Source organism: Ruegeria sp. G12, from assembly GCF_056533565.1.
In genome coordinates, this window is the sequence record NZ_JBQFOO010000010.1 from 55,561 (window position 1) to 111,007 (window position 55,447).

General features: G+C 60.1%; 57 protein-coding genes (2 of these 57 running past the window's edge). 34 read left to right on the forward strand and 23 right to left on the reverse strand.

Going from position 1 to position 55,447, the window contains the following annotated elements; genetic code table 11:
- Window positions 1–804: the final stretch of an ATP-grasp fold amidoligase family protein gene (locus ACR0JN_RS19380; protein ID WP_480888150.1), read on the forward strand. Its footprint begins 1,104 nt before the window's first position; only the last 804 of its 1,908 coding nucleotides appear in the window; the start codon falls outside the window, past its left edge; the stop codon is at window positions 802–804.
- A 27-nt stretch (window positions 805–831) separates the two neighbouring features.
- Here the strand turns inward: ACR0JN_RS19380 and ACR0JN_RS19385 are convergent, their stop codons facing one another.
- Window positions 832–1,134 carry a DUF6476 family protein gene (locus tag ACR0JN_RS19385; RefSeq protein WP_480817897.1) on the reverse strand — a complete coding sequence of 101 codons (303 nt, stop codon included), beginning with the start codon at window positions 1,132–1,134 and terminating at the stop codon, window positions 832–834.
- Between ACR0JN_RS19385 and ACR0JN_RS19390 the strand changes: the two genes are divergently transcribed.
- From ACR0JN_RS19390 to ACR0JN_RS19410, 5 genes are all read left to right on the forward strand, one after another.
- A complete protein-coding gene (locus ACR0JN_RS19390) occupies window positions 1,133–2,167 on the forward strand; it encodes an RluA family pseudouridine synthase (RefSeq protein WP_480888151.1) in 1,035 nt (344 codons plus the stop codon). The two genes, ACR0JN_RS19385 and ACR0JN_RS19390, sit on opposite strands and share 2 nt — an antisense overlap.
- A gap of 146 nt (window positions 2,168–2,313) precedes the next feature.
- The gene (rpoH, locus tag ACR0JN_RS19395; RefSeq protein WP_480888152.1) at window positions 2,314–3,210 is read left to right on the forward strand and encodes an RNA polymerase sigma factor RpoH; all 897 of its coding nucleotides are present in this window, start codon (window positions 2,314–2,316) and stop codon (window positions 3,208–3,210) included.
- A 164-nt stretch (window positions 3,211–3,374) separates the two neighbouring features.
- Window positions 3,375–4,349 carry a Gfo/Idh/MocA family protein gene (locus ACR0JN_RS19400; protein WP_480888154.1) on the forward strand — a complete coding sequence of 325 codons (975 nt, stop codon included), beginning with the start codon at window positions 3,375–3,377 and terminating at the stop codon, window positions 4,347–4,349.
- A gap of 59 nt (window positions 4,350–4,408) precedes the next feature.
- The gene (locus tag ACR0JN_RS19405; protein WP_480888155.1) at window positions 4,409–4,678 is read left to right on the forward strand and encodes a DksA/TraR family C4-type zinc finger protein; all 270 of its coding nucleotides are present in this window, start codon (window positions 4,409–4,411) and stop codon (window positions 4,676–4,678) included.
- A gap of 16 nt (window positions 4,679–4,694) precedes the next feature.
- Window positions 4,695–5,585: a DMT family transporter gene (locus ACR0JN_RS19410; RefSeq protein ID WP_480888156.1), complete on the forward strand. Its 891-nt coding sequence runs from the start codon at window positions 4,695–4,697 to the stop codon at window positions 5,583–5,585.
- Here the strand turns inward: ACR0JN_RS19410 and ACR0JN_RS19415 are convergent, their stop codons facing one another.
- The 3 genes from ACR0JN_RS19415 to ACR0JN_RS19425 all read right to left on the reverse strand — a co-directional run bounded on the left by ACR0JN_RS19415 (window position 5,586) and on the right by ACR0JN_RS19425 (window position 8,755).
- The gene (locus ACR0JN_RS19415; protein WP_480888157.1) at window positions 5,586–7,406 is read right to left on the reverse strand and encodes a M3 family oligoendopeptidase; all 1,821 of its coding nucleotides are present in this window, start codon (window positions 7,404–7,406) and stop codon (window positions 5,586–5,588) included.
- Window positions 7,407–7,487: 81 nt separating this feature from the next.
- Window positions 7,488–8,465, reverse strand: coding sequence for an alpha/beta fold hydrolase (locus ACR0JN_RS19420; protein ID WP_480888158.1), 978 nt, complete (start codon window positions 8,463–8,465; stop codon window positions 7,488–7,490).
- Entirely contained in the window at window positions 8,465–8,755 is a 291-nt protein-coding gene (locus ACR0JN_RS19425; RefSeq protein WP_480610212.1) for an SCP2 sterol-binding domain-containing protein, read from the reverse strand. The genes ACR0JN_RS19420 and ACR0JN_RS19425 overlap by 1 nt, the downstream gene beginning before the upstream one ends.
- Window positions 8,756–8,826: 71 nt before the next feature.
- On the opposite strand from ACR0JN_RS19425, the gene ACR0JN_RS19430 reads away from it, so the two are divergent.
- From ACR0JN_RS19430 to ACR0JN_RS19455, 6 genes are all read left to right on the forward strand, one after another.
- Window positions 8,827–9,396, forward strand: a complete 570-nt coding sequence (locus tag ACR0JN_RS19430) for a tetratricopeptide repeat protein (protein ID WP_480888159.1) — start codon at window positions 8,827–8,829, stop codon at window positions 9,394–9,396.
- A gap of 21 nt (window positions 9,397–9,417) precedes the next feature.
- Entirely contained in the window at window positions 9,418–12,222 is a 2,805-nt protein-coding gene (locus tag ACR0JN_RS19435; protein ID WP_480888160.1) for a helicase-related protein, read from the forward strand.
- A gap of 6 nt (window positions 12,223–12,228) precedes the next feature.
- Window positions 12,229–12,594, forward strand: coding sequence for an RNA-binding S4 domain-containing protein (locus ACR0JN_RS19440; RefSeq protein WP_480888163.1), 366 nt, complete (start codon window positions 12,229–12,231; stop codon window positions 12,592–12,594).
- Window positions 12,595–12,660: 66 nt separating this feature from the next.
- Complete coding sequence (gene fdxA / locus ACR0JN_RS19445) at window positions 12,661–12,999, forward strand: ferredoxin FdxA (RefSeq protein WP_480817908.1); 339 nt, start codon at window positions 12,661–12,663, stop codon at window positions 12,997–12,999.
- Between the two features lie 283 nt (window positions 13,000–13,282).
- On the forward strand, window positions 13,283–13,792 hold the full coding sequence (locus ACR0JN_RS19450) for a CarD family transcriptional regulator (RefSeq protein WP_480610220.1): 510 nt from the start codon (window positions 13,283–13,285) through the stop codon (window positions 13,790–13,792).
- 106 nt (window positions 13,793–13,898) lie between these two features.
- Complete coding sequence (locus tag ACR0JN_RS19455) at window positions 13,899–14,669, forward strand: ion channel (RefSeq protein WP_480888164.1); 771 nt, start codon at window positions 13,899–13,901, stop codon at window positions 14,667–14,669.
- On the opposite strand, the gene cobS is transcribed toward ACR0JN_RS19455, so the two are convergent.
- Complete coding sequence (gene cobS, locus ACR0JN_RS19460) at window positions 14,666–15,427, reverse strand: adenosylcobinamide-GDP ribazoletransferase (protein ID WP_480888165.1); 762 nt, start codon at window positions 15,425–15,427, stop codon at window positions 14,666–14,668. The genes ACR0JN_RS19455 and cobS overlap by 4 nt on opposite strands.
- A gap of 79 nt (window positions 15,428–15,506) precedes the next feature.
- On the opposite strand from cobS, the gene cobT reads away from it, so the two are divergent.
- The gene (cobT, locus tag ACR0JN_RS19465; RefSeq protein ID WP_480888166.1) at window positions 15,507–16,520 is read left to right on the forward strand and encodes a nicotinate-nucleotide--dimethylbenzimidazole phosphoribosyltransferase; all 1,014 of its coding nucleotides are present in this window, start codon (window positions 15,507–15,509) and stop codon (window positions 16,518–16,520) included.
- Between the two features lie 31 nt (window positions 16,521–16,551).
- Here the strand turns inward: cobT and ACR0JN_RS19470 are convergent, their stop codons facing one another.
- Both ACR0JN_RS19470 and ACR0JN_RS19475 read right to left on the reverse strand, forming a co-directional pair.
- Window positions 16,552–18,435, reverse strand: a complete 1,884-nt coding sequence (locus tag ACR0JN_RS19470; RefSeq protein ID WP_480817912.1) for a monovalent cation:proton antiporter-2 (CPA2) family protein — start codon at window positions 18,433–18,435, stop codon at window positions 16,552–16,554.
- A gap of 19 nt (window positions 18,436–18,454) precedes the next feature.
- Complete coding sequence (locus ACR0JN_RS19475; protein ID WP_480817913.1) at window positions 18,455–18,910, reverse strand: Lrp/AsnC family transcriptional regulator; 456 nt, start codon at window positions 18,908–18,910, stop codon at window positions 18,455–18,457.
- Window positions 18,911–19,055: 145 nt separating this feature from the next.
- Between ACR0JN_RS19475 and hppD the strand changes: the two genes are divergently transcribed.
- A complete protein-coding gene (hppD, locus tag ACR0JN_RS19480) occupies window positions 19,056–20,153 on the forward strand; it encodes a 4-hydroxyphenylpyruvate dioxygenase (protein WP_480888167.1) in 1,098 nt (365 codons plus the stop codon).
- Window positions 20,154–20,202: 49 nt separating this feature from the next.
- Here the strand turns inward: hppD and ACR0JN_RS19485 are convergent, their stop codons facing one another.
- Window positions 20,203–22,284 (reverse strand): hypothetical protein, encoded by a 2,082-nt coding sequence (locus ACR0JN_RS19485; protein ID WP_480888168.1) that lies wholly within the window; start codon window positions 22,282–22,284, stop codon window positions 20,203–20,205.
- Between the two features lie 164 nt (window positions 22,285–22,448).
- Between ACR0JN_RS19485 and ACR0JN_RS19490 the strand changes: the two genes are divergently transcribed.
- Entirely contained in the window at window positions 22,449–23,144 is a 696-nt protein-coding gene (locus ACR0JN_RS19490) for an SIMPL domain-containing protein (RefSeq protein WP_480888169.1), read from the forward strand.
- A gap of 2 nt (window positions 23,145–23,146) precedes the next feature.
- Here ACR0JN_RS19490 and ACR0JN_RS19495 read toward each other — a convergent pair whose 3' ends face one another.
- The 3 genes from ACR0JN_RS19495 to ACR0JN_RS19505 all read right to left on the reverse strand — a co-directional run bounded on the left by ACR0JN_RS19495 (window position 23,147) and on the right by ACR0JN_RS19505 (window position 26,220).
- The gene (locus tag ACR0JN_RS19495; protein ID WP_480888170.1) at window positions 23,147–23,857 is read right to left on the reverse strand and encodes a GNAT family N-acetyltransferase; all 711 of its coding nucleotides are present in this window, start codon (window positions 23,855–23,857) and stop codon (window positions 23,147–23,149) included.
- 2 nt (window positions 23,858–23,859) lie between these two features.
- A complete protein-coding gene (locus ACR0JN_RS19500; protein WP_480888171.1) occupies window positions 23,860–25,152 on the reverse strand; it encodes an O-acetylhomoserine aminocarboxypropyltransferase/cysteine synthase family protein in 1,293 nt (430 codons plus the stop codon).
- Window positions 25,153–25,224: 72 nt separating this feature from the next.
- Window positions 25,225–26,220: a hypothetical protein gene (locus tag ACR0JN_RS19505; protein ID WP_480888172.1), complete on the reverse strand. Its 996-nt coding sequence runs from the start codon at window positions 26,218–26,220 to the stop codon at window positions 25,225–25,227.
- 277 nt (window positions 26,221–26,497) lie between these two features.
- On the opposite strand from ACR0JN_RS19505, the gene ACR0JN_RS19510 reads away from it, so the two are divergent.
- The 4 genes from ACR0JN_RS19510 to ACR0JN_RS19525 all read left to right on the forward strand — a co-directional run bounded on the left by ACR0JN_RS19510 (window position 26,498) and on the right by ACR0JN_RS19525 (window position 30,594).
- The gene (locus ACR0JN_RS19510; protein WP_480888173.1) at window positions 26,498–27,832 is read left to right on the forward strand and encodes an NAD(P)-dependent oxidoreductase; all 1,335 of its coding nucleotides are present in this window, start codon (window positions 26,498–26,500) and stop codon (window positions 27,830–27,832) included.
- A 47-nt stretch (window positions 27,833–27,879) separates the two neighbouring features.
- Complete coding sequence (locus ACR0JN_RS19515; protein ID WP_480888174.1) at window positions 27,880–28,716, forward strand: methyltransferase domain-containing protein; 837 nt, start codon at window positions 27,880–27,882, stop codon at window positions 28,714–28,716.
- 20 nt (window positions 28,717–28,736) lie between these two features.
- A complete protein-coding gene (preA, locus tag ACR0JN_RS19520) occupies window positions 28,737–30,041 on the forward strand; it encodes an NAD-dependent dihydropyrimidine dehydrogenase subunit PreA (RefSeq protein WP_480888175.1) in 1,305 nt (434 codons plus the stop codon).
- A gap of 73 nt (window positions 30,042–30,114) precedes the next feature.
- Window positions 30,115–30,594, forward strand: a complete 480-nt coding sequence (locus tag ACR0JN_RS19525) for a hypothetical protein (RefSeq protein ID WP_480888176.1) — start codon at window positions 30,115–30,117, stop codon at window positions 30,592–30,594.
- Window positions 30,595–30,601: 7 nt separating this feature from the next.
- On the opposite strand, the gene ACR0JN_RS19530 is transcribed toward ACR0JN_RS19525, so the two are convergent.
- Window positions 30,602–31,210, reverse strand: coding sequence for a TetR family transcriptional regulator C-terminal domain-containing protein (locus tag ACR0JN_RS19530; protein WP_480888177.1), 609 nt, complete (start codon window positions 31,208–31,210; stop codon window positions 30,602–30,604).
- Between the two features lie 171 nt (window positions 31,211–31,381).
- Between ACR0JN_RS19530 and ACR0JN_RS19535 the strand changes: the two genes are divergently transcribed.
- The 11 genes from ACR0JN_RS19535 to ACR0JN_RS19585 all read left to right on the forward strand — a co-directional run bounded on the left by ACR0JN_RS19535 (window position 31,382) and on the right by ACR0JN_RS19585 (window position 41,027).
- Complete coding sequence (locus tag ACR0JN_RS19535) at window positions 31,382–32,632, forward strand: Zn-dependent hydrolase (RefSeq protein WP_480888179.1); 1,251 nt, start codon at window positions 31,382–31,384, stop codon at window positions 32,630–32,632.
- A gap of 91 nt (window positions 32,633–32,723) precedes the next feature.
- Window positions 32,724–34,178 carry a dihydropyrimidinase gene (gene hydA / locus ACR0JN_RS19540; RefSeq protein ID WP_480888180.1) on the forward strand — a complete coding sequence of 485 codons (1,455 nt, stop codon included), beginning with the start codon at window positions 32,724–32,726 and terminating at the stop codon, window positions 34,176–34,178.
- The gene (locus tag ACR0JN_RS19545; protein WP_480888181.1) at window positions 34,179–34,580 is read left to right on the forward strand and encodes a hypothetical protein; all 402 of its coding nucleotides are present in this window, start codon (window positions 34,179–34,181) and stop codon (window positions 34,578–34,580) included. It begins immediately after the preceding gene.
- Window positions 34,577–35,365: an ABC transporter ATP-binding protein gene (locus ACR0JN_RS19550; RefSeq protein WP_480888182.1), complete on the forward strand. Its 789-nt coding sequence runs from the start codon at window positions 34,577–34,579 to the stop codon at window positions 35,363–35,365. Before ACR0JN_RS19545 ends, ACR0JN_RS19550 begins: the two co-directional genes overlap by 4 nt.
- Window positions 35,365–35,796 carry an N-acetyltransferase family protein gene (locus ACR0JN_RS19555; RefSeq protein ID WP_480888183.1) on the forward strand — a complete coding sequence of 144 codons (432 nt, stop codon included), beginning with the start codon at window positions 35,365–35,367 and terminating at the stop codon, window positions 35,794–35,796. The genes ACR0JN_RS19550 and ACR0JN_RS19555 overlap by 1 nt, the downstream gene beginning before the upstream one ends.
- On the forward strand, window positions 35,793–36,710 hold the full coding sequence (locus ACR0JN_RS19560) for an ABC transporter permease (RefSeq protein WP_480888184.1): 918 nt from the start codon (window positions 35,793–35,795) through the stop codon (window positions 36,708–36,710). Before ACR0JN_RS19555 ends, ACR0JN_RS19560 begins: the two co-directional genes overlap by 4 nt.
- The gene (locus tag ACR0JN_RS19565) at window positions 36,707–37,552 is read left to right on the forward strand and encodes an ABC transporter permease (RefSeq protein WP_480817931.1); all 846 of its coding nucleotides are present in this window, start codon (window positions 36,707–36,709) and stop codon (window positions 37,550–37,552) included. The genes ACR0JN_RS19560 and ACR0JN_RS19565 overlap by 4 nt, the downstream gene beginning before the upstream one ends.
- 51 nt (window positions 37,553–37,603) lie before the next feature.
- Entirely contained in the window at window positions 37,604–38,593 is a 990-nt protein-coding gene (locus ACR0JN_RS19570) for an ABC transporter substrate-binding protein (protein ID WP_480817932.1), read from the forward strand.
- 157 nt (window positions 38,594–38,750) lie between these two features.
- Window positions 38,751–39,464, forward strand: coding sequence for an ABC transporter permease (locus ACR0JN_RS19575; RefSeq protein WP_480817933.1), 714 nt, complete (start codon window positions 38,751–38,753; stop codon window positions 39,462–39,464).
- Entirely contained in the window at window positions 39,457–40,191 is a 735-nt protein-coding gene (locus ACR0JN_RS19580) for an ATP-binding cassette domain-containing protein (RefSeq protein ID WP_480888185.1), read from the forward strand. Before ACR0JN_RS19575 ends, ACR0JN_RS19580 begins: the two co-directional genes overlap by 8 nt.
- A 20-nt stretch (window positions 40,192–40,211) precedes the next feature.
- Window positions 40,212–41,027, forward strand: coding sequence for an ABC transporter substrate-binding protein (locus tag ACR0JN_RS19585; protein WP_480888186.1), 816 nt, complete (start codon window positions 40,212–40,214; stop codon window positions 41,025–41,027).
- A 54-nt stretch (window positions 41,028–41,081) separates the two neighbouring features.
- On the opposite strand, the gene ACR0JN_RS19590 is transcribed toward ACR0JN_RS19585, so the two are convergent.
- The 10 genes from ACR0JN_RS19590 to ACR0JN_RS19635 form a co-directional block, all read right to left on the reverse strand.
- The gene (locus ACR0JN_RS19590; RefSeq protein ID WP_480888187.1) at window positions 41,082–41,954 is read right to left on the reverse strand and encodes a substrate-binding domain-containing protein; all 873 of its coding nucleotides are present in this window, start codon (window positions 41,952–41,954) and stop codon (window positions 41,082–41,084) included.
- On the reverse strand, window positions 41,955–42,080 hold the full coding sequence (locus ACR0JN_RS19595; protein WP_480888188.1) for a hypothetical protein: 126 nt from the start codon (window positions 42,078–42,080) through the stop codon (window positions 41,955–41,957).
- 13 nt (window positions 42,081–42,093) lie between these two features.
- Window positions 42,094–43,356: a c-type cytochrome gene (locus tag ACR0JN_RS19600; RefSeq protein WP_480888189.1), complete on the reverse strand. Its 1,263-nt coding sequence runs from the start codon at window positions 43,354–43,356 to the stop codon at window positions 42,094–42,096.
- On the reverse strand, window positions 43,357–44,565 hold the full coding sequence (locus ACR0JN_RS19605) for a formate dehydrogenase subunit gamma (protein ID WP_480888190.1): 1,209 nt from the start codon (window positions 44,563–44,565) through the stop codon (window positions 43,357–43,359).
- Window positions 44,566–44,638: 73 nt separating this feature from the next.
- Window positions 44,639–45,232 (reverse strand): formate dehydrogenase FDH3 subunit beta, encoded by a 594-nt coding sequence (gene fdh3B, locus ACR0JN_RS19610; protein ID WP_010439472.1) that lies wholly within the window; start codon window positions 45,230–45,232, stop codon window positions 44,639–44,641.
- 12 nt (window positions 45,233–45,244) lie between these two features.
- Complete coding sequence (locus ACR0JN_RS19615; protein ID WP_480817940.1) at window positions 45,245–48,139, reverse strand: formate dehydrogenase subunit alpha; 2,895 nt, start codon at window positions 48,137–48,139, stop codon at window positions 45,245–45,247.
- Window positions 48,140–48,245: 106 nt separating this feature from the next.
- Window positions 48,246–48,434, reverse strand: a complete 189-nt coding sequence (locus ACR0JN_RS19620) for a ubiquinol-cytochrome c reductase iron-sulfur subunit N-terminal domain-containing protein (protein WP_480888191.1) — start codon at window positions 48,432–48,434, stop codon at window positions 48,246–48,248.
- A 59-nt stretch (window positions 48,435–48,493) separates the two neighbouring features.
- Entirely contained in the window at window positions 48,494–49,105 is a 612-nt protein-coding gene (locus ACR0JN_RS19625) for a TorD/DmsD family molecular chaperone (RefSeq protein WP_480888192.1), read from the reverse strand.
- Window positions 49,106–49,109: 4 nt separating this feature from the next.
- Window positions 49,110–49,682, reverse strand: a complete 573-nt coding sequence (locus ACR0JN_RS19630; RefSeq protein ID WP_480888193.1) for a DUF3306 domain-containing protein — start codon at window positions 49,680–49,682, stop codon at window positions 49,110–49,112.
- Window positions 49,679–50,233: a DUF3305 domain-containing protein gene (locus ACR0JN_RS19635; protein WP_480817944.1), complete on the reverse strand. Its 555-nt coding sequence runs from the start codon at window positions 50,231–50,233 to the stop codon at window positions 49,679–49,681. The genes ACR0JN_RS19630 and ACR0JN_RS19635 overlap by 4 nt, the downstream gene beginning before the upstream one ends.
- Window positions 50,234–50,462: 229 nt before the next feature.
- Here ACR0JN_RS19635 and ACR0JN_RS19640 point away from each other — a divergent pair, with 229 nt between their 5' ends.
- Window positions 50,463–52,412: a 4Fe-4S binding protein gene (locus ACR0JN_RS19640; RefSeq protein ID WP_480888194.1), complete on the forward strand. Its 1,950-nt coding sequence runs from the start codon at window positions 50,463–50,465 to the stop codon at window positions 52,410–52,412.
- On the opposite strand, the gene ACR0JN_RS19645 is transcribed toward ACR0JN_RS19640, so the two are convergent.
- Window positions 52,406–53,134: a hypothetical protein gene (locus ACR0JN_RS19645; protein ID WP_480888195.1), complete on the reverse strand. Its 729-nt coding sequence runs from the start codon at window positions 53,132–53,134 to the stop codon at window positions 52,406–52,408. The two genes, ACR0JN_RS19640 and ACR0JN_RS19645, sit on opposite strands and share 7 nt — an antisense overlap.
- A gap of 108 nt (window positions 53,135–53,242) precedes the next feature.
- Here ACR0JN_RS19645 and ACR0JN_RS19650 point away from each other — a divergent pair, with 108 nt between their 5' ends.
- The 3 genes in view from ACR0JN_RS19650 to ACR0JN_RS19660 are tightly spaced (each overlapping or abutting the next) and all read left to right on the forward strand, a layout consistent with a single transcriptional unit that may run on beyond the window.
- Window positions 53,243–54,304 (forward strand): Mrp/NBP35 family ATP-binding protein, encoded by a 1,062-nt coding sequence (locus tag ACR0JN_RS19650; RefSeq protein WP_480888196.1) that lies wholly within the window; start codon window positions 53,243–53,245, stop codon window positions 54,302–54,304.
- The gene (locus ACR0JN_RS19655; RefSeq protein WP_480888197.1) at window positions 54,301–54,993 is read left to right on the forward strand and encodes a biotin/lipoate--protein ligase family protein; all 693 of its coding nucleotides are present in this window, start codon (window positions 54,301–54,303) and stop codon (window positions 54,991–54,993) included. The genes ACR0JN_RS19650 and ACR0JN_RS19655 overlap by 4 nt, the downstream gene beginning before the upstream one ends.
- Window positions 54,993–55,447: the 5' portion of a DUF6505 family protein gene (locus ACR0JN_RS19660; RefSeq protein ID WP_480888198.1), read on the forward strand. The gene runs 25 nt beyond the window's last position; the window shows 455 of its 480 coding nt (coding positions 1–455); its start codon is at window positions 54,993–54,995; the stop codon falls past the right edge of the window. The genes ACR0JN_RS19655 and ACR0JN_RS19660 overlap by 1 nt, the downstream gene beginning before the upstream one ends.

The window sequence follows — 55,447 nt, forward strand, 5'->3', positions numbered from 1 at the left end:
GCCAACAACCAGCGGTATCTGCCGGATTTGTCGAAGCCAAAAACTCTGACGGAAAAGCTTCTGGTCATGAAGCTTTTCGGTGAGATGCCGGAAAGCCCGGCGGCCGACAAGCTAACGGCCGAGAGTTTCATACCTTCATCTGCAAGGGGTCTGCTTACTCCGGTGCGAAGGTTTTGGGATTCGCCTGAGCCCGAGCTTCCCGAAAAGCTTGACCTGCAGCCGGGAACCTATTGGCTAAAGTGCAACAATGGTCAGGGGCAGAACTACCGCATGTCGTGGCCCGTGAACGTCGAAGAACGCGCGCTTGCGAACCAAAAGCTCATCGGTTGGAGCAAGAAGTCCATTCCACACGGATATTGGGCGGCGGAATGGTGGTATTCCACGATCGAAACGCGGTTCTTCATCGAAGAGGATCTGGCCCCCGAAGGCGAGGACATTATCGACTGGAAATTCTGGGTCGTTGCCGGAGAAGTGCAGCTTGTGCAGGTCGATAGGGACCGATCCCGTGGGCATGTTCAGATGATCCACGACCGGGACTTCAACTACATTCCGAAAGAGCTGTATTTCAAGACCAGCGACGACACCGAACCAAGGCCCGAACGCTATGACGATATGGTTCAGATCGCCGAGGCTATTGGGCAGCGCGTCGAATTCGCGCGGGTGGACCTCTATGCGATTGGGTCCGAGATATACTTGGGGGAGATCACGCTGTGCCCATTTGGGGGGAAACGAAAGATGCGCACGCCAGGGCTGGATGAGCAATTGGGCGACGCCTGGGTTGGGACGCGTCTTTTTCCAAACTGACAGGCAAGTTCAATCCAAGCTTCTGACCTATTCGACCGCAACCTCCTGTCGCAGCTTGCCGGTGGTTTTGTCAAAGATCAGAATGCGGTTGTCATCCGTGACCACCGCATACCAGTTGTTTCCAATCGTCAGCGCCTGCGCCCGCGCGCCGTCTGGCAGTTCGATCTGATCGGGCAGGGTGGGGGTGCGGTCCGAAAGCCGGATGACAATCAGCGCGAATGTCACTAGAACCCCGCCAATCATCACCGCGGTCAGTAACATGACCATGCGCCGCAACAGCCGAAGCTGCGGTGTTTCCTGCGGTTCCTGGGGTTCGGAAGGGACAGTCATGAGCACCCGCCAGATTGAGTTTCAGATCGCGGCCGCTCCGCCGCCCCGCCTTGATAAGGCGCTTTCGCGGGATGTACCACCCGAGGAAAACCTGTCGCGCACCCGTCTGGTCCGGTTGATCGAGGACGGTGCGGTGCAAGTGAACGGCGCACAGGCGCGGGACCCGAAATTTAAAGTGGCCGAGGGGGCCGTGGTCCTGATCACGGTGGCCGATGCCGAAGAAAGCCACATCGGCCCCGAGGATATCCCATTGCAGGTCGTCTACGAAGACAACGATCTGATCGTGGTGAACAAGCCTGCGGGTATGGTCGTTCACCCGGCACCAGGCTCGCCCAACGGAACGCTGGTGAATGCGCTGCTGCATCACTGCGGTGATGACCTGTCCGGGGTGGGCGGTGTCAAACGCCCCGGCATTGTGCATCGCATCGACAAGGAAACTTCTGGCCTGCTGGTCGTCGCCAAATCCGATGCTGCGCATCACGGGCTGGCGGCCCAGTTAGAGGCTCACAGCGTTGAACGCTACTACCGGGCGCTGTGCTACGGCGTTCCGGACGCGAACGACCCGCGTTTGCGCGGGGTTAAGGGCGTGAGTTTCGAACCCGGAAACATCATGCGCCTGACCACGCAGTTGGCGCGACATAAGACTGACCGTCAAAGGCAGGCGGTTCTGTTCCACGGCGGACGCCATGCGGTGACACGTGCGCGGGTCGTTGAAACGTTCGGGCAACCGTCCGGGTTGGCGCTGATCGAATGCTGGCTGGAAACCGGGCGCACGCATCAGATTCGGGTTCACATGGCGCATGCAGGGCATGGGCTGGTTGGAGACCCCGTCTATGGCGGCAAGCGCAAATTGTCGGCAAAAGCATTCAGCCCGACTGCAACAGATGCGGTACGCGCTTTCCCGCGTCAGGCGCTGCATGCTGCTGTTTTGGGCTTTGAACATCCCGTGACAGGCGAAAACCTGCGGTTTGAGGCCGATTTGCCGGACGATATGCAAAACCTGATTGCCCGGCTGCACGATCCGCTGACATAATGCGCAAAGTCCTGTGAGTAAGCGTTTCTTATCTTTCCTTTACCAAGGTTTAATTTCAAACTGTTACCAGCACCTCTTGAACGGACAGGGTTCCTTACCCATATCCTATGTTAATAACGTAAACATTTGTCGGAGGGACATCATATATGGCAAACTACGCAAATCTCCCCGCACCGACGCCCGAGGGCGGCCTGAACCGCTATATGCAGGAAATTCGCAAATTTCCCCTGCTGGAGCCGGAAGAAGAATACATGCTGGCCAAGCGCTGGGTCGAAAAACAGGACACCGAGGCGGCGCATAAAATGGTGACATCGCACCTGCGTCTGGCCGCCAAAATCGCCATGGGCTATCGCGGCTACGGTCTGCCGCAGGCCGAGGTGATCTCGGAAGCCAATGTGGGCCTGATGCAGGCGGTCAAACGGTTTGACCCGGAAAAGGGATTCCGTCTGGCGACCTATGCGATGTGGTGGATTCGCGCCTCGATCCAGGAATACATCCTGCGGTCGTGGTCTTTGGTGAAGCTGGGCACGACCTCGGCGCAGAAGAAGCTTTTTTTCAACCTGCGCAAAGCCAAGGCACGCATCGGTGCCTTGGAAGAAGGTGACCTGCGCCCGGAAAACGTCACGCAGATCGCGAATGATCTGGGTGTGACCGAAGAAGAAGTGATCAGCATGAACCGCCGGATGTCCGGTGGCGATGCCTCACTGAACGCCACGGTCGGGTCCGAAGGCGAAGGCACAATGCAATGGCAGGATTGGCTGGAAGACGAAGATGCCGATCAGGCCGGTGACTATGAAGCCCGCGATGAGTTGGAAGCGCGGCGTGAGCTGTTGGCGGCCGCTTTGGATGTGCTGAATGACCGGGAAAAGGACATTCTGACCCAGCGCCGCCTGATGGATCAGCCCGTCACGCTCGAGGAACTGAGCACGCAATATCACGTCAGCCGCGAGCGTATTCGCCAGATTGAGGTGCGTGCTTTCGAGAAGCTGCAGAAAAAGATGCGTGAGCTTGCGCGCGAAAAAGGCATGCTGGGCGCTGCCTGACTGGCCTGTTTTCCCAATCATCAAACCGGTCTGATCCTCGTCAGGCCGGTTTTCTCGCGTATAGGTGACTGTGACAGGCATGACAGACGGGCCCGCTCTTGGTAAAACGCTGGAAATCCGATAGCGCTAACGACGTGCGCAGCCAGCACAACAGAGGGACGATCATGCAAAAACCGGTTCAGTGGGGCATCCTTGGGGCCTCGAAATTCGCGCGCGAGCAAATGGCACCCGCCATCCACGCGGCCCACGGTGCCCGTTTGGCCGGGCTTGCCGCGTCCGACCCGGCCAAGGCCGAACCATTTCTGCAGTTTTGTCCGGATTTGGATGTCTATGACAGCTATGACGCGCTGCTGGCCGACCCGGCAATCGACGCGGTCTATATCCCGCTGCCCAACCATCTGCATGTGGAATGGAGCTTGAAAGCGCTGGATGCGGGAAAGCACGTGCTGTGCGAAAAACCGATGACGATGCGTGCGGATGAATTTGACGCCCTGATCGCCAAGCGAGATCAAACCGGTCTGCTGGCGGCTGAGGCGTATATGATCGTGCACCACCCCCAATGGCAACTGGCGCGCAAGCTGATTGCTGATGGGGCCATTGGCAAGCTGGTGCATGTGACCGGCGTGTTCAGCTATGACAACCGTGCGGATACGGGCAACATCCGCAACCGCCCGGAAACCGGCGGTGGCGGTCTGCGTGATATCGGCGTCTATGTGATCGGCAGCGCAAGGTTCGCAACGGGGCAAGAGCCTGCCCAAGTCACCGGCGCAATCCGGTGGGAGAATGATGTGGACGTGTTTACCGAAATCCGGGCGCGGTTCCCCGATTTTACCTATTCGGCTTACGTCTCGACCCGGATGCACCCGCATCAGGAGATGGAGTTTCACGGCGAAGGCGGCGTGATCCGCCTGACCGCGCCCTTCAACGCGCGTGTCTTTGGCGAGGCGCGGGTGGAACTGCACCGTCCGGGGCTAGAACTGCAGGTCACACGTTTTCCGGGCGACGACCATTATAAGCTGCAGGTCGAAGCTTTCTGCCAGTCTGTCCGCGAGGGCGTCGATTACCCGTGCCCGCTGGAATTTACACGGGGGACGCAGGATATGATTGACCGCGTGTTCGACGGCGCGGTTTCGCTGTAACTTGCCCGATCCCGTTCGACCTGTGTATCCTGTCCGCCACCGATGCAAGGAGACAAGGCATGGCGGGCGGATGGGCGCGTGATGGCGCGGTAAGCGAACAGATCGAGGCGTCGATTTCGGACGAACTGGCGCGGATGCAGGCGCAGAAGCGACCCGTTGGCGAAAGCCTGACCCATTGTGCGGAATGCGAGGAACCCATTCCCGAAAAGCGCCGCATGGCCCTGCCGGGCGTGAAGCTGTGCCTGGATTGCCAGCAAGAGCGTGACGGGGCGTTCAAGGCGCGTTCAGGTATCAATCGGCGCGGATCGAAGGATAGCCAGCTTAAGTGAACGGCTGAGGGGCGTCGTGACACAGAACTCCGCAAAACGTGCGCCGCTTCTGCAGAACGGATTGGTTCTGGGATTTGTTGCGGCGTTTTTGTGGGGGACACATTCGGTCATTGTTCGGTATCTGACCGGTGATCTGGGCGGAATGCAGATCGCCGTGACCCGCTTGTTTATCGCGGCTTTGGCGATCTTCTGTATGCTGCGCGTGTTGCGCGCGCCGGTCTCCGTTCAGTTTCGGGATGGCAATTTTCGCCTCGCGGTTTTGGCGACCGTTGTGAACTATGTGCTGTTCCATATCGGGCTGGAACATACCGGTGCGGCCAACGCTATGGTGCTGGAAAACACGGCCCCGTTTTTCGTGCTTCTGTTCCTCTATTTTTTTGCTGATACGTCCGTCACACGGATCGAAGTGCTGGCAACCGTGCTGGCTATCTTCGGCGTTTTCCTGACCGTTTTCAGAGACTTCCAGGGTGGAGGTGAACCGCTTTTCGGTGACCTTTTAGAGATCGGCGCGGGCTTCAGCTGGGCCGCGTTCCTGATTGCCAGCAGCCGGGCGATGAAGGCTTCGCAATCAACGGCGGAGCGGCTGAACTTCCTGTTCGGCATTTTCCTGTGCTCAGGCGTTCTGTTGGTACCATTGGCGCTGTTTTCCATGCAGATGCCAACGGCCAAGGACGTCGTGTTTCTGCTGCTTCTGGGAATCCTGCCGACCGCGCTGGCCTATTACCTGTGGTACGAGGCCGCTGCGCGTGTCTCGACCCTGACCGCGACGTTGATGTTCGCGGCGTCGGTGGTGTTCACCTTTATCAACTCGGCGCTGTTTCTGGGGGCCGCAATCACGCCGGTTGCGGCCTTGGGGGCGGCGCTGATCGTGGTCGCCGTGTTCCTGACGACCAAAAGCCAGAAGTGATCAGCCTTCCATTGCTTCCAATTCGTCAATAAAGCCCGAGATCATCGACAGGCCCTTGTCCCAGAATTTGGGATCGCTGGCATCCAGGCCGAAGGGGGCCAGAAGTTCCTTATGGTGCTTGGAACCACCGGCGCGCAGCATGTCGAAATACTTGTCCTCGAACCCGTCTGCGCCGCTTTCGTAAACGGAATAAAGCGCGTTCACGAGGCCATCGCCGAAGGCATAGGCGTAGACGTAGAAGGGCGAGTGGACGAAGTGGGGGATATAGGCCCAGAACGTCTCGTACCCCTCCATGAATTCGAATGCGGGGCCAAGGCTTTCGGCCTGAACACTCATCCACAGCGCGTTTATGTCGTCGGGGGTCAGTTCGCCTTCACGACGGGCGGCGTGCAGCTTGCATTCGAAGTCATAGAACGCGATCTGGCGGACGACCGTGTTGATCATGTCCTCGACCTTGCCGGCCAGCAGCACCTTGCGCTGTTCCGGGGTTTCGGCCTGTTCCAGCATTTTACGGAAGGTCAGCATTTCGCCAAAGACTGACGCCGTCTCGGCCAGTGTCAGAGGCGTCGATGACAGCATCTCACCCTGATCGGCGGCCAGCACCTGATGCACGCCGTGGCCCAATTCATGCGCCAGGGTCATCACATCGCGTGGCTTGCCCAGATAGTTGAGCATGACATAGGGGTGAACGTCGGTGACGGTTGGATGCGCAAACGCGCCCGGAGCCTTGCCGGGTTTCACGGCGGCATCAATCCAGCCCTTGGTGAAGAACGGCGTTGCGATTTCGCCCATACGCGGATCGAAGGCATTGTAGGCGTCCATCACCGTTTTCTCGGCTTCGGTCCAATTGACGACGCGAGTGTCTTCCATCGGCAGGGGCGCGTTGCGGTCCCAGACCTGCATGACGTCAAGACCCAGCCATTTGCGCTTTAGCTCATAGTAGCGATGGCTCAGCTTGGGGTAGGCGGCGACAACGGCTTTACGCAGAGCCTCGACCACTTCGGGCTCGACGTCGTTCGACAGGTGGCGACCGGTCTGCGCCGTCGGCATGTTGCGCCAGCGATCGACGATTTCTTTTTCCTTGGCTTGCGTGTTGTGGACGCGGGCAAAGGTTTTGACGTTGTCCTGAAACACGCTGGCCAGTTCGCGCGCGGCGGCCTCACGCTTGCTGCGATCCTGTTCGGTCAGCAAGTTCAGCGTGCCTTCGATGTTCAACTCCTGATCGTCAACGGTAAAGGTCAGCCCCGCGATGGTTTCGTCGAACAGGCGTTCCCAAGCATCCCCGACGACGCCGAGGTCGTGCAGGAATTTCTCTAACTCGTCAGATAGTTGATAAGGTTTCATCGCGCGGATGCGGCGGAAAACAGGCTCATAGCGGGCAAGGTCCGCGTTCGCGTCTAAATGCGACTTCAGTACATCGTCGTCGATCCGGTTGATCTCGAGCGTGAAGAACACCAAGGGAGTGGTGAAGATGGTGATCTTTTCCTGCATGTCGGACAGGAACTTGGCGCGCTCGGCATCCGTGGTCAGTTGATAGTAGCGCAGACCGGCGAAAGACATGATCCGCCCGGCGATGGCGTTGATCTTTTCATTGCGCTGAACGCATGTCAGCAGGCCCGCCGCATCCAAATCGGCCAGCTTGCCTTCGTAGTCTGAGGCGAAGGATGCGCACTCACCCTCAAGCCACTCCAGATCGCGCGAGATTTCAGGTGCGTCTTCCCCGGTGTAGAGATCGCTCAGATCCCATTCCGGCAGGTTGCCCAGATTGTCGGCACCGCCGACGGCGTTTGCATCACGGACGGGAAAGGGAAGGTCGCGCATGGATCACCTTTTGAAGATTGTTTGGCAAACATCTAGGGCTGGCGCGCCCGGATCACAAGCGGTCAGAGCCCATCGCGTGGATCAACGCGACAGGGCAGGCTCGGGCGCGCCGTTGGATTGGTTGGCCAGAAAATGCGCTGCCAACTGGTCAAGCACTGGTCCACGAACGTCGGGTCCCTCCATCAGTACCTCGTGTTCGCCATCGGGAATCTCGACCAGCTTGCCCTTGGGCCAACTGGCCATGCGCGCCCGGATCGCCTTGCGGTCCACGATCTGTTCGTGACTGCCCATGAAGGTCAGGCAAGGGGTGTCGGGTGCAGGCTGTTCGATCAACCAGGCACATTCGTCCAGAGATTCGCGCAGCCACAGGTTCGACGGCGCGCCAAGAGCCAGTTCGGGATGGGCAGTCAGCTGATCCTGCATCATCCTGTACATTTCAGGATCACGGGTCAGCACATTGCCGTCAAAGGGCTGCGACAGGACATAGCTTTCCAGCGTCGTTGTCGGGGGCGTCCATTGCCCCATACCCAGCGCCGTGCCCCAATAGGCCGTTACCCGGCTGAGCGGTTTCATGATCGGGGTGAAGAAAATACCCCACATCGGGCCGGTAAAGGCGCAAGCCGCGAAGCATTTGTGTTCAATCACCGCCCGCAGACCGATAGCGCCGCCCATCGAATGCCCGACGACATACCACGGCTGGGGCAGGTCAAGTTCGGTGGCCAGATCGAGCACTGCCTGAACATCGCGCTGATAGTCGGGGAAGTGATCGACATGGCCGATACGCGGATCATCCAGCAGCCGGTCCGCCAGACCCTGTCCGCGCCAGTCGACGGCCAGCGTCGCAAACCCACGCTTCACGAATTCGGCGGCCGTGCTGCCGTATTTCTCAACGTATTCCGTGCGACCGGGAAACAGCATCACCGTGCCGTTCCCCGCACTCTCGGGCAACCAGTGGCCCACGCGAATGCGTTTGTCGTCCGAGGTGCGCAGCCAATGCGCTGCGCCCCCGGCGGGGCCGCCGGCAATGGCTTCGAACAAGGGGGCCGGCGACAGGTCCATCAGGCCAGCACCGAGGCGAGCTTCATGGCGATCCCCATGTCTCCGTCCACGCTCAGCTTGCCGGACATGAACGCGCCCGTTGGGTTCATCTCTCCGCTCAGGATTTGCTCGAACGTGTCCGCGTCCGCGCTCAGAGTCACGTCGGCCTCGTCGTCGCTGACGCGTGCGCCGTCGGCATCCAGCACGATATTGCCCAGATCGGTAATGGCAAACCGGGCTGACGCGTCGAACGCGCCGCTTTCGAGTTTTTCGTTCAGCGCAGCCGCCGCCTTTTCAAGAGTCACGCTCATGGTCTTCCTCACAGTTGTTTCTTGCGTCGTGAATGGACATCCTCTGTCTCGACGCTAAAGTGATGCTTGTTATGAGCATTGCAAGCACCAATCTCAAAGGTATCGTTGCGGCAACCGCAGTCCTAGTCATGTTTTCCACCAGTTGCATCGCGCAAGAGGCGGATTCCCGGGATGAGGGTGCGCTGTTGCAGCAATTGCAGGAATCGACCCCCGAACAGGCCATCGGAATCGAACGGCAGTTGAAAGCACTGTGGTCACTGTCAGGCTCGGCCTCGGCGGATTTGCTGCTGGAGCGCGGGCGCGAGGCGATGGAAGACGGCGATATGGACGCGGCGCTGGATCACTTTACTGCGCTTACGGATCACGCCCCGGATTTCGCCGAAGGATGGCACGCGCGGGCCTCGGTGTTTTTTGGGATCGAACGGTTCGGTATGGCCGCTGCCGATCTGGAATATGCGCTGACCCTGAACCCGAATAATTTTGAGGCGATCTATGGTCTGGGCCTGATATTCGAAATTCTGGACAAGCCCGAGCAGGCGTATGGTGCCTATGAGCGCGCACTGGCTATACATCCCCACTATGAAGAAGTAACCAATGCCGTGAATCGACTGAAGCCTCAGGTCGAGGGCGCTGCGCTCTAAGATCAGGGGCAGGGGGCAAAGGTGAGCGGGTCATCCCGAATCGTGGCCATACTTGGCCCGACCAACACAGGTAAAACTCATTACGCGATTGAGCGGATGCTGGGGTATCGGACCGGCGTGATCGGCCTGCCGCTGCGCCTGCTGGCGCGCGAGGTCTATGACAAGATCGTCGCCATCCGTGGCCCGTCGGTCGTGGCGCTGGTTACCGGTGAAGAATGCATTGTACCGCCGCGCACGCAGTACTGGGTCTGCACGGTCGAGGCGATGCCCGAGGGCATGGGCGCGGATTTCGTTGCCATTGACGAAATCCAGCTGTGTGCGGACCCCGAACGCGGCCACGTGTTCACCGACCGCCTGCTGCGTATGCGCGGCACGCATGAGACGCTGTTTCTGGGCTCGGACACCATGCGCGGTTCGATTGCCGCATTGGTGCCCGAGGCGCAGTTCGTCCGGCGCGAGCGGATGTCTCAACTGGTCTATTCGGGCTCCAAGAAGATCAGCCGGATGCCCGCACGCAGCGCCATCGTCGGCTTCTCGGTCGATAACGTCTATGCCATTGCCGAGCTGTTGCGTCGGCAAAAGGGCGGGGCGGCTGTGGTCATGGGCGCGCTCAGCCCGCGCACCCGCAACGCGCAGGTCGATCTCTATCAGAATGGCGAGGTCGACTATCTGGTTGCCACCGACGCCATCGGCATGGGCCTGAACCTTGATGTGGACCATGTGGCGTTTTCATCGCTGACCAAGTTCGACGGGCGGCGGATGCGCGCGTTGGCCCCCAACGAACTGGCGCAAATCGCCGGGCGCGCCGGGCGCGGCATGTCGGATGGCACCTTCGGCGTGACCGGAGAAGCTCCTCCGCTGGATGAAGGTACGGCGCAAGCGATCATGGACAGCCGCTTTATGCCGATGAAAAAGCTGAACTGGCGGAATGCCGCTTTGCGGTTCGGTTCGGTTGACGCGCTGATAGACTCGTTAGAGGTCAGCCCGAGCGACGAACATCTGACCAAAGCGCGGCCCGCCGATGACCTGAACGCGCTGAAATCGCTCTCGCAAGTGACCGAAGTGATGGCCCGCGCGAGCGACCCGCAATCGGTCCGATTGCTGTGGGATGTCTGCCGAATCCCTGATTTTCGCGGCATCAGCCACGCTGAGCATACTGGCCTGCTTGACGTCATCTATGGCCACCTGCATGAACGTGGATCGATCCCCGACGACTTCATGGCGCGGCAAATCCGCCGAATTGACCGAACGGATGGGGATATTGATGCGCTGTCCAAACGGCTGGCATATATTCGCACCTGGACATATGTTGCGCAGCGAAATGGCTGGGTGCGTGACGAATCCCATTGGCGCGAGGAAACGCGCACTGTAGAAGACAGGCTGTCGGACGCTCTGCATGACCGTTTGACCCAACGATTTGTGGACCGGCGCACATCCGTGTTGCTGCGCCGGCTCAAACAGAAGGAGGCCCTTTTGGCCGAAGTAAATGACAAGGGTGAAGTGACCGTCGAAGGCGAATTCGTCGGTCGTCTGGAAGGGTTCCGGTTTATCCCGGACAAAGCCGCGCAGGGGACCGAGGCGAAAGCCTTGAAATCCGCGTCTTTGCAAGCACTCGCGCCGCAATTCCATCTGCGTGCCGACCGCTTCTATAACGCGCCCGATACCGAAATTGATTTCACCGATCAGGGTGGCCTGATGTGGGGCGAATATGCCGTCGGCAAGCTGGTTGCCGGGGCAGAACCGCTCAAGCCGCTGGTCGAGGTTTTTGTGGATGAAGCCGCAGGGCCGGACGTCGAACAGAAGGTGCAGCGTCGCCTGCAGCATTTCATCGACCGCAAGGTGGCTGCCCTGTTCGAGCCGCTGTTGAACCTGTCGCGCGACGAGGAACTGACCGGTCTGGCCAAGGGCTTTGCCTTCCGCATGGTCGAGGCGCTGGGCGTGCTGCCCCGCGCGCAGGTCGCGCAAGAGGTAAAGGATCTGGATCAGGACGCCCGCGGCGCGCTGCGCAAGCATGGCATCCGGTTCGGCCAGTTCACCATCTTCATGCCGCTGCTGTTGAAACCCGCGCCGACGCGTCTGCGTCTGGTGTTGTGGGCGCTGTCGGGCGGTCTGCAAGAATTCCCCGAGGCACCGCCTCCGGGTCTTGTCACCGTGCCTGTCGCCAAGGATGCGCCGCAGGGCTATGACACCATGTGCGGCTACCGCGATGCCGGTGAGCGCTCGATCCGCATCGACATGCTGGAACGTCTGGCCGACATGCTGCGCGCCGAAGACAGCCGGGGCGGGTTCGAGGCCAAGGCCGGCATGCTTTCGATCACTGGCATGACGCTGGAACAGTTCGCCGACCTGATGCAGGGCTTGGGCTACAAGGCCGAGCGTGGTGAGCGCGAAAAGGTCAAGGCCGCACCGGTCGAACAGCCCGCCGCAGAAGCGCCCGAGCAACCTGCCGCCGAAGAAACTCCGGCAGACGCGGTTGCGACGGAGGAGGAGAGCGCACCCGCCGAGGCGTCAGCCGAGGCCACCGAAAGCACCGAGGCGGCAGCCGAGGCCCCCGCAACGGAACCTGCATCGGACGAACCCGAGGTCGAGGTGTTCTATACCTTCACATGGGGTCGCCAGCGCCAGCAAAACCGTGGCCCGCGCCGTGAACAAGGGCAGGGCAGAGGCAAGCCGCGGGGGAAACCTCAGGGTAAGCCGCAGGGTAAGAAGGGCGGCAAACCTCAGGGTGCCAAGTCGTTCTCGTCGCGGCCTCCGAAGAAGGAAAAGGCCATCGATCCCGACAACCCATTTGCCGCCGCGCTGATGGGTCTGAAGGACGGCAACTAAAAGCCGATGGCCGAGGCCAAGCTGCGGATCGACAAATGGTTGTGGCAGGCGCGGTTCTTCAAGACCCGTAGCCTGGCCGCCAAACAGGTCAGCGGCGGCCATGTCCGGCTAAACGGAAACCGGGTGCTGAAACCGGCGCAGGCGGTGGCCCCCGGCGACGTTCTGACCTTTCCACAGGGCCGGATCGTTCGTGTTGTTCGCATCGAAGCATTGGGCGAACGGCGCGGTCCAGCCCCTGAGGCGCAGGCGTTGTACTTCGATATGACCGAAAAGCAGGACGCAGCGCCCAAGAATCCCGGTTTTGAGGGAAAAGGTCGTCCGACCAAGAAAGAACGGCGTGCGCTTGATCTTTCTCGCACCCCAAAGGGGTGATCTTCTCTTGAAGAGGCGGGCAGACTGAATTAGCTAAACGCCCAAAGCGCAAACGGGAAATCCAAAATGACCTATGTTGTCACCGAAAACTGCATTGGCTGCAAATACACCGACTGTGTCGAGGTATGCCCGGTGGACTGTTTCTACGAAGGCGAGAACACGCTGGTCATCCATCCCGATGAATGCATCGACTGCGGCGTCTGCGAACCCGAATGCCCCGCCGACGCGATCCGCCCCGACACCGAGCCGGGGATGGAGCAGTGGGTCGAGTTCAACCGGAAATACTCGGAAATGTGGCCGGTGATCATCACCAAGAAAGACCCCTTGCCCGAAGCCGAGGAACGCGATGGTGAAGAAGGCAAGATGGAGAAGTATTTCTCGGAAGCGCCGGGCGAAGGCGGGTAAGCGATTCGCACCTAAATTTTAAAGTGAAATTTGAGCGATGCGTGGCCAGAACATTGAAAACGCTTAATATTCACCCATCTGCGAAAGTGCGAACTTTCAGGTGTCGTATTTTTGTGATATAATGACTCTCACATGATGACCAAAATTGGGATGCACTCCGTAAGTATGCTCACTTTGGAGTTCTGAATTTGTGACAATACCACCGCCTGACGGGGCTGAAAAAGTCCCCGCACGTGGTGTTTTTGTCGCCTGCGTTCCAAACTGTAACCAAGGATAAAACTGAATGACAAAGTCGAAAAAGCTTGAGTTCCGCCCGAACGACTATGTTGTCTACCCCGCTCATGGCGTGGGTCAGATCATCTCGATCGAAGAACAGGACGTCGCGGGATTCACGCTCGAGCTGTTTGTCATCTCATTCGAGAAAGACAAAATGACCCTGCGCGTGCCGACCAACAAGGTGACCGAAAGCGGCCTGCGCTCGCTCAGCTCGCCGGATGTGATCAGCCAGGCGATGAAGACGCTGAAGGGCAAGGCCAAGGTCAAACGCGCCATGTGGTCGCGCCGGGCGCAGGAATATGAACAAAAGATCAACTCGGGCGATCTGATCTCGATCGCCGAAGTTGTGCGCGACCTGCACCGCACCGACGACCAGCGCGAGCAGAGCTATTCCGAGCGTCAGCTTTACGAAGCCGCGCTGGAACGCCTGACCCGCGAAGTTGCCGCCGTGTCCGGCGCGGGCGAGATTTCGGCCGCCAAGCAGGTGGATGAGGTTCTGACCTCTCGCGCCGCTTAAGAGCGACCGCTTTGTATCAAGGGCCGTCCCCTGCGGGGCGGCCCTTTTTCGTGGCTTGGTGAAACCCGCATTTGGCGCTAATTTTCCTGTAGCCAAAGGCGGATACATGGCCAGGATAAAGCAAACCGTCAAGTTTCTGTACGTCGCGCATGAACCGGTTTCGGTCAGGTTCCGCTATGGGCTGATCCTGTTTGATGCGGTGACGATTGTGTTTTTCGTCGCCACGGCGAATATTCCACATGGTCCGGGGATCACTCTTGCCAGCCTTTGTATCGGGGCCTTGATCCTGCTGGATTTCTCAGCCCGCATGTGGATCGCGAGAGATCGCTGGAAGCTATTACGGCAGATTTACACGCTGGCGGATATCGTGGTGATCGCCTCGCTGATCCTCGATCCGTTTTTGACCGGGAGTCTTGCGTTTCTGCGCATCCTGCGGGCCTTGCGCCTGATCCACTCCTACCACCTGCTCAGAGATCTGCGGCGGGACAGCAGCTTTTTCCGAACCCACGAAGACGCGGTGATCGCGGCGATCAATCTGTTGGTGTTTGTCTTTGCAACCTCGACGGCGGTTCTGGTGTTCTTCGTTCCGGAAGACAGCCAAACGCCCTATATCGACGCGTTGTACTTCACGATGGCAACACTTACGACGACAGGGTTCGGAGACATAACTCTGGCTTCCCCCGCAGGTAAGCTGTTTTCCGTCTTTATTATGGTGGTCGGTGTCGCCCTGTTCGTGCGGCTGGCACAGGCGATCTTCATGCCGCAGAAAGTGCGCCATAAGTGCCCAAGCTGCGGGTTGTATCGGCACGACCCGGACGCCGTGCATTGCAAGCATTGCGGGGGCACTCTGCGGATTGAGACGGGCGGGGCGTCCTAAATCTGGGCGCTGATGGCCAGCAGAAAGGCGATCTCGGCCAGTTGCTGCGCGGCGCCTAGGATGTCTCCGGTCTGACCGCCGATTTTCTTTCGTGCGACCCATGTCAGGATGCCAACGGCTAATGTGGCGGCAAGTGCTGCTTTCACGGTCAGAGTTCCGCAAAGAATAGCTGCGATCAAGACAGCCAACCCCAGTGAAACGCCAACCGAAGCCCAGCCCGGAGTGCCGACAGAATGGCTCAGGCCCGAATTGCGGGCATTCGGCAAAGACGTCATCAAAACCGGCATCAGGGCCCGAGAAAACACACAAGCCGCCATAACCGCCAAAATCGGTCCGGTCGCCAAGACCGCAGCAATGGCGGCGGCGCGGAGAAGCTGCGAGACCAGAAGGGCAAGCACGCCATAGGTTCCGATGTGGCTGTCCTTCATGATTTCTAACCGGCGTTCGGGGGTGAACCCGCCCCAAAGGCCGTCGAACGTGTCGGCCAGCCCGTCCTCGTGCATCGCGCCGGTTGTTGCGATCAGTACGGCAACCACCAGAACCGCAGCCGCCAACGGCGACAGATAGGTATTGGCCAGCCAGCCAATCAGGCAGGCCAACCCGCCCACAACCAAGCCCACCACTGGAAAAGCCCAGACCGCCTGCGCCTGCCGGGCAAAGACCCGCTCGGGCAGCTGGGGCAGGGGCAGGCGGGTCAGCAGAACCAGCGCCAGCGGGATGTCCCACGCGGAAAAGGGTTTGGTGTCGTTTTTATGCACTCCCGCGCCTTTCGGGGTCTTGTCGGTTTGGTTGCTTCGGTTAAACACACAGGACCACTCTGATGCAATGAGGCTTTGGATGCTGCCCGAACTTAATGATTTGAAGACCTTCCGTGACGCGCTGATGACCGCTCCGGGTCCCGATGAAGCTGCGCTGAATGGGGCGGCAGACCGAAACGGGCAATTGACCAAACCTCCGGGCGCGCTGGGGCGGCTAGAGGATCTGGCGATCTGGTATGCGGGCTGGCTCGGGGATGCGCGGCCACATATCACCGCGCCGCAGGTCATTGTGTTTGCGGGCAACCACGGCGTCACGGCGCAGGGCGTTTCCGCCTTTCCGCCCGAGGTCACTGTGCAGATGGTGATGAACTTTCAACACGGCGGCGCGGCGATCAACCAACTGGCCAAAGCGGCGGGTGCGAAGATGGACGTGCACGCGCTCGACTTGGACCGGCCGACCGCAGACTTCACCCAATCCCCGGCGATGAGCGAAGAGGAGTTGCTGGACGCCCTGCGCACTGGCTGGCAGGCCGTTGACCCCGGGTCCGACCTGTTGGTGGTCGGCGAGATGGGCATCGGCAACACGACCCCCGCCGCCGCGATTGCCTGCACGTTGTTTGGGGGTGAGGCCGCCGACTGGACCGGTCGTGGCACCGGCGTCGACGATGCGGGGCTAGCCAACAAGACCCGCGTCGTGGCCGAGGGCGTGGCGCTGCACGGAGGGTCGGACGACGGGCTGGACATCCTGCGCTGCCTCGGCGGGCGCGAGATTGCAGCGATGGCGGGGGCCATTGCCGCCGCGCGGGTCCTGCGCATCCCGGTCATTCTGGACGGGTTCATTTGCTCGGCGGCGGCGGCCTGCCTTGCGCAGATGTCGGACAGTGCGCTGGATCACGCAATAGCAGGTCATCAAAGCGCTGAAGGGGCCCATGGGGCGGTTTTGGCCCGGTTGGGCAAGGAACCCCTGCTCAATCTGGGTCTGCGTCTTGGAGAAGGCTCGGGCGGGGCGCTGGCGATCAACATTCTAAAAAGCGCCGTTGCCTGCCATTCGGGCATGGCCACCTTTGCCGAGGCAGGTGTGTCTGACGGCTGATCGCTGACCCAGACCGGGGCAAGCGCGCCGGTCAGGCTGACTTTTTGGCGTGTTCTTCCGCCAGCTCAAGCAGCGCCGTTTCCAGATCTTTCTCCAGCCGCCGTGCGCGGTCGATGTATTTCTTGTTCTCGGCGGTTGGCAGGCCAGGAACCCAAAGCTCGGCCAGTTCGCGGACCGAGGTCCGGTCATGGTGGTAAAAGGTCTGTTCGGCTTGCGCGGCTTCGTATTCGCTCAGCCCGATGTTTTCCAGCACGTAGCGGCCAGCCCGTAGGGAGCTGTCGAACATCTCGCGCACAATGTCGTTCGCGCCAGCCTGATACAGCTCGTACACATGGGTGCGGTCATGCGCGCGCGCGATGATATGCAAGTCGCGCCGCTGGCGGCGTGCGTAGCTGACCAGCCGCGTGACCTGAGTGCGATCGTCCATGGCCGCCACAAGGACAGATGCTTTTTCAAGCCCCGCCGCGCGCAAAAGCTCGGGCCGCGTCGGATCGCCGAGGAACCCTTTGACGCCAAATCGGCGCATCAGTTGGATTGTCTCGATGTCGTGGTCCAGAACGATGGTCTTGAACCCGCTGGCACGCACCAGTCGGTTGACGATCTGACCGAACCGCCCGATCCCCGCGATGATCACCGGCCCTTTTTCGTCGATCTCGTCCGGTTCCACTTCGGAAGTCACCTCGCCAATTTTTCGGGATAGAAGATCAAAGAGGATGAACAGCAGCGGGGTGATCAGCATCGTCAGTGCGATGATCATAAGCAGTTTCTGCGACAAATCCCGGGGGATAACGTTCTGTTGCATCGAAAACGCCAGCAGAACGAAACCGAATTCACCCGCCTGCGCCAGCCCCAGCGTAAACAGCCAGTGATCGCGCCCACGCAGCTTGAAGGCTTTGCCGACCAGAAACAGGATGATCCCCTTGGCCAGAATGACCAGCAGAGCCAGCCCGATCAAATCAAACGGGTCGTTAAAGAAATAGGCAACGTTGATCCCGGCCCCGACGGTGATGAAGAACAGCCCCAGAAACAGCCCTTTAAAAGGTTCAAGGTCGCTTTCCATCTCATGCCGGAATTCCGAGTTGGCCAGAACGACGCCAGCCAGGAACGCGCCCAACGCGGGCGACAGGCCCACAAGCGTCATCAGGAATGAGATGCCGACCACGATCATCAGGGCCAGCGCCGTATACATCTCGCGCAGGTGTGTGGCGTGGATGAACCGGAACAGCGGTCGGGTCAGGTAGATGCCGGCCAGTATGACAAAGGCTACGGCGGCGAGGGTGACCAGTGTCACCGCCCATCCCGGTAGCCCTTCGACCAGCGACAGGCTGTGATGAGCCGCGCCGTGATGATCGTCACCGGCACCGCGGTCGATTGAGCCATCGGCCTGAATATGCGGCATCGCAGGCAGGGCTAGCAGGGGCAGGAACGCCAGAATGGGAATAACCGCAATATCCTGCGTCAACAGAACCGAGAAGGTCGCGCGCCCGCCATTGGTCTGCATCAGCCCCTTTTCGGACAGGGTCTGCAACACAATCGCCGTTGACGACAGCGACAAGGTCAGCCCCACCGCCAGCGCGACGGACCACGGGTGGTTTGCGTACATCGCCACGGCAGCGATGACGGCGGTGGACAGGGCGACCTGCAGACCGCCAAGGCCCAGCAGCCTGTCGCGCATGTCCCACAAGGCGCGCGGTTCAAGCTCCAGTCCGATCAGGAACAGCATCATCACGACGCCAAACTCGGCGACGTGTTGCAATTCCTCGGTTTCGGCACCGACCAGCCCCAGGACCGGCCCGATGATGATACCGGCGGCCAGATAGCCCAGCACCGACCCCAGCCCCAGACGCGCCGAAAGGGGTACGGCGATCACGGCGGCGGCCAGATAGATCGAAGCCTGATAAAGGAACTCGTCCATGTTTTTCCTCTTGCGCCGGTCAGGTTGGCAGGGGGGCGTCTCGTTTAAGCTGGTCCATCACGATCTGGCTCTGGACCCGTGCAACAGCAGGATGCGGCAGGATCACCTGATGAAGCAAGCTGTTGAGGGCGGAAAGATCATCGCAATAGACATGCAGCAGGTAATCTGCCTCACCGGTCATCGTCCAGGCGCTGGTGATTTCCGGTCGGGTGTCGACCATCCGGGCGAAACTGGCCGATTGCTCGGGGCCATGAGTGCCCAGATGGACCTGAATGAACCCCTGTACGTGCAGCCCCAGTTTCAACGGATCAAGCCGCGCGGCATAGCCGGTGATATAACCTTCGGCCTCAAGCCGTTGCCGCCGTCGTCCGGCCTGACTGGGCGACAGGTTCAGCATCTCGCCCAACTGATGCGCCGTCAGATGGGCATTCTTCTGCAAGGCGGAAAGAAGATGCGTGTCTGTGGCGTCAAGCATATGCGGCGTATTCCCGTATTTCTAAGTTTGTGTGCGAGATTTGCGCGTCTAGCCACAGTTTACAGGAAAACAATGCGCAGAAAAAGCGTTGCATAAGGCGTATTTTGGAATCAGCAAAGAATTTCCTGTTCGAAAGGAGGCACCCATGGGCCCTTTCCCGCATAACGCACCAAAATCCGTCATCAGTGACGAAAACCCCGCCGGAACCGATGGCTTTGAGTTTGTCGAATTCGCACATCCCGAGCCTCAAGAATTGCGCGACCTGTTCGCCAAGATGGGGTTCGAGCTGGTGGCCCACCACAAACAGAATCCTGCTGTGGAGCTTTGGCAGCAGGGTGATGTCACCTACATCCTGAACGCCGACCCGAACAGCTTCGCCGACAAGTTTGTGGCCGAACACGGCCCCTGCGCCCCGTCGATGGGGTGGCGCGTAGCGGATGCGCAAAAGGCCTATGAGCATGCGGTTTCAAAAGGGGCTGAGCCTTATGACGCCGCCGACAAGACCATGGATGTGCCAGCGATTAAGGGCATTGGCGGGTCGCTGATCTATTTCATCGATCAGTACTATGACACCTCGCCCTACAACCAAGAGTTCGACTGGATCAAGCAGTCCAAACCGCGGGGCGAGGGGTTCTACTACCTCGATCACCTGACCCACAATGTCTACAAGGGCAACATGGACAAGTGGTTCAAGTTCTACGGCGACCTGTTCAACTTCCGTGAAATCCGCTTCTTCGACATTCAGGGCAAGTTCACTGGGCTGTTTAGCCGTGCTCTGACCTCGCCTTGTGGCCGCATTCGCATTCCGATCAACGAAGATCGCGGTGAGACGGGCCAGATCGTTTCGTACCTGAAGAAATACAAGGGTGAGGGCATTCAGCACATCGCGGTTGGCAGCGAGGATATCTATGCCTCGACCGATGCCATCGCTGAAAACGGGCTGAAATTCATGCCGGGTCCCAATCAGGCCTATTACGACATGTCGACTGAGCGTGTGACGGACCATGAAGAGCCGCTGGACCGGATGATGAAGCACGGCATTCTGATCGACGGCGAAGGCGTCGTGGATGGGGGGGAGACGCGGATTTTGCTGCAGATCTTCTCGAAAACCGTGATCGGACCGATCTTCTTCGAATTCATTCAGCGCAAGGGCGATGATGGGTTCGGCGAGGGGAACTTTCAGGCCCTGTTCGAATCCATCGAACGGGAACAGATCGAAACCGGTGAGATTTCGGCGGCCTGAAGCCACAACTCCGGCGCGCAGACCAGCTCTGCGCGCCCTTTTTTCACAGTTAGCTACGCGGCATGGACAGGGTCACGTTGCGGCCCTTTTTCTGATACCGCAATTCGCTGTCGCTGATGGCAATTACCTTGCCGCCATCCAAACGATCCCCGATTTTCAGCTTTTTGTACCGTCCACTGGGCAGGCGTACCAAGGCGCGCCGGTTGGCCGGGGTGCCATAAACGCCGATCAAGTTCAGTCTGCGCAGGTTCAGCGCGTTGTCGATTGTCGCCTGACGGGCAACCGACGCAGTGGATGGGGCTTTGGGTTTCACCGTCTTGGGCTGGAACGATCCGGCCTCATCCGAGTTTTGATTCACCGCCGCCGTCGAGCCCAGATTGGCAGTATTTGCATTGGTGGATGGGGCCGCCGCCACGACGCGGGCCGGGCGGAGTTTGGGGCGCGGCACCCGGACAACGGCCAAAGCGGTGGGGGTTTCGTCCACCTGCGGATTAACCTGCAGCGACTCAGGGCGCAGTTTGGGGCGAACACCCGCGAGTTCTTCTAACGAACGACCACCCAGTTGCTGACGTTCGAACTGTTCAACCAGATCACTAGGGCGACCCTTGGGGCGCAGGCCTGCCAATCTCTGGTCCGTCTCATCGATCACGGGTTCTTCCTCGAACCGCACGGGCGGTTCCGGCGGCACCGAGGATGGACGACCCGCATAGATCATCACCCCATCGGGGTTCAGCGTGCCTTCGGAGGTTGGCGGGACCAGCCCGCGTTCATCCAGATCAAAACCCGTGTCCGCGGTCTGAGGCAACGCGATCTGTTCAAAGGGCAGGTCCGTGTCAAAACTCTCAACTGGGGGCAGGGCAATGGCATCGCTCGACAGGTCGGGCTTGTTGACTGAGGCCAGATAATTATCGTCGTCCTCAATCGGAACCGGCTGTTCCAAGGCGGTTGGTGGGATGGTGTTCACTGCGGTCGCTGGGGCGAATTCAGTTTGCGGATCGGTCTGGATCGTCTCCACCGGGGTCGGAGGAACCTTCAGCGCTTCCAGAATGGCCGCATCCGTTGATGACAGCTCCGGCTGTTCCTCAGGTTCAGGCAGAGATGCGGTTTCTGTGCCTGTCACCTCGGGTTGTTCCGCAGTGGCTTGGGTTGCTGAATCCGACGCGATATCAACCTGTTCCGACTCCGCCTTAATCTCAGGTTGCACCACCTCAGCGGGGGCGGAAGTGACCTCGGTCCCGTCGTCAGAAGTGAAAAACGACCAAGCGGATAGCGAAACCCCGGCCAGTAGCGCCGCCGCAATCGCTGGCAGAACAAAGCGCCCTGCCTTCGGCTCTGCCGCCGCAAAAACCGTTTGAAACGGTGCACTGGGCGCTTCTACCGAGCGGAACGTGTCGGGGTCGGCGCTTTCGGCAATGGCGTGAACGGGCGGTTCCGCCTCGGTTGGTGGCGGAGGCGTTTCCGGTTCTGCAGGCGCGGGCGGTTCGTCCTCCAACGTGGTTTCGACCACCTGAGACGCCGCATCCTGCAACGCGAGTTCGTCCGCAACGAGTGGCTCTCCCTCCAACGCGGCTTCGGCCACTTGAGGCGGCTCATCCTCGGGTGCGGTTACGGCCCCAACGGATGGCTCCTCATCCAGCGTAGTTTCAGCTAAGTGCGGCAGCTCATCAGGTCCAAAATGCGGCTCTTGCGGAAAGTCCTTGTGGCTCGGATCAGCGCTAAACAGGACAGGAATGAACCCGTGCTCGGCGGCAAAGACCTGCGCTTCATCTAATGTCTGGCGTGCTACCGCCGCGATGTGGATCGTGGTGCCCTCGGTCGCGGTATCAAAGGACAGCTCCGACAGATCATAGGGCGTGGCGGACGCCAGCGCGTCATAGACCTTTTGCTCGCTATCCTCGGGGCTTAGGCCTTCTGTTTCAACCGACAAATAGCGTATCTGATCCTCGGGGATCACGACCTTGCAACTCAGATCGTTTGCCAGCGCAAAGGCCTGATCGCGCAAGCCGCGAATCTGGTCCGAAAGGTCGGGCGCATCCAGCGCGACCGAGCCTATCTGATACCAATCGTCATCCGACTGGTGGTGCAGCGATATTCCGGCAGAAGAAAATGACAGCGCAAAGGCAGGTTTCATAATCCGGAGGAACCATAATTGTCAGCATCAATGCAAACGGCATTGCGTTCGCAGACCGACATTAAAGCAGGAACCCGCCGAGGGAAAGAAAAAGCCAAGCCTCCCCCTTGTCCCGCATACCCCCGCAAACCCATGTTGAAGCAGAACTATTCGGAGAGAGAACCTTGAAGACACTCGCTTTTCTGGCCGCGATGATGGCCGCGACCACCGCCGGGCTGGCCCATGCGGAAGAACGTCGCATCACCGTTGATGCCACCGGCACGGTGCAGATTGCGCCGGATATGGCAACAATCACGCTGGGCGTCACAAACGAAAACGCCGAGGCGTCGCAGGCCATGCAGGCCACATCCGACGCCGTCAGCCAGGTACTGTCGCGGCTGCAGGAGATGGGCATTGAAGAGCGCGACATCCAGACCCGCGACCTGTCCCTGTCGCCAGTCTGGTCCGGCCGCAACAGTCAGACCGGAGAGCAGCCCGAGATCACCGGCTTCGTCGCCTCGAACCGCGTGTTCGTGCGGGTGCGCGATCTGGACAAGCTGGGCGAGATCATGGATGCGGTCATTCAGGATGGCGCGAATGACTTTGGCGGGCTGACCTTTGGGGTGCAGGACCCCAAGCCGCTTGAGGCGCAGGCCCGCGCGAAAGCGGTGGGTGAAGCCAAGGCGAAGGCCGAGCAACTGGCGCAGGCCGCCGGGATCACACTCGGTCCGGTTCAGTCAATTTCCGAACGGTCCGGCGGCGTTCGCCCGTTTCTTGAGGGCGGGGCCGCAATGATGGCCGACGCGCGCTCTGTTCCGGTCGCGGGCGGTGAGGTCTCGGTGTCCGTCAATGTCTCGATGGTGTTCGGGATTTCCGAATAAGCCTAGTCTTTTGCGCGGGCCATCAGCGGTTGCCGTTGTTGGCCCGTGGCGTCGAAATTATCCGGAGACAGCCAGGTTTCAAACGCCTCGCGAATACGCGGCCATTCGCTGTCGAGGATCGCATACCATGCCGTGTCCCGGTTGCGTCCTTTGTAGTGGGTCGCCTGACGGAATATCCCTTCAAAGGTAAAGCCCAGACGTTCCGCCGCGCTGCAAGACGGCGCATTCAGCGCATCGCATTTCCATTCGTAGCGACGATAGCCCAACTCGTCGAACACCCGCCGCATCATCAGGTACATCACCTCGGTCGATTGCAGCTTGCGCTGCAGCAGGGGTGAGAAATGGATATGGCCGACCTCAATCGCGCCCGCGACCGGTTCGATCCGCAAGTATGAGGCTATGCCGACCGGCACCTCATCCGCATCCAGCACCGTATGAAACATCGGGTCAGCGTCCATGCAATTGGCGCGCGCCCATTCCTCGAAGGTAGCCTCCGAGTCGAAAGGCCCATAGGGCAGATAGGTCCAATTGCGTCCGTCGGTGTCGTTGGCAAACGCCCGGAACAATCCGGGCGCGTGGCGATTCACATCCAAAGGCACGACCGAACAGTACTGGCCCTGCATCGGCGTGTAGGGCGGCGCAGGGCGGGGAAATTCGCCCTGAACCGGCAGGCCGATGGGTTGGCCCAACTCGTTCGTGTCGTGCTGCGCCATCGTCAGGCGCTGGCTTTGCTGAGCGCTTGATCCAGATCGGCGATCAGATCGTTGGCATCCTCGATGCCGATGGAGACACGAACCACGTTCGGGCTGGCACCTGCGGCCTCTTGCTGTTCCGGAGTCAACTGACGATGAGTGGTCGAGGCCGAGTGTATGATCAGCGACCGGGCATCGCCCAGATTGGCGACGTGGCTGAAGATTTCCAGAGCGTTGACCAGCTTGATGCAGGCGTCATATCCGCCTTTGACGGCGAAGGTGAACAGCGCGCCCGCGCCGCGTGAGTACTGCGCCTTAACGCGATCATGGTAGGGCGATGAGGGCAGGCCCGCATAGGTCACGTATTCCACGCGATCATCCGCTTCGAGCCACGCGGCGATTTTCTGAGCATTCTCCACATGGCGCTCCATCCGCAGCGACAGGGTCTCGATCCCCATCAGTGTGTAGTGCGCCGCCTGCGGGTTCATCGTCATGCCAAGGTCACGCAGGCCAATGGCAATGCCGTGGAAGGTGAAGGCCAGCGGGCCGAAGGTCTCGTGGAATTTCAACCCGTGATAGGCCTGTTCGGGCTGGCTGAGGGACGGGAATTTGTCATTCGCCGACCAGTCGAACTTACCCGAATCCACGATGCATCCACCAGTGACCGTGCCGTTGCCCGTCAGGTACTTGGTGGTCGAATGCACCACCAGTGTCGCGCCATGTTCAATCGGGCGGCACAGGTAAGGCGTGGCCGAGGTGTTGTCGACGATCAGCGGAATGCCTGCCCCATCGGCCACATCCGCCAAGGCACGAATATCAGTGACGTAGCCGCCCGGGTTGGCGATGGATTCGCAGAACACCGCGCGGGTGTTTTCGTCGATAGCTTCCTTCACGGCGTCCAGATCGTCGGTGTCCACGAACTTGGCCGACCAGCCGAAGCGTTTGATGGTCTGGCTGAACTGCGTGACCGTCCCGCCATACAGACGGGTCGAGGCCACCACATTGCAGCCCGGACCCATTAGCGGGAACAGCGCCATGATCTGCGCCGCGTGGCCCGAGGAACAGCAAACCGCACCAACGCCGCCTTCAAGCGTGGCCACACGTTCTTGCAGAACTGCCACGGTCGGGTTGGTCAGGCGGGAATAGATAAAGCCCACTTCTTGAAGGTTGAACAAAGCGGCGGCGTGGTCCGCGTCACGGAAGACGTAAGCTGTGGTCTGGTAAATCGGTGTCTGGCGCGCTCCGGTCGCCGGGTCGGGGCGGGCGCCTGCATGAATTTGCAGCGTGTCGAAACCATAGGTGGGGCCGTCAGACATCTTGAAATCTCCTGTTGGACTTTGTCGTTAGGGAATGTCTAGGCGATTGACCGGACGCGCACAACGATCCTGTCAGCGCATCCACAGACCATTGCGTTTGATCGTGTTGCGAATGACCTGCTCGCGCTGGGGCAGGTTGTCCTGATCGAACAAATCGCGGATTTTCGCACCCTTGCCCTGAATGACCAGCTTTTTTAGCGGATCGTAGTTTTTCAGAACCTTCTTGACCTTGTTGGGCGCGGTGACGGTCTCCAGAACCTTGATCACATGATCGCTTTCGCGGGCGTAGAGAAGGGGAAACAGGCGATAGTGGCAACTGACGGTGCCATCCAGCAGCCCCTCAGGCAGGGCATCCCGCCCGCCGCCGAAAGAGTGGATCACCAGCGGCAACGCCACCTGATCCAGCCAGGGGTCAAGGTTCTGCCCGGTCAGTTCCGGGATGTCCTCATCCCGGATGGCGCGTGCGTATTCAAGAAAACGCTCACCGAACTGGCGGGGGCATTTGTAGAAGAAGTAGCCTGCGTTGAAGTACAGATACCGCCGCCAGTAATCTATGGGCTGGCTGGGATCCAGTGAGCTTTCAAAGTCCAGTCCGAACCGCCGGTAAAGCGCGCTCCAGATGCCTTCAAAGCCCGGACCATACAGCGTGGGCTTGGGCCACGTCCCCTCGACCCGCAGCGACGCGCCGGGGCGGTCGAAGTCAAACGGGACGCCGTTCAGATCTCCGGTGATCAGCGTGTCGGTGTCGAAGAAGACAAACGGCTCGCCTTCGGGCAGGGCCAGCAGAGCTTCGATCTTGTTGCCGTTTGGATAGCTGTCGCCGAACACGTGGGTGTCAAAGGGCAGGACCTCGGCCCCCAACTGTTTCAGCGCCTTCAACACATCCTCGTTCTGAATGCTGGGGTTCTGGTGCCAGCGCGGGCCAGGTTTCGGCGTTGCGACAAACAGACTTCCGGCGAAATCCGGCGAGGAATGGCGCAGCGAGGCAGCGAACAGAAGTGCCTCATACTGCAGGCGGTTGTTTTGCCCGACGATGACGACGTTGAATTTCTGCGAGGGTGCCTGCATGTTTGCCTGTTCCTGTCGGGCGTCTTTGGCTTGCGCTCTTAGTCCGGGATTACAGGATGCCGCGTGGGCCGTCAAAAGGCCGTATTTGGAATCTGTGAAGGCAGGGCAGACATGACACAGAGGCAGTTGCATCAAAATCAGGCGAAACCGTGTGGGAAAGCAATTGATCGGGACGGATTTCTCATTTTTTGACCATTTGGCAAATTTTACCAATTGATAAAATTTTCAGATGTGGCAAGCTGGGCCCATAACAAACATATCTACAGGGAGTAGAGCGATGGCACAGGGCCAGATGGCACCCGGGATCGTTTCCGGGCGGCTTTCCAGCGATGAGCTGACCTCGAATTTCACCGATCTGCATCCGCCACTGGCCCCGCATGAGGCTGCCGTGGCCGCAGATCGCTGCTATTTCTGCTACGACGCGCCATGTGTGACGGCCTGTCCGACGGATATCGATATTCCGCTGTTCATTCGCCAGATTCAGGCCGGACAGCCGCAATCGGCGGGGCGCACGATCCTTGACCAGAACATTCTGGGCGGCATGTGCGCGCGCGTTTGTCCCACTGAAACTTTGTGTGAAGAGGCCTGCGTGCGTGAAGCCGCCGAGGGCAAGCCGGTTGAGATCGGACGTCTGCAACGTTTTGCTACTGACGATATCATGGCGTCGGGCACGCATCCGTTCGAACGCGCCGTCTCGACCGGTAAGACCGTAGCGGTGGTGGGCGCGGGGCCCGCAGGGCTGGCTTGTGCGCACCGTCTAGCGATGTTGGGTCATGACGTGGTGATTCACGAAAGCAAGCCCAAACCGGGCGGCCTGAACGAATATGGGATCGCTGCCTATAAATCGACCAACGACTTTGCGCAGGCCGAGGTGGATTGGCTGCTCAAAATCGGCGGTATCGCAATTGAGACTGGTTCGATGCTGGGCGAAACCATCTCGCTGGACGGCCTGTTGGAGAACTATGATGCGGTCTTCCTGTCGATCGGTCTGGCCGGTGTGAACGCGCTGCGCGCAGGTGGGGTGGACAAGGACGGTGTGCGTCCTGCGGTCGATTTCATTTCGGACGTGCGGCAAGCCAGCGATCTTGCCGATCTGCCTGTCGGCCGGAACGTGGTTGTTATCGGTGGTGGCATGACGGCGGTGGATGCGGCTGTGAAGTCCAAGTTGCTGGGGGCCGAGCATGTGACCATCGCCTATCGTCGGGATCGTGACGCGATGGGGGCCAGCCGGTATGAACAGGATCTTGCGGCCTCGCACGGGGTTCGGATCATGACCAATGTGCAACCGGTGGCCGTGCACGGAAACGGCGCTGCGGCTGAGATTGAGTTGGAGTACACCGCCAGTCACGACGGGCAGTTGTCAGGTACCGGAGAAATGATCCGTCTGCCTGCCGATCAGGTGCTCAAGGCCATCGGCCAGACACTGGATGGCGCGCCCGAGGGGCTGACACTGGACGGCAACAAGATCGCTGTCACCGGAGCCGGTCGTACCTCGATGACCGGTGTCTGGGCGGGCGGAGACTGCGCCGCGGGGGGTGAGGACCTGACCGTGACAGCCGTGGCCGAAGGCCGGGACGCGGCAATGGACATCCACGCAACGCTGGTTTCGTGATAGGGTGGGGTATTCACCCCATTCCTTTCGCTGCTCGAGGTTTTCTCATGTCCCAGATCGAACAAGCTGTTGCACAACACTACACGACCGGCGCTTTGACCGAGCGCGTCCGCGCGGCGCTTGAGGCGAGCGGCATTGACCCGGATTCGGCCACGGTAGCGGATTTGAAGGCGGGCGATGAATTCCACACGGGCGGCGTTCTGGCAACCGACAACCTGTTCGCCCAATTGTCACCGACCCATGCGACGCGGGTGCTGGACGTTGGATGCGGCATAGGCGGCACCTCGCGCTACATCGTGGATCGCTACGATTCAACGGTGACCGGTGTCGATCTGACGCCGGAATTTGTTGAAACCGCCGCCGCGCTCAGCGATCTGGTCGGTCACTCTGAAAAGACCAACTTTCACGTTGGCAGCGCCTTGGACATGCCGGTGCCCGACGCTGGATTTGACCTTGCCGTCATGCTGCATGTGGGCATGAACATCGAAGACAAGGCAGGGCTGTTTGCCGAGGTGTCGCGCGCCTTGGCCACCGGGGGAACATTCGCCCTGTTCGACGTGATGGGGGGCGAAGCTGCCGATGCGTTGGCCTTTCCTCTGCCGTGGTCGACCGTTGCCGAAACGTCCTTTGTTGATGCGCCGCAGGTCTACAAGGACGCCGCCGCTGCCGCAGGTTTGGACCTGATCACTGAAAATGACCGGACCGGTTTCGCGCTGGAGTTCTTCGAGGAAGTCTTTGCCAAGATTGCCGAAACCGGTCCGGCCCCGCTGGGCATCCACCTGATGATGGGCGAGACAGCGCCCGAGAAATTCCAAAACTACGTCGAAAACCTCAAGGCCGGGCGCATTCGTCCGACCGAAATGATATTCAAGAAAACCGGCTGAGGAGCCGGGAAGGAGTACCCATGGCTGACCTGACGACTGACTTTCTGGGAATTTCCAGCCCCAACCCTTACTGGCTGGCATCCGCACCGCCCACCGACAAGGAATACAACGTGCGCCGCGCGTTCGAGGCCGGATGGGGCGGTGTTGTTTGGAAAACGCTGGGGGCCGAGGGTCCTCCGGTCGTGAACGTCAACGGGCCGCGTTACGGCGCTATTTACGGCGCGGATCGGCGTTTGCTGGGCCTCAACAACATCGAACTGATCACCGACCGGCCCTTGGAGGTGAACCTAGAAGAAATGGCGCGGGTCAAGGCCGACTACCCGGACCGCGCGCTGATCGCCTCGCTCATGGTTCCGTGTGAGGAGGAGGCGTGGAAAGCTATTCTGCCGCGTGTAGCGGAAACCGGTGCGGACGGAATCGAACTGAACTTTGGTTGCCCTCACGGGATGAGCGAACGGGGCATGGGCTCTGCTGTCGGTCAGGTGCCGGAATATATCGAGATGGTCACGCGGTGGTGCAAGAAGCACTATGACCGCCCGGTGATCGTGAAGCTGACGCCAAACATCACCGACATTCGCAAACCCGCCGAAGCTGCGCGCAATGGCGGTGCTGATGCGGTGTCGCTGATCAACACGATCAACTCGATCACCAGCGTCAATCTGGACACGTTCAGCCCCGAACCCTCGATCGATGGCAAAGGCAGCCATGGCGGCTATTGCGGCCCGGCGGTGAAGCCGATTGCACTGTCGATGGTGTCCGAGATCGCGCGGGCCGAGGCGACGCATGGCCTTCCGATCTCTGGCATCGGTGGCGTGACGACCTGGCGCGATGCAGCAGAATTCATGTCGCTCGGGTGTGGAACAGTCCAGGTCTGCACTGCGGCGATGACTTACGGGTTCAAGATCATCGACGAACTGACCGCTGGCTTGTCCGAATGGATGGACGAAAAGGGCTATTCCAACGTCTCGGACATCGTCGGACGTGCGGTTCCGAACGTTACCGACTGGCAGTACCTGAATCTGAACTACATCGCCAAGGCCAAGATCGATCAGGATCAGTGCATCAAATGCGGGCGCTGCTATGCTGCGTGTGAAGACACCAGCCATCAGGCGATCTCGATGTCCTCTGACCGGGTGTTCGAGGTGATCGATGAGGAATGCGTGGCCTGCAACCTCTGCGTCGATGTTTGCCCTGTCGAAGGGTGTATTTCGATGGTGCCAATGGCCGCCGGAGAGGTCGACCCGCGCACTGGTAAGGTTGTGCAGGAAGAATATGCCAACTGGACAAGTCACCCCAACAACCCGATGGCAAAGGCTGCTGAGTAGGGGAAACGGGTATTTCGGCAACCCACATTCGGCGCTAAACTGCCGCTGACAGACATGATCAAAGGAGAGTGTCATGCCAGCGGCGTCGCCGGGCCGGAACAAGGGCGGCAACCGGGTTTCCAAACTGGATCGGGACCAGTCGAAGAAGAACGTTGCATTGTCAAAGGCAAAGCAACGCGACGCCATGGCCGCAAAGAATTTCATGCAGCATCAGAAACAGATCAAGAAGGATCGTGATAACATTCTGAAGCTGAAGAAATCCATCGAAGACATGATGGCCAAGCTAAAGGAAGACCGCGCGCTGGATCGTCAGTTCGTGGGGCAGGTCATCAAAAAGGTCAAAGCGCTTCAGAACTTTGATCAATACGTGAAGGCCTCGGCTCAGCAACACACGGCCGGAGTTCAACAACCCAAGATGTATGCGGCGATCGTCAAGGATGCGGGCAAAGTGCCCAAGATCAATGCGGTCAAAACAATGGGTGATTTCACGATTCTTCTGGCAATGGCGATTGTTATTCTGAACCGTATCCTGGCCTTGAAACCGAACAAATAATCGCTGACTAGGGCGTCAGCAGTTTGCGATACAGTGTGTCGATAAACGGCCTGGCCCCATCAAAGGGGTCTTCGTCTCCCAGAATGGATCGCACCTGCACATCGAAATCGGCGTAGTGCTGGGTCAGCGCCCAGATCGAAAAGATCAGATGATACGGGTGAAGCCGGGCGATTTTGCCCTGATCCATCCAGCGCGTCAGGATATTGGTTTTCTCATCCACAAGCTCTTTCAGATCGTTCGATAACGCCTCGTGAATGCGCGGTGCGCCCTGAACCAGTTCATTCGCAAAAAGACGGCTTTCGCGCGGTAGCTCTTGGCTCATCTGCAGCTTGCGATGAATGTAGGACAGGATTTCCTGCATCGGGTCTCCGTCCGCGTCGAGATCGTGCAGGGGGGCAAGCCAGACCTCAAGCAAACCGGACAGAAGCGCGGTGTGAATCGCCTCTTTCGACGGGAAGTAATAGAGCAGGTTGGGTTTGCTCAGACCAGCCTCGGCGGCGATCTGATCTACGGTTGCCCCGCGAAATCCGTGCGCGGAAAACACGTTTAAGGCAGCCTCGAGAATCGCGGCGCGGTTCTTTTTCTGAATACGGGTCGGTGCGCGGTCTTTTGGCATGGTTCCTGCGTGTTTCTTTTTCGGTCAACCGGGAGCGAAATATGCCGAAAAATTCGGCCATGCATCGCAATTTCTTGACTGATCCCGAACCCGTGATAGCGTGAGTTTGACCAGATGGTCAAATCAAGACACCAAAAGCGAGCCAAATCGCAAGCGACAGGGAAAAAGACTATGGCAGCTCCGGCGCAGAATCTCAGGATCAATGGCGACAGGTTGTGGGACAGCCTGATGGAGATGGCCAGGATCGGGCCGGGTGTTGCGGGCGGGAACAACCGTCAGACGCTGACCGATGAGGATGCCGAAGGGCGTGATCTTTTTCAGAGATGGTGCGAGGAGGCCGGGTGTTCGATGGGTCTGGACCAGATGGGCAACATGTTTGCCCATCGCGAGGGCTCGGACCCCGAGGCGCTGCCGGTTTATGTGGGTTCGCATCTGGATACGCAGCCCACAGGTGGCAAATATGATGGCGTGCTGGGGGTGCTTGGGGGGTTGGAGATCATCCGCACGCTCAATGATCTGGGCATCAAGACCAAACACCCGATTGTGGCGACCAACTGGACCAACGAGGAAGGCACGCGCTATGCGCCGGCCATGTTGTCCTCGGGCGTGTTTGCAGGGATGCACACGCAGGATTGGGCCTACGATCGAGAGGATGCCGAGGGCAAGAAGTTTGGCGATGAATTGCAGCGCATCGGCTGGCGCGGCGACGAAGAGGTTGGCGCGCGAAAGATGCACGCGTTCTTCGAATTGCACATCGAACAGGGGCCGATTTTGGAGGCCGAGGGCAAGGATATCGGCGTCGTCACCCATGGTCAGGGTCTGAGTTGGACGCAGATCACCGTGACCGGGAAAGACGCGCATACGGGCTCTACCCCCATGCCGATGCGCAAGAATGCGGGTCTGGCGATGGCGCGTATTCTTGAGAAAGTGGATGAGATTGCCTGGTCCCACGCGCCTCATGCGGTTGGGGCTGCGGGGCATATCGAAGTGTTTCCGAACTCGCGCAACGTAATCCCGGGCAAGGCGGTTTTCACGGTCGATTTCCGCTCGCCCGAGTTGGCGGTGATCACGGATATGGAAAACCGTCTGCGGGAAGCAGCTGACAAAATCGTCGAGGAAATGGGCCTGCAGATCGAATACGAGAAGGTCGGTGGGTTTGATCCGGTGAAGTTCGACGACGGGTGCGTGGCGGCGGTACGCGACGCGGCAGAGCGGTTAGGGTATTCGCATAGGGACATCATCTCGGGCGCGGGGCATGACGCTTGCTGGATCAACCGGGTGGCTCCGACTGCCATGGTGATGTGCCCTTGTGTGGATGGATTGAGCCATAACGAGGCCGAAGAGATCAGTAAGGATTGGGCTGCCGCCGGGGCGGATGTTCTGTTTCACGCGGTCGTTGAGACGGCGGAAATCGTGGAATAGGGGGCGCTGCCCCCGTCGCCCTTGGGCGACTCCCCCGGGATATTTTTGGACAGATGAAGCAAGCGGCGCAGACCGCATCAGGGAGTTTAAGATGAGCACTGTGATCAAGAACGGAACCGTTGTGACCGCTGATCTGACGTATTCGGCGGATGTGAAGGTCGAGGGTGGGATTATCACGGAGATTGGGCCTGATTTGCGCGGGGACACAGAACTGGACGCGACCGGGTGCTATGTGATGCCAGGTGGGATTGACCCGCATACGCATCTGGAGATGCCATTTATGGGGACCTATTCCAGCGATGATTTCGAAAGCGGTACGCGCGCGGCCTTGGCGGGTGGCACCACGATGGTGGTGGATTTTGCGCTGCCCAATCCCGGCGAGAGCCTGCTGGATGCTTTGAAGCGCTGGGACAATAAATCGACCCGGGCGAATTGTGATTACTCATTCCATATGGCTGTGACCTGGTGGGGAGAGCAGGTGTTTGATGACATCAAGACAGTCATCGAGACGCGCGGGATCAACACGTTCAAGCACTTCATGGCCTATAAAGGCGCGTTGATGGTGAATGATGACGAGTTGTTCGCCTCATTCAAGCGTCTGGCCGAGCTTGGTGGCACCGCGATGGTGCATGCCGAGAACGGCGATGTAGTGGCGGAACTGAGCGCCAAGCTTTTGGCCGAGGGCAATACCGGACCCGAGGCGCATGCCTATTCCCGCCCCCCGCAGGTTGAGGGCGAGGCCACGAACCGGGCGATCATGATTGCGGATATGGCGGGTGTGCCGCTGTATGTGGTCCATACCTCTTGCGAAGAGGCGCATGAGGCCATCCGACGGGCCAAGATGCAGGGCAAGCGCGTGTGGGGGGAGCCTTTGATCCAGCACCTGACGTTGGATGAGGGCGAGTATTTCCATCACGATTGGGAGCACGCGGCGCGGCGGGTCATGAGCCCTCCGTTCCGGAACAAGCAACATCAGGACAGCCTGTGGAATGGTCTGCAATCGGGGACGCTAAGCGTTGTGGCCACGGATCACTGCGCCTTTACGACCGAACAGAAACGCTATGGCGTTGGGGACTTTACCAAGATCCCGAACGGGACAGGCGGGTTGGAAGATCGGATGCCGATGCTTTGGACCTATGGGGTGAACACGGGTCGGTTGACGCCGAACGAGTTCGTTGCTGTAACTTCGACGAACATTGCTAAGATACTGAATTGCTATCCGAAAAAAGGTGCCGTTTTGGTGGGTGCTGATGCCGATCTGGTGGTTTGGGACCCGGACAAGGCCAAGGTGATCTCGGCCGAGACGCAGCAGTCGGCCATCGACTACAACGTGTTCGAGGGTAAAGAGGTGCGCGGGTTGCCCCGCTTCACGCTGACCCGTGGCGCGGTGGCGGTGCATGACGGTGAGATCAGGACGCAGGAAGGGCACGGGAAGTTCGTGACGCGTGAGGCCAATACCCATGTGCACAAGGCTCTGAGTACATGGAAAGAATTGACTGCGCCAAGACCGGTTGAGCGGACGGGTATTCCGGCGACGGGTGTGTAGGTGGCGATCGTTCGGGGTGTTTTGGGGTATTTGGCAGCAGTGTTTTGCGCGTCGTTGATCATTTGGGGATGGCAACTGCGCATCTTTACACAGCCATGGCCAGCGCAAATCGGTTTGGTCATTCAAGCGGGAATAATGATGCCTCTAGCAGTAGTTTTCTCGGCGCTTCCGGCTTTTGTCTTGCGAATGGTTGCGGTGATTTTTCATTTCTTTAATCCCGTCGTGGCCGGGATTGGAGGCGCAGTGACGGGTGCGGCGGCGTACCTGTTGCTCAACACTGAAAATATGACTGGACGACCTTTGATGGTCGATTTGCATGGCCTACTACTGTTTAGCTTTGCTGGAACGATTGCCGGATTAGTTTGGCTTTGGGTGGAAAGATTGGGGACTAACAAAGAATGACAACTGGTGCGCCGGTAATTGAGGCCAAAAACCTCGACCTAACCTTCCAAACCAACGATGGCCCCGTCCACGCGCTGAAAGACGTGAACCTCTCCATCGACAAGGGCGATTTCGTGAGCTTCATCGGCCCCTCGGGGTGTGGCAAGACCACCTTCCTGCGTTGTATCGCAGCGCTGGAAACACCGACCGGAGGGAGCCTGACCGTCAACGGCATGACCCCGGATGAGGCGCGGCGGAACAGGGCTTATGGCTATGTGTTCCAGGCGGCCGGTCTTTACCCGTGGCGGACCATTGCAAAGAACATCAAGCTGCCGCTTGAGATCATGGGGTATTCAGCCTCTGAACAAGAAGATCGAGTGAAGAACGTTCTGGAACTCGTTGATCTTGAAGGTTTTGGAGGGAAGTTCCCGTGGCAGTTGTCTGGCGGTATGCAGCAGCGGGCCAGCATTGCGCGGGCCTTGGCGTTCGATGCAGATATCCTGCTGATGGATGAACCGTTTGGGGCTCTGGACGAGATTGTGCGCGATCACCTGAACGAACAGCTTCTGGCGCTGTGGGCGCGCACCGAAAAGACCATCGGCTTCGTGACGCACTCGATCCCCGAGGCGGTTTACCTAAGCACCAAGATCGTAGTCATGAGCCCGCGCCCGGGGCGCATTACGGATGTGATCGACAGCCCTTTACCAAAGGAGCGGCCTCTGGACATCCGCGATACCCCCGAGTTCATCGAAGTCGCGCATCGGGTCCGCGAGGGGCTGCGCGCCGGGCATGGGGAAGAGGTGTGATGGTGGCAGGTGACCTCAGACGGGCTACGGTCGAAGACGTTCCGGCTTGCGCTCGGGTCATTTCGACCTGGATGACCCGGACAGACTGGATGCCCGAGGAATTGACGCAGGACCAGTTGGCCGCGTTGATCCGCGAGGCCTTTCCGGACCGAGAGATTTGGGTCATCGGCGATCCGGTGGATTGCTACATGTCCGTCGACCCCAGCGAGAGCAAGGTCGGGGCGCTTTACTGCCTGCGCACCGGTCAGGGCCTTGGTAAGCGTCTGCTGGACCAAGCCAAGGAGGGGCGCGAGTTCCTGTGGCTGACCACGCATGAACCGAACACAGCTGCCCAAAGATTCTATCGGCGCGAAGGGTTCGTCGCAACCGGCACCGAAGCTCCGGTTCCGCCTGAAACCCTGCCGATCATCCGAATGGAGTGGCGCGCATGAAACAGGTTTATGCCGTTGGTTTGGTCGTTCTCGCCATTGTGGCCGCCTGGTACATCGCATGTATCCCGATGAACATCGACAGCGCCCTGAACCAGGCCGAGCGCGCGGGTGAGGAGGTCGACCCGCCCACCATGAAAGCGCGGACGCTGGAATACGACATCATTCTGGTCTGGAACAACAGCTTCGCCATCCCCGAAACGTGGGAGCAGGATCGCCCAAGGCTGCCCGCGCCGCATGATGTAGCGATTGAGTTGTGGCAATCCACGGTGAACAAGAAAGTGACCTCGAAACGGTCGCTTGTGTATCACGGCTGGGTGACACTCAGCGCGACCATACTGGGGTTTGCGATCGGCACCGGGCTGGGCATTCTGTTAGCCGTGGGGATTGTGCACAGCCGGGTCATGGACCTGTCGGTCATGCCATGGGCTATCGTCAGCCAGACCATTCCGATTATCGCGCTGGCGCCGATGATCATCGTGGTGCTGTATTCCATCGGGGTGCAAGGCCTTGTTCCGAAGGCGATTATTTCGGCCTATCTCAGTTTCTTCCCGGTGGTTGTGGGCATGGTCAAAGGGCTGCGCAGCCCGGATGCGATGCAGCTTGATCTTCTGCGCACCTACAGCGCCAGCCGGTCTCAGGCGTTCTGGAAGCTGCGCTTGCCAGCGTCGATGCCGTACCTGTTCACCTCGCTGAAAATCGGCATTGCCGCATCATTGGTCGGCGCGATTGTCGGAGAGCTGCCGACAGGCGCGGTGGCCGGTCTGGGCGCTCGCCTTCTGGCGGGCAGCTACTACGGCCAGACGGTGCAGATCTGGTCCGCCCTATTTGCAGCGGCCATTCTGGCGGCCTGTCTTGTGGGGCTTTTGGGGCTCTTTGAGCGGACGGTGCTGAAACGGATGGGGATGGCGCAATGATCTTTGTCCTGTTTGCGATCCTTCTGTGGGCGTTGGGCTGGTGGTTGAACAGCCGCCTTGCCAGTGGGCCGCAGGCGGATACCCGGATGGTTCGGTTCCTTGCGCCTTTGATATTTGGTGTGACGATTGTCGCAGTGTGGGAGTTGCTGGTTCGCGGGCTGGACGTGCCCCTTGTCATCTTGCCTGCGCCGTCGGTCATTGCTGTGCGGTTCGCCGACAGCCTGCCGATCCTGTGGGCGGATTTCGTGCAGACCATCATCAAAGGTGCGCTGAGCGGGTATCTGATCGGCTGCAGTGCGGCCTTTCTGATGGCCATTGCAGTGGACCGCTGGGAGTTCCTGCGCCTCGGCCTGTTGCCGGTCGGGAATTTCGTGGCGGCTCTGCCCATTGTCGGAACCGCGCCCATTCTGGTGATGTGGTTCGGGTTCGACTGGCACTCGAAAGCCGCCGTGGTGGTTGTGATGGTATTCTTCCCGATGCTTGTGAACACAGTCGCCGGATTGCGAGAGGCAACAGCGATGCAGCGCGATCTGATGGAGACCTATGCCGCCACCTACTGGCAGAGCTTTTTCAAACTGCGCTTGCCTGCGGCGATGCCGTTTATCTTCAATGGGTTGAAGATTTCCACCACTCTGGCGCTGATCGGCGCTATTGTGGCCGAGTTCTTTGGCTCGCCAACGCTGGGCATGGGCTTTCGCATCTCGACCAGTGTCGGGCAATTGTCGCTGGATATGGTCTGGGCCCAGATCGTTGTGGCTGCTTTGGCCGGTACGGCATTCTATGGTCTTGTCGCAATGATCGAAAAGACGGTGACGTTCTGGCACCCGTCGCAACGAGGATAAAATTCAACAGACCCCGAGAACGGGGCAAAATAGCAACTAGGAGAAATGAAGATGAAAAAACTACTCAGCGGGGCGGTCGCAGCCTTCAGCCTTACAGCCAGCGCGGCGCTGGCGGCGGATGAAGTGACGTTGCAATTGAAATGGGTCACGCAGGCGCAGTTTGCGGGCTACTACGTAGCAAAGGATAAAGGATTCTACGAAGAAGAGGGGCTGGATGTCACGATCCTGCCGGGTGGTCCCGACATCGCGCCTACGCAGGTCATTGCCGGCGGTGGGGCCGACGTGACCGTCGAATGGATGCCTGCCGCGCTGGCCGCACGCGAAAAGGGCCTGCCACTGGTCAATATCGCGCAGCCGTTCAAAAGCTCGGGTATGATGCTGACGTGCTGGAAGGATGCGGGGATTTCTTCGCCCGAGGACCTGAAGAACCGCACATTGGGCGTTTGGTTCTTCGGGAACGAATTCCCCTTCATGAGCTGGATGAGCCAGTTGGGCATTGGTACTGACGGCAAAAGCGAATCCGGTGTCGAGGTTCTGAAACAGGGCTTCAATGTCGATCCGCTTCTGCAGCGTCAGGCCGATTGCATCAGCACCATGACCTACAATGAATACTGGCAGGTCATCGATGCCGGTGTCAGCCCGGACGAACTGGTGACGTTCAAGTACGAAGATCAGGGTGTCGCAACGCTGGAGGACGGTCTGTACGTTCTGGAAGAAAACCTGAGCGATGCCGACTTCACCGACAAGATGCAACGCTTTGTGCGCGCGTCGATGAAGGGCTGGAAATACGCCGAGGAGCACCCCGAAGAAGCGGCCGACATCGTTCTGGAAAACGATGAGACCGGGGCGCAGACTGAAGAACATCAAAAACGCATGATGGGTGAGATCGCCAAACTGACCGCAGGTTCGAACGGCTCACTCGACCCGGCGGATTTTGAGCGCACCGTAAACACGCTGCTTGCTGGCGGGTCTGACCCGGTGATCACCAAGCAGCCCGAGGGCGCGTGGACTCATCAGATCACCGACGCTGCGTTGAACTGACGTTAGCGCTAGGATTACAGATAGTGGCGCGGTCCCCTTTGGGGCCGCGTTTCTTATTTCCGATGTCGGATTTGTTCCTGTACTTAGCGGCCAAATGGCCTAGTATTTTCCTGTAAAACAACGCTTCTGATACCATCTGGAACAATATTGGAAGAATATGCAGGGATTTGCATCAGAATTCAGCGGTGCCCTCTCTCTGATCCTTGACGGGGATGCAGAGCTTTGGGGGATTGTTTTGTTATCGCTGCGGGTTTCCGTGTTCGCGGTGCTGATTTCGGCGTTGATCGGCATGCCGGTTGGCGCGGCGTTGGCCGTCGCGCGCTTTCCCGGGCGTCGGGTGCTGATCGTGTTGATGAATGCGTTGATGGGCTTCCCTCCGGTCGTTGTTGGCCTGCTGGTTTACTTGATGTTGTCGCGGTCCGGGCCATTGGGGGTTCTGGAACTGCTCTATACGCCCACCGCGATGATTATTGCGCAGGTGGTGCTGGTCACGCCCATCGTTGCAGCGCTTACCCGGCAGGTGGTCGAGATGTTGGCCGAGGAGTATTCGGAACAACTCCGCTCGCTGGGCGTGTCCCGGTTGGCGTCGGTTCCCGTGCTTTTGTGGGATGCGCGTCTTGCACTGGTCACCGCATTGCTGGCCGGGTTCGGACGCGCAATTGCCGAGGTCGGCGCGGTGATCATCGTTGGCGGCAATATCAACCATGTTACACGTGTGATGACCACGACCATCGCGCTTGAGACATCCAAGGGCAATCTGGCGCTGGCGCTGGCCCTTGGCGCGATCCTGATCGGTATCGCCGTCGCCGTGAACGCGATGGTCAGCGCGATGAGCCTGCGGGCCGAGCAGGAGGGTTTGCGCCATGCGTGATCTGGTCTGCGAATCGGCGAACTGTCTGCAGGTCAAAGGGCTGCACATTCAGCGCAAGGGAAAGGCCCTGCTGGACGTGCCAAGTCTGACCTTGGACGGACCGGGACCGACCCTGATCCTTGGGCCGAACGGAGCGGGCAAAAGCCTGCTCTTGCGCTGTTTGCATGGGTTGATTGCGCCTGATGTGGGGCAGGTGGTGCAGGGTGGTGTCCCTCTGAATGCTGATCACAAGGCCCGGCAGGCCATGGTCTTTCAACAGCCGGTATTGTTGCGTCGGTCGGTGGCCAGCAATCTGGACTTTGTATTAAAACGGCAGGGGCTGAACCGGGCCACGCGCAAAGCGCGCATTGCTGAATTGCTGGCTGAGGGCGGCCTGCAGGACAAACCTCGTCAGGCTGCACGGTCGCTGTCGGGGGGGGAGGCGCAGAGGCTCGCCATTCTGCGGGCGCTGGCCCTGAGCCCCGAGACACTGTTTCTTGACGAACCCACCAGTGCGCTGGACCCCAGCGCAACGCAAATGATTGAACGGATGATCCAGCGCGCTTCGGCCCGTGGGGTGCGGATTGTGATGGTGACCCATGACATCGGGCAGGCGCGGCGGTTGGCTGCGGATGTGGTCATGATGCATGGCGGGCATGTCGTCGAACATGGTCCGGCCAAACAGGTGCTGGATGCCCCCACAGCCGAAGCGTCGCGCCGCTATCTGGCCGGCGGGCTGGTAACCTGACACACCAAACGGAGAGTTGGATGTTGCGAAACTTCATTCGGGCAGCGGTGATAACGCTTGGGTTGACGGCAGCCCCGGCCTTGGCCGAAAAGCCCTTTATCGTGGTGCAATCGACGACCTCGACCCAGAATTCGGGTCTGTTTGATTTCATTCTGCCGGGGTTTGCGGCCGAGACGGGCATTGATGTTCGCGTCGTGGCGGTTGGGACCGGCCAGGCAATCCGCAACGCGATCAACGGCGATGGGGATGTTTTGCTGGTGCATGCCAAACCCGCCGAAGAGCAGTTCGTGGCGGACGGCTGGGGTGTTGAGCGCAAAGACCTGATGTATAACGACTTTGTTCTTGTCGGACCAAATTCCGACCCCGCCGGGGTCAGGGGCGGGGCCGATATTCTGGAGGCCTTCGCGGCGATTGAGGCCTCGGAAGTGCCATTTGTTTCGCGTGGCGACGACAGCGGTACCCACAAGGCCGAGATGGGCCATTGGGCTGAAGCCGGTCTTGATCCGGCCGAGGCCTCGGGCACCTGGTATCGGGAAACCGGCTCGGGCATGGGGGCGACGCTGAACGTGGCAAGCGGCATGGGGGCCTACACTCTGACAGACCGCGCCACGTGGTTGTCCTTTGGGAACAAGGGCAATCTTGAGGTTTTGGTCGAAGGCGATCCGCGTTTGTTCAACCAATATGGCGTGATCCTCGTGAACCCGGAGAAGCACCCTCGTGTGCGGGCCAATGCGGGGCAGCGGTTTATCGACTGGCTGACGGGTCCGGACGGGCAGGCGGCGATTGAGGCCTACAAGCTGGACGGGAAACAGGTGTTCTTTCCGAACGCGCAATGAATCCGCCTGCGGCCAATGCCTTCGGCGAGAGTATTTGAGAAAAGACGAAGCGCGTCAGCCGCTGGCTCCGTTGTGGTGGATCTGGCCGAGGTTTGACAGGTCATAGCCGCCAAATTCGGCGGCCCGTCTGGCGAATGGTTCGGACTGCATGAACGCGAGAAGCTTCTGCATCGGTGTGTCGAAACATGCGCGACGCCAGATGGCAAGATCCAGCCGTTCGGAATGGGTTGGCGTGAACCCGAGGTTGTAGAGCCCCGCTAATGCACCCAGCCCGAAACCTGCCTCGGCCTTGGCGTCGTGCAGGGCGATGGCCAGTTCTTCTTCGGTGCGCGCGCAGGTGGACAGGGTGTCGAGGTCATCGCGCGTTAGGCCGTGAGCCTGAAGCTGCGTGTCGAACAGGCGCTGGCTGGCGGCGCTGTTCTGGCGTAGAACGACGCGGCGGCCCTTCAGGTCGCTGAACCCCGCGATGTCCGAGATGCCGGGGGCCAGCAGCAGGCCGCGCTGTCTTTGGGCGACCTCGTACAGCACGACCGGGGCTTCGCCCAATGCATCGCGCAGGGCACTTGTGTTGAACCCGTCCTCTTCGTGGATATGCAGCGCGGCGGCCTGTGCGCTGCGGTCGGCGAGGCGACTCAGCCCGTCGAACGAGCCGTCATAGTATGTGGCAAGACCTGAACCGCTTTCCCGCAGGGCCCAGTCCAGCAGGGGATCGTGGCTGCCTGCAACAATCGGGGGCAGGGGCGGTTCAGCGACCTGCGGGCCTGAGCGTGAGGCGTTGAGCCAAGCTATGACCTCGGCCCGCGGGAACAGCAGCTTGCCCATGGCGCGGACGCAGGGGACCTCGCCCGATGAGGCAAGATCATAGGCCTTCCGTTCGCCAATGCGCAGCAGATCGGCCAATTCACGGGTGGTCAGGTATTCGGACATTCAATCCAGACGCACGGCTGAACCCGAGCCCGCATCCGCCGCGCTGAACCCGATCTGATCCAGCACATAGGGCGCGGCAACTGTGATGACGATCATTGCGGCGACGGCGGCGAGAAATGCTTTCATAATCTCCTCCGGTTCAGTTCTGGTCCGCCGTTGCGCGCCGCAGAAAGGCGATCAGATCCGCCCTGTCCTGCGCTTGCGTTATTCGTTGCATCGGCATTTTTGACCCCGGAATGTAGTGGTCCGGCCCTTCATCGAAAAGGGCGTTGATTGTCTGTTCATTCCAAATGATATCAGAGTCTTGCAGCGTATCCGAGTACAAATATCCTGGCAGTGTTCCGGCGGGGCGGCCGAAGAGGCGATGCAGGGTCGGCCCGGCGCGTCGCTCACTTTCGGGGGTCAGGCTGTGGCAGATCGAACATTTGCGGGCGAACTGGCGTTCACCGTTGTCCATTTCCTCGGGGTCTTTCAGGAAGCTCGGTTCAGTGGCGGCCATCTGTTCCTGATCGGACAAGGCGGTCACAGGCCAACTATACATCGCCTCGTCAATGCCGCCTGCATGGATGTTTTCGCCGTCAACGGAAAAGGCCAGAGCCCAGACCGGCCCGCGCAGGGTAGCTCGGAAATCCTGAGCGATGCGCCATTCAGCCGTGTCGATGACCATGATGTAGCCTTCGCCATCGCCCACGGCCAAAAGGCTGCGATCCGGGTTGAGGGCCAGTGCAAGGATCGGGCGGCGGCCCAGTGTGAAATCGCGTTCCTCGCCATTCGTCAGGTTCAGAATGCGGGTGACACCGTCCACCGCACCGTAGGCGATCCAGTTGTCCTGTGCGTTCAGGACCAATTCGTTGATGCCGAAACCGTGTTCGACCAGCCGGTTTAACTCAGCTCCTGTCGAAACATCCCACAGGCGCAATGACCCGTCCATGCCTGCGGAATACAGTTGCGTTCCATCGGGTGAAAACACCACAGCATTCACGCCGCTGCCGGTTGGGCCAAGCATCGTGGGCCGCGACCCGTCCACCGGCCACAGGCCAATGGTGCCGTCCCAACTGGCGGTCGCGACATGGGTTTTGGATGCGGCGAGGCCGACAATCTTGCCTTTGTGCTGGCCCACAACCTCCCCGCCCGGCCAGCGGCGCAGGGTGAAATCGTCCCCGGCGGAGTAGATCGCTGTACCGTTGAACGCGACCGAATTCACAGCGGCTTCGTGCCCTTCCAGCCATTCGGGCATCTGCCCGGTCCACAGACCAACGGAATTGTCGAAGCTGGCTGTGGCGATGCGTCCGTCGGGAGCTGTGGCGATCCCCATGATGGGTCCGCCATGACCCTTCAGCGTAAAGAATTCGGCCGCTGCAGGCAGAGGTAACAGCGCCAGTGCCAGCACCAGCCCTCGCATCTATTCAGCGGGCGAGGCTGCTGCTTTCCCGGCCTCTTTTTCCTGAACCTCTTCCAGCCATAGCGAGTGATGCTCGCGCGCCCATTGTTCTTCGACCTCGCCGCTGCCCATGGCCTGAAACGCGCCCTCCATCCCGACCGAGCCGAGGTAGATATGCGCGATGATGATGGCGATGAACACATAGGCAATCATCACGTGCCAGACCTGCGCGTATTGCATTTCCTCCTGCGGTGACATCTGCACCGGCAAGTTCAGGCCCATCATCTGCGGAATGCCGGTGGCATTGGCGACCGAGAAGGTTTTGGCGAAAAGCGGCAGTTCGAACGGGAACAGCAGCGACAGGCCGGACAGGCTGATCGAAACCCCCAAGATGATGCAGGACCAGAAAATGATCTTTTGCCCAGCATTGAATTTCTTGGCGGGTGGGTGGCTGTTTTTGGTGAACAGACCGCCGCCAGCGGCCAGCCATCTCAGGTCGGTGCGGTTGGGGATATTGTGGACGATCCAGGTCACCGTCACGATGATCAGGCCCAACATAAAAGCCCAGGCAAGGTTGTTATGCAGCCATTTGCAGCCCTGCGCGATGATGGCAAAGCCCTCTTTCCCAAAGATCGGGATCAGGAAGTCGCGGCCATAGAGTGTCAGCAGGCCGGTGATTCCGAGGATCAGGAACGATCCGGCAAACAACCAGTGGCCAAAGCGTTCAAGCCCGTTGAACCGCGTCACGGTGCGACCTGTCTTTTCCCCGTCGATCCGGATTTTCCCGCGGATCAGGAAGAACAGGACGATGATGGCAATCATCCCGCCCAGAATATACGTGCCATACTCGCGCAGCGGTCCGGTGCGGAAATTCAACCACCACATTCCGCCGTCCTGTATCAGCACGCTGGCTGCAGGCCCTTTCGATGACACGGTCACATCCGCCGACCCGTACCGCAGCGCACGGTAAACATCGCTGTCCGAGGCCACGCCGCGCGTTCCAAACTGCCCCAGCAGGCCTTCGACATTGCCCTGACCGGTGTTTTCCGAGCGATAGCTGTTATCCACTTTTTCGCCGCGCTGTCGCGCCAGAATATCTTCAAGCGTTGTCGCACCACCGGTTGAGGTGCGCTCGTTTGCGGCGGCCGGTGTCTCGGTTTCGTTGGTTTGCGCGACAGCGGCCTGCGCCAACCCCAGGGTGAACAGCACTGCGATGAGTAAGCGGAACATCTGAACCTCGGTCAAAATCCCTGATCAGGCGACCCACGGATGCGGGTCGCCTGTTTGGTTCATGAAAGCAGCCTTAGCCGTCTTTCTGGTCGTAGGCTGTGCCCCAACCCCAAGCGCCCGAGCCAAACCCGCGCGCCACGACGCGTTCGCGGTAAACGGCGGACACCACGTCGCCGTCACCGGCTAGCAGGGCCTTGGTGGAACACATTTCGGCGCAGATGGGCAGTTTGCCCTCGGCGATCCGGTTGCGACCATATTTGGCGAACTCTGCGGTCGAGTGCGTTTCTTCGGGGCCACCGGCGCAGAAGGTACATTTGTCCATCTTGCCGCGCGATCCGAAATTGCCCGCCTGTGGGTATTGCGGCGCGCCGAAGGGGCACGCGTAGAAGCAATAGCCGCAGCCAATGCACAGGTCCTTGGAATGCAGGACGACCCCTTCTTCGTTCTGATAGAAGCAGTCGACCGGGCACACCGCCATGCAAGGCGCATCCGAGCAATGCATACAGGCCACCGAAATCGAGCGTTCGCCCGGGTTGCCGTCATTGATCGTCACCACCCTACGGCGGTTGATGCCCCACGGGACCTCGTGTTCGTTCTTACACGCGGTCACGCAGGCGTTGCACTCGATGCAGCGTTCAGCGTCGCAGAGAAACTTTGCTCTAGCCATTAACTTTCCTCCTTACGCTGCCGAGATTTTGCAGAGAGTCGCTTTGGTCTCCTGCATCTGGGTCACTGAGTCGTAGCCATAGGTCTGGGCGGTGTTGGAACTTTCACCCAGCACATAGGGATCAGCGCCAGCGGGGTATTTGTCCCGCAAATCCTGACCCTGGAAATGGCCGCCGAAGTGGAAGGGCATGAAGGCCACACCGGCACCGACCCTGTTGGTCAGCATCGCCATAACCTTGACCTTGCCGCCTTCGGGACCTTCGACCCAGACCTGTTGCCCGTCACGGATACCAAGGTTGTTGGCATCGCGCGGGTTGATCTCGACGAACATGTCCTGCTGCAGCTCGGCCAGCCACGGGTTCGACCGGGTTTCTTCGCCGCCGCCTTCATATTCGACCAGACGACCAGACGTGAGGATTATCGGGTAATCCTTTGAAAAGTCGTTCTTCTGGATCGAAGCATAAAGGGTGGGCAGGCGATAAGCGTGCCGGTCCTCGTAGGTCGGATAGTCCTCGACCAGATCGCGCCGGTTCGTATAGAGCGGCTCGCGATGCAGTGGGATCGGGTCCGGGAAGGTCCAGACGACCGCGCGCGCCTTTGCGTTCCCGAAGGGCGCGCAGCCATGCTCGATCGCGACCCGCTGGATGCCGCCGGACAGGTCGGTCTTCCAGTTGGTTTCTGGGCCCGCAACAGCGTCGATTGCCGCGCGTTCCTCGGCGGTCAGGTCGCCATCCCAGCCGAGGTCCATCAGCATCTGCATCGTGAATTCAGGGTATCCATCCTGAATTTCCGACCCGGCGCTATAGACCCCTTCGGCCAGCAGGTTGTCACCATCCCGTTCCACGCCAAAGCGCGCGCGGAAGGTCAGGCCACCTTCGGCCACCGGTTTGGACATGTCATAGAGGTTCGGTGTCCCCGTATGACCCATCTCTGCCGTTCCCCAGCAGGGCCAGGGCAGACCGTAGTACTCGCCGTCGTTCGGGCCGCCAACAGCCTGCAGCGTCGTTCTGTCGAACGTATGCTGGTTGGCCATGTGGCTTTTCAGACGTTCTGGCGACTGACCAGTATATCCGATGGTCCAGAGGCCCGAGTTGAACTCACGCGTGATGCTTTCAACATTCGGGGTCTCGGCGTCTTCCATCTCGATATTGCGGAAGAACCGATCCGCCCAGCCGAATTTGTTGGCGAACTTGGCCATGATGACCTCGTCCGGCAGACTTTCGAACAGCGGATCGACGATCTTGTCGCGCCACTGCAGCGACCGGTTCGACGCCGTGACCGAGCCACGGGTTTCGAACTGCGTACAGGCAGGCAACAGATAGACGCCATCGGTGCGGTCATGCAGAACGGCGGAAACGGTGGGATACGGGTCGATCACGACCAGCATGTCCAGCTTCTCCATCGCCGTCTTCATCTCCGGTCCCCGCGTTTGCGAGTTCGGAGCGTGACCCCACAGAACCATGGCGCGGACAGCGTTGTCCTGATCCATGTTGGCCGGGTCTTCCAGAACACCGTCGATCCAGCGAGAGACAGGGATGCCTCGCTCGTTCATCAGCGGCTTGTCCTTGCCTTCCTTGTCCTTGATCGTGGCGAACTGACCTTTCAGCCAATCCAGATCCTCGCCCCAGACGCGGCTCCAATGGCCCCAGGCACCGTTCGACAGGCCGTAATAGCCGGGCAGGGTATGGGACAGAACACCAAGGTCCGTCGCGCCCTGCACGTTGTCATGGCCGCGGAAAATGTTGGTGCCACCACCCGAGGTGCCCATGTTGCCCAGCGCAAGCTGAAGCACGCAATAGGCGCGGGTGTTGTTGTTGCCGTTGGTGTGCTGGGTACCGCCCATGCACCAGATCACCGTGCCGGGACGGTTGTTGGCCATGGTGCGCGCAACGCGTTTCAGTTGCGAGCCCGGAGTACCGGTGACGCGCTCGACCTCATCCGGGTTCCACTTGGCAACCTCTTCACGGATCTGGTCCATGCCCCAGACACGGGTGCGGATGAACTCTTTGTCCTCCCAACCGTTATCGAAGATGTGCCAAAGGATACCCCAGATCAGCGCAACGTCTGTACCGGGGCGGAAGCGGACATATTCATCCGCGTGCGCCGCGGTGCGCGTGAAGCGCGGGTCGCAGACGATCAGCGGGGCATTGTTCTGCTCTTTCGCGCGCAGAACATGCAGCAGCGAGACGGGATGCGCCTCGGCCGGGTTGCCGCCGATGATGAAGATGGCCCGAGAGTTATGGATGTCGTTATACGAATTGGTCATGGCGCCGTAGCCCCATGTATTCGCAACACCCGCAACAGTGGTCGAGTGGCAGATACGGGCCTGATGGTCCACATTGTTCGTGCCCCAGTAGGCGGCGAACTTGCGGAACAGATAGGCTTGTTCGTTGTTATGCTTCGCTGATCCCAGCCAGTACACGCTGTCCGGCCCGGATTCTTCGCGGATGCTCATCATACCGTCGCCGATCTCGTTGATCGCCTGTTCCCAGCTGATGCGCTTCCACTCGCCGCCTTCCTTTTTCATCGGGTATTTCAGGCGGCGCTCGCCATGGGCGTGCTCGCGAACCGAGGCCCCTTTGGCGCAGTGCGCACCCAGGTTGAATGGGCTGTCCCAGCCGGGTTCCTGCCCGACCCAGACGCCGTTCTGCACTTCGGCAACGACTGTGCAGCCGACCGAGCAGTGGGTGCATACGGATTTGATGTTTTCGACGGCCTGATTGGCCGCTGTCTGGGCGCTGGCTGGCGTCACGGTTCCACCCGTGGCGCTGATCGCGGCAAGGCCGCCGATCGTCAGGCCCGAGCCACGCAGGAATGCGCGGCGATCGACGGTTTTCTCGCCGACCTGGGACAGGATACTTGTCCGCTGGGGGCGTCTCGCAACCCCGTTGGTCTTTTTCCTAAGCATTGGTTTCCTCCCTTGCGCGCCGTGTCAGCCACGGCTGGCTTGGTACTTCTCAAACCGACGTCAGGGCCAATCGCAACCGTCAGTCGGGTGGTGAAGGCATCCGATCCTAGAACCGGGTGCTTTCGAAGTAGGCGCGGGTATGCGCGGTGTCCTGCATCCGGGTTTCATCCGTTGGCAGCTCGGCTGCTTCGGCATTCCCGGTCAGGCTGGCGGCGGCGACAGCAGCAGGCGCTGCGGTTCCGGCCAGTTTGAGGAAGTCGCGGCGGCTTGCGCCTTCTTCCTTGGTCTTGCTCATGGGAGTCCTCCTTTCCCATTTGCGACATAGCGCCGATTGCGGCGCCGGCGAGTGGCAGCCTAGGCCGCCGTCATTCGGAAGGCTTCCCGCTCGATCTCCATAAAGGTCCGGCCAGCGGTGCCGACCGAGGCATAGAGAACCGAGTTTTCAGCGGCTTCCAAATCCGAATAGAAATGCACAGCCCAAGGGCCGATATGTTTGTTCCAGAACGCTTTTTGGTCGTCCAGAGAGGCGGGCGCACCAAACCGGCCTACGATCATGCCCGCCATCATCTCCATCAGCGAGGCGATGTTGTCTTCGGGTTCGAACACGTTTTGCGCGCGGGTGATGCCGCGCGCGGCCATGTCATTGCGCAACTGTGCCAGAGGCTTCTCGTTCAGGAACCCGGTCAGGTAGAAACTGGCATAGGGCAATAACTCACCCCGCCCCAGACCGATGAACAGCGCGTTAAACTCGCGCTCGGCGGCGGCGGGTTTCGTTACTTTGGCCACCCGCGCCATGGTCCGAATGGCTTGCCCCAGATCGGTTTCGTCACCGCTCAGGCCCGAGACCTGATCCAGCAGCATCTGATCCGGCGGGGCCGATAGCATCAGCCCCAGAAAGTTGTAGAAATCCGCGCGCAGTCGATCCTCGGCCGAGACATCCATCTGTTGCGCTTCGCTTGCGGTCATTGCGTTATCCTTCGAACTCAAACGTCATGCGGCGTGGGGCAGGGGTTAGGTCCATGTCTTCGTCTTCATCAACTTGAGCCACTTCGACCTCAACGGGGACAGGGGCGTCCTGCGGTTCCTCTTCCGCGACCAGAGGCTCGGGGGGAAGGTCTTCTTCCTCTTCGCTCTCTTCCTCATCTGCGGCCAGAGCTTCGACATGCGCCAGCATCCCCTTGCCGACCTGATAGGTGGTCTGCAGGTTTTCGATCACGCAGGCCGCGTCGGTGAAATCCTCTCCGTAATCCACCAACCCGTCAACATTGGCCAGTACCGGGTTCAACCGCCACAACCGCCGCAGCGCGCGGCGGCGCAAACGGTCCGGTACCGCCTTGGCCATAAAGCCCGAAACATCGTCACCGGGCTGTAGCGCATCCGGGTCGGGCAGGTTGAATTCCGCCAGTATCTCGGCATCGGTCTTTTCTTCCAGTTCAGCGTGCTGATCTGCGAGCGCCTGTTCTTCCAGCGCGACCTGATCAGCCTCGGCCTCAGCCTGCACCGCCGCCTTGCGGCGGGACCAGAAATCGCGCGCTTCGGTCAATGCACGGCCCTCCGCGGTGCGCGGTACACGTCCGAGGTCTGCCGGATACGCGCATCCCCCTTGCCATCCTCAACCAGGTCCGTGCGCTTCTTGTCGCGGCGGCGTTTGACGAAAACCTCGTCCTGATGATGCTGCAGAGTGAAATCGCGAACCCAGGCGATAAGCCCTTCGGTCATCGGAATCTTTTCGACGATCTCTTCGCCCGTATCCGCGTAATCCTGCCCCTCATAGGGCGAGGCCGTGATCAAAACCGCTGTCAGTGGGTGCTCGCCGCTGGGCTCATTGCGCATCACAAGATAGACCGATGGCTGCCCGTCCGACAGGTTGGCCATGTAGGCTTCGGTCTCATCCGACCAGAGTTTCAGGGGCAAGGTGGCAGCATGGTACTCGACCGCGTCGCCTTCACGGCGCAATTCAATCCAGTCCGCAGGGCCCGCGCCGGGCAGCGCAGCAACGGCGCGCCAGTTCCATTTCGCCCACCGGGTTACACCGGGGGTTTTGCGCACGACGACGCCAACCGGCATCTCTATCTGGTTTGCGGCCTTGGCCACTCAGTCCTCCCCGGAAGGCTCTCCCCTGCCTTCCCCAAGGTCTACTATGGTACACAAAACCGCCACCTGCCAAGCCTGTATTGAATGGAAACAGGGCACATCACTGTTAGTTTATGCTGTTAACGACCTTGCGGGGCGGTGAAACCCAAACTCATGGCGTTTTTGCGGGTTTACATTGCCTCTGCCTTTCTACGGCCTAAAGTGGTCAGGAAGTTGGGGAGGAATTTGCATGAAACTACTGCTCTGTGATTGCGCAGGGTCGCAAACTGTGGATGCCGACGGGATCGCTGCGGCTTGCGATGTTGACTGCTCTAAGGTGCACACCGCGTTATGTACCAAAGAACTGGGCGCAGCAGCGGAGCTTCTGAAAGATGGCGAAACGGCGCTGATCGCCTGCGGGCAGGAGCAAGCGGTGTTTCGGGACCTGGTCGAGGATTTGGGTGTTGAGACGCCGGGCTTCGTTGATCTGCGGGACCGGGCGGGCTGGACCGTTCAGGGCCAGAACGCCACCGCCAAAATGGCGGCGCTGACCGCCGAGGCGATGGTGCCGCAGCCAATTACCTCAAGCGTGGACGTCATAAGCGAAGGCACATGTTTCATCGTCGGAGCGGGCGAGGTGGCGTTCCCACTCGCCGACCGTTTGGCCGAAACGCTGGCCGTGACGGTCCTGGTGATGGACGAGGCACAGGCAACGTCACGCGCGTTCGACGTCATTCGTGGGCGCGTGAAATCCCTGACTGGCGCGCTGGGTGGGTTTTCGCTGAAACTGGATGCATTGCAACAGCTTGAACCCGGCGGGCGCGGTGAATTCCGGTGGTCCGAACCGCGCGATGGCGCGCGCTCGGCCTGTGACATCGTCATTGATCTGGCCGGAGGGACGCCATTCGTTCAGGCCCCCGCCAAGCGCGAGGGGTATCTTCGCGCCGATCCCAAAGATACCGTTGCCATCGAACGGCTGGCATTTGACGCGGCGCAGCTTGTGGGCACCTTCGAAAAACCGCTTTACGTGCGGCTTGAGGAAACCCTGTGCGCGCATTCCCGCGCCGAACAGGTGGCTTGCACGAACTGTCTGGATATCTGCCCGACAGGGGCGATAACGCCTGCGGGCGAGCATGTGGCCATCGACCCGATGGTCTGTGCCGGATGCGGGGAATGTTCAGCCGTCTGCCCATCGACCGCGATCACCTATGAGGACCCACCAGTTTCGGCGCTGCTGTCCCGCCTGCACATTCTGGCGCGTACCTACCGACGCGCCGGGGGCACCGCGCCGCGACTGTTGGTGCATGATGCCTTCGGGGCCGAGATGATCCGGCTTTCCGCCCGCTTTGGACGGGGCTTGCCAGCGGATGTCATTCCGTTGGAACTGTCGGTGATTTCCGGGTTCGGCCATGCCGAGATGCTGGCTGCGTTGGCGCATGGTTTTGCGCGGGTCGATATTCTGCTAGCCCCGACGACCGAGCGGGATGCGCTTACCTCGGAGCTTGCGCTGGCACAGGCGATTGCACCCGAGGCCGGGTTGGGGTTGATAGAAGAGAATGATCCCGACACCTTGTCTGAACTCTTATATTCACAGGACGTCCCCGCGCCTTTGCCCGATCCGGTCCTGCCGCTGGGCAACCGCAGGCAAATCGCCCGCCTTGCAGCGCAGGCGCTGAACCCAGGGGCCGAGGCCCCGTTGCCCTTGCCGGAAAACGCGCCTTACGGGGCGGTGGCCGTGGACACCGACGCCTGCACACTGTGTCTGAGCTGCGTGTCGCTCTGCCCGTCCGGTGCGCTGATCGACAACCCGGACAAGCCGCAACTGAACTTCCAGCAGGACGCTTGCCTGCAATGTGGCCTGTGCCGTGGCATCTGCCCCGAGAACGCAATCACGCTGGTCCCGCAGCTTGACCTGAGCGACGCCGCCCTGTCCCAGCAGGTTTTGAACGAGGAAGAACCCTTTGCCTGCGTCGAGTGCGGCGCGCTGTTCGGGGTGAAATCCACGGTCGAGCGCATTATGGAGAAGCTGTCCGGCACCCATCCGATGTTCGCAACCTCGGACAAGGCACGGATGATCCAGATGTGCGACAATTGCCGGGTGAACGCGCAGTTCCAGCAGCAGGACAATCCGTTACAGTCCAACCCGAAGCCGCGTGTTGTGACCACGGATGACTATTTCTCAAAACGGAAGGATCACTGATGTTGCAGCGGCGCGCCCAGATCGGCTGCGCTGATGACCGAGACGAAGGCCAGGATCGCCTCAAGATCGTCCAATGTCATCTCGACCGGAACGATGGGCGAAGGGCGCGTCGGATCGAAGGGTGGCGTCACCCCGTCGATCTGCGTGAAGGCCGGGTGGGGGTTGAGGGCAAAGAACGCCTCGAACCGTTCGGACCAATCGGGCAGGGACCGCAGCACGGCAAAAGACGGGGTCGAACCAAGGCCGTTCATCCGGTTCTCCGGCCCGATGACATGGCAACGCCCGCAATGGATCATCGACAATTCCTCGCCCAAGACGGTGTTGCCGTCTACGGCGGTGTCATCAACTGCCGCTGCGATCTCGAACGAGGCGCTGAACGGCGCGCCTTCCGGTGGGGCGAAGCTTTCAACCGTCCGTTTGCCGATATCGGACAGCAGCCAGTCGCGGAACCGGGCCTGTCGGGCGTTCTCTTCGGTTTGCAGGAAGTAAACGGTTTCGCCACGGGCAAAAACCGGCTCGCCCGGCGGGGCGGTCGTCAGGGTCATGACGCCGGTTTCGTCAGCAATCACGCGTATCCCGGTCTTGAGTGAGAAGCGCGGAAGAATATGTTGCAACAGGCCCGAGTCCGAAACCTCAGCCGGGGCGGCAAGGCCAATGGCCTCCTGCGACCAAGAGGGGCTAGCGGTGAGCGTCAGGCTCAGGCACAAGAGGATAACGCGCATGCCGCAGCCTAACGGCGCAGGGCGGGATGCGTCAAATGAACAGAATGAGACGGAGACACATGCAATGAATGGCAGCCACGCGGTTCGGCAAATCAATGAGGCAAAGGCATGAGTGTCCGTGACGCGGTTCTTGCGAACCTGAAAAAGATCACCGACCCGGTTTCCGGGCAGGACATCGTCAGCGCCGGTGTCGTGCGCGCGCTGAATGTCGAAGGTGACACAGTGAGGTTTGTGCTCGAGATTGATCCCAAACACGCCGAAAAGATGGAACCTGTGCGCGCGACCGCCGAGCAGGCGGCGCAGATGGTGGACGGTGTCTCTAAGGTCTCCGCCATGCTGACGGCGCATTCCGACAAGGCCCCGCCGGATTTGAAGCCCAAGCCGAAGCCCTCGCAGACCGGACCGCAGGCGGTGCCGGGGGTGGATCGGATTATTGCGGTTGCCTCGGGCAAAGGGGGCGTGGGTAAGTCTACTGTGTCGGCCAACCTCGCCTGTGCTTTGGCCGCGGAAGGTCGTCGCGTTGGCTTGCTGGACGCCGACGTCTATGGCCCGTCGCAGCCACGAATGCTGGGTGTCTCGGGCCGTCCGGCCAGCCCCGATGGCAAAACGATCCTGCCGCTGCGCAATCACGGCGTCACCATGATGTCGATGGGTCTGATGACCAATGAAGGGCAGGCCGTTGTCTGGCGCGGGCCGATGCTGATGGGCGCGCTGCAGCAGATGATGAGCCAGGTGCAATGGGGGGCGCTGGATGTGCTGATTGTCGACCTGCCGCCGGGCACCGGCGACGTGCAACTGACGCTCAGCCAAAAGTTTCAGGTGGATGGGGCCATCGTCGTCTCAACCCCGCAGGATGTGGCGCTGATCGACGCCCGCAAGGGGATCGACATGTTCAACCAACTCAAGACCCCCATCGTTGGGATGATCGAAAACATGTCTACCCATATCTGCTCGAACTGCGGGCACGAGGAGCATGTGTTCGGTCATGGTGGCGTCGCATCCGAGGCCGAGGCCATGGGCGTACCGTTGTTGGGTGAAATCCCGTTGCATCTGGACATCCGCGTGGCGGCGGACGGAGGCGCGCCCATCGTGGTCAGCAAGCCCGACAGCCCGCAGGCCGGAGCCTTCCGCAAGATCGCCCGCGACCTGGTCGCCAAAGGCAACGCATGAGCGAGCCGGTCTTTCCTCCATTGCTTTCAGGGCAACCCGTGAAGGGTGGGGAGGATCCGTTTGAACGCGCGCAGGCAATTGCAACGCTTGGTTGCGATGCGGGAACGGTTGCCTACAACATTCAGGCTGATCGTCTGCGCGTCGCAATCGTCTTCGCCCCTGAGGTTCCCTTGCAGGATGCAATGGCGATGCTGCCGCTCTGCGCCGTCGGGTTCCAGAACGCACTGGGCGCTCTGGCCCCGCCCGAGGTTGCCGTGCATCTGGGCTGGGACGGTTTGATTTGCGTGAACGGGGCCAAATGCGGGACGTTTCGCGTGGCTGCTTCCACGCAAACGCCCGAGGATCAGCCCGATTGGCTGGTTGTCGGATGGGAACTGGCCCTGCTGCAGACCAGCGACGCGCCGGGGGAAACGCCGGATGTGACCGCGCTCTACGATGAGGGCTGTGCCGATGTGTCGCCAACACAGTTGGTCGAAAGCTGGTCGCGCCATATGCTGACCTGGCTCAACCGGTGGCAAGAAGACGGCAACGCACCACTTCACGCCGAATGGATGGGGCTGCTGCGTGGAGTCGGAGAACCGGTGGATGCTGGAGTATTCCTTGGCACAGACGAGCGCTTTGGAATGCTGATCCGCGACGGCGCAGATACGCAACTGCGCCCCTTGACGCAATTGTTGGAGACCGCCTGATGAAACTGGCCCGTGCAATTCACTTCGACGAAAGCGACATGAACGTCTTTCACTCCCCGGCGCGCACTGGGGAATGGTGCATCTCGGGCGGATTCGAGTTCTCGAACTGGGGCGAGGGCGATCTGGAGGGCAAAGCGCGTCAGGCCTTTGCCAATGGCTGGCTGGGGTTAGAGACCTTCGGTCGTGTTACGTTTGTTGCCGTAACGCAGATCGAACCTGCGGAGAAGGATCAGGTGGCGCAAAATCTGGCCGAGCATTTCGTGCAACTCTACGGCGCGCCATCCATCGACGCCGCGTTAGAGGTGGCCCAAGCCGAAATCGCGCATATGTCAGAGCTTTGCGACGAACACGGGCCCAACACTCTGCTCACCGTCGCCCGCGAGTTGTCCGACGCAGGCGTGCACGAAGCGTTTCGCGTCATCACCCCGCAAGAGGCCGAGCTTGAGGCTTTGGC

Excerpts from the sequence above, each read along its gene's own strand:
- ACR0JN_RS19640 (WP_480888194.1), top strand. The coding sequence starts at position 50,463 with ATGAAACTACTGCTCTGTGATTGCGCAGGGTCGCAAACTGTGGATGCC.
- ACR0JN_RS19515 (WP_480888174.1), top strand. The coding sequence starts at position 27,880 with ATGTCCCAGATCGAACAAGCTGTTGCACAACACTACACGACCGGCGCT.
- ACR0JN_RS19505 (WP_480888172.1), bottom strand. The coding sequence starts at position 26,220 with ATGCAGGCACCCTCGCAGAAATTCAACGTCGTCATCGTCGGGCAAAAC.
- ACR0JN_RS19615 (WP_480817940.1), bottom strand. The coding sequence starts at position 48,139 with ATGCTTAGGAAAAAGACCAACGGGGTTGCGAGACGCCCCCAGCGGACA.
- rpoH (WP_480888152.1), top strand. The coding sequence starts at position 2,314 with ATGGCAAACTACGCAAATCTCCCCGCACCGACGCCCGAGGGCGGCCTG.
- ACR0JN_RS19390 (WP_480888151.1), top strand. The coding sequence starts at position 1,133 with ATGAGCACCCGCCAGATTGAGTTTCAGATCGCGGCCGCTCCGCCGCCC.
- ACR0JN_RS19475 (WP_480817913.1), bottom strand. The coding sequence starts at position 18,910 with ATGCTTGACGCCACAGACACGCATCTTCTTTCCGCCTTGCAGAAGAAT.
- ACR0JN_RS19415 (WP_480888157.1), bottom strand. The coding sequence starts at position 7,406 with ATGCGCGACCTTCCCTTTCCCGTCCGTGATGCAAACGCCGTCGGCGGT.
- ACR0JN_RS19605 (WP_480888190.1), bottom strand. The coding sequence starts at position 44,565 with ATGTTCCGCTTACTCATCGCAGTGCTGTTCACCCTGGGGTTGGCGCAG.
- preA (WP_480888175.1), top strand. The coding sequence starts at position 28,737 with ATGGCTGACCTGACGACTGACTTTCTGGGAATTTCCAGCCCCAACCCT.
- ACR0JN_RS19425 (WP_480610212.1), bottom strand. The coding sequence starts at position 8,755 with ATGAGCGTGACTCTTGAAAAGGCGGCGGCTGCGCTGAACGAAAAACTC.
- ACR0JN_RS19565 (WP_480817931.1), top strand. The coding sequence starts at position 36,707 with ATGATCTTTGTCCTGTTTGCGATCCTTCTGTGGGCGTTGGGCTGGTGG.
- ACR0JN_RS19500 (WP_480888171.1), bottom strand. The coding sequence starts at position 25,152 with ATGTCTGACGGCCCCACCTATGGTTTCGACACGCTGCAAATTCATGCA.
- ACR0JN_RS19535 (WP_480888179.1), top strand. The coding sequence starts at position 31,382 with ATGGCAGCTCCGGCGCAGAATCTCAGGATCAATGGCGACAGGTTGTGG.
- fdxA (WP_480817908.1), top strand. The coding sequence starts at position 12,661 with ATGACCTATGTTGTCACCGAAAACTGCATTGGCTGCAAATACACCGAC.
- ACR0JN_RS19405 (WP_480888155.1), top strand. The coding sequence starts at position 4,409 with ATGGCGGGCGGATGGGCGCGTGATGGCGCGGTAAGCGAACAGATCGAG.
- ACR0JN_RS19525 (WP_480888176.1), top strand. The coding sequence starts at position 30,115 with ATGCCAGCGGCGTCGCCGGGCCGGAACAAGGGCGGCAACCGGGTTTCC.
- ACR0JN_RS19620 (WP_480888191.1), bottom strand. The coding sequence starts at position 48,434 with ATGAGCAAGACCAAGGAAGAAGGCGCAAGCCGCCGCGACTTCCTCAAA.
- ACR0JN_RS19585 (WP_480888186.1), top strand. The coding sequence starts at position 40,212 with ATGTTGCGAAACTTCATTCGGGCAGCGGTGATAACGCTTGGGTTGACG.
- ACR0JN_RS19550 (WP_480888182.1), top strand. The coding sequence starts at position 34,577 with ATGACAACTGGTGCGCCGGTAATTGAGGCCAAAAACCTCGACCTAACC.
- ACR0JN_RS19510 (WP_480888173.1), top strand. The coding sequence starts at position 26,498 with ATGGCACAGGGCCAGATGGCACCCGGGATCGTTTCCGGGCGGCTTTCC.
- hydA (WP_480888180.1), top strand. The coding sequence starts at position 32,724 with ATGAGCACTGTGATCAAGAACGGAACCGTTGTGACCGCTGATCTGACG.
- ACR0JN_RS19495 (WP_480888170.1), bottom strand. The coding sequence starts at position 23,857 with ATGGCGCAGCACGACACGAACGAGTTGGGCCAACCCATCGGCCTGCCG.
- hppD (WP_480888167.1), top strand. The coding sequence starts at position 19,056 with ATGGGCCCTTTCCCGCATAACGCACCAAAATCCGTCATCAGTGACGAA.
- ACR0JN_RS19560 (WP_480888184.1), top strand. The coding sequence starts at position 35,793 with ATGAAACAGGTTTATGCCGTTGGTTTGGTCGTTCTCGCCATTGTGGCC.
- ACR0JN_RS19645 (WP_480888195.1), bottom strand. The coding sequence starts at position 53,134 with ATGCGCGTTATCCTCTTGTGCCTGAGCCTGACGCTCACCGCTAGCCCC.
- ACR0JN_RS19455 (WP_480888164.1), top strand. The coding sequence starts at position 13,899 with ATGGCCAGGATAAAGCAAACCGTCAAGTTTCTGTACGTCGCGCATGAA.
- ACR0JN_RS19430 (WP_480888159.1), top strand. The coding sequence starts at position 8,827 with ATGAGCATTGCAAGCACCAATCTCAAAGGTATCGTTGCGGCAACCGCA.
- ACR0JN_RS19650 (WP_480888196.1), top strand. The coding sequence starts at position 53,243 with ATGAGTGTCCGTGACGCGGTTCTTGCGAACCTGAAAAAGATCACCGAC.
- ACR0JN_RS19555 (WP_480888183.1), top strand. The coding sequence starts at position 35,365 with ATGGTGGCAGGTGACCTCAGACGGGCTACGGTCGAAGACGTTCCGGCT.
- ACR0JN_RS19400 (WP_480888154.1), top strand. The coding sequence starts at position 3,375 with ATGCAAAAACCGGTTCAGTGGGGCATCCTTGGGGCCTCGAAATTCGCG.
- ACR0JN_RS19485 (WP_480888168.1), bottom strand. The coding sequence starts at position 22,284 with ATGAAACCTGCCTTTGCGCTGTCATTTTCTTCTGCCGGAATATCGCTG.
- cobT (WP_480888166.1), top strand. The coding sequence starts at position 15,507 with ATGCTGCCCGAACTTAATGATTTGAAGACCTTCCGTGACGCGCTGATG.
- ACR0JN_RS19450 (WP_480610220.1), top strand. The coding sequence starts at position 13,283 with ATGACAAAGTCGAAAAAGCTTGAGTTCCGCCCGAACGACTATGTTGTC.
- ACR0JN_RS19590 (WP_480888187.1), bottom strand. The coding sequence starts at position 41,954 with ATGTCCGAATACCTGACCACCCGTGAATTGGCCGATCTGCTGCGCATT.
- ACR0JN_RS19420 (WP_480888158.1), bottom strand. The coding sequence starts at position 8,465 with ATGGACCTGTCGCCGGCCCCCTTGTTCGAAGCCATTGCCGGCGGCCCC.
- ACR0JN_RS19385 (WP_480817897.1), bottom strand. The coding sequence starts at position 1,134 with ATGACTGTCCCTTCCGAACCCCAGGAACCGCAGGAAACACCGCAGCTT.
- ACR0JN_RS19655 (WP_480888197.1), top strand. The coding sequence starts at position 54,301 with ATGAGCGAGCCGGTCTTTCCTCCATTGCTTTCAGGGCAACCCGTGAAG.
- ACR0JN_RS19570 (WP_480817932.1), top strand. The coding sequence starts at position 37,604 with ATGAAAAAACTACTCAGCGGGGCGGTCGCAGCCTTCAGCCTTACAGCC.
- ACR0JN_RS19470 (WP_480817912.1), bottom strand. The coding sequence starts at position 18,435 with ATGGACGAGTTCCTTTATCAGGCTTCGATCTATCTGGCCGCCGCCGTG.
- ACR0JN_RS19600 (WP_480888189.1), bottom strand. The coding sequence starts at position 43,356 with ATGCGAGGGCTGGTGCTGGCACTGGCGCTGTTACCTCTGCCTGCAGCG.
- ACR0JN_RS19580 (WP_480888185.1), top strand. The coding sequence starts at position 39,457 with ATGCGTGATCTGGTCTGCGAATCGGCGAACTGTCTGCAGGTCAAAGGG.
- ACR0JN_RS19440 (WP_480888163.1), top strand. The coding sequence starts at position 12,229 with ATGGCCGAGGCCAAGCTGCGGATCGACAAATGGTTGTGGCAGGCGCGG.
- ACR0JN_RS19625 (WP_480888192.1), bottom strand. The coding sequence starts at position 49,105 with ATGACCGCAAGCGAAGCGCAACAGATGGATGTCTCGGCCGAGGATCGA.
- ACR0JN_RS19575 (WP_480817933.1), top strand. The coding sequence starts at position 38,751 with ATGCAGGGATTTGCATCAGAATTCAGCGGTGCCCTCTCTCTGATCCTT.
- ACR0JN_RS19595 (WP_480888188.1), bottom strand. The coding sequence starts at position 42,080 with ATGAAAGCATTTCTCGCCGCCGTCGCCGCAATGATCGTCATCACAGTT.
- fdh3B (WP_010439472.1), bottom strand. The coding sequence starts at position 45,232 with ATGGCTAGAGCAAAGTTTCTCTGCGACGCTGAACGCTGCATCGAGTGC.
- ACR0JN_RS19530 (WP_480888177.1), bottom strand. The coding sequence starts at position 31,210 with ATGCCAAAAGACCGCGCACCGACCCGTATTCAGAAAAAGAACCGCGCC.